Consider the following 54,644-nt stretch of genomic DNA (forward strand, 5'->3'; position numbering starts at 1 on the left):
ACGACGCATTCCCCCGTCGCGTCGAGGCCAGGAGGCCGTCATGGGTGTTCCCTCCGTTTCCGAGCATGTCGCCGCGGATCTGCGGGAGGCGAGCAACAGGCTCGGGCACCGCCGGGTCTCCTCCGCGAGGACGGCCGGGGTCCTCGCCGCGGTCCTGACGATGGCCGGTGGCCTTGTTCTGCCGGTGTCGGCGAGTGCCTCGGACGGGCTCCGTGCCGCGCCTGCCAACCTGATGCGGAACGCCGGGGCGGAGAAGACGAAGCCCAAGCCCAACCCCGCGGGCGGGAAGGTCTCCGTCAGCGGATGGAAGCCCGCCAAAGGGACGTACTTCACGGCGGTCGCCTACGGGGCTCCGGCCGGGTTCCCCGCGAAGGACTCACCGGGGCCGTCGAAGCGCGGAGGCAACTTCTTCGCCGGAGGGATCACCGGGGGCACCTCCAGCGCGAGCCAGACCGTCTCCCTCAGCAGATACACGAAGCTGATCAGGAGCGGCAAGGCCAAGTTCAGGCTCTCGGCCTGGCTCGGCGGCTTCGGCACCCAGGCCGACTACGCGACTCTGACGGTGACATGGCGGACCGCCAAGGGCGCCGTCCTGACGCGCAAGACCATCGGGCCCGTCACCGCCGGGCAGCGCGAGAACATCACCTGCCTGCTGCAGCGCACAGCGACCGGCAAGGTTCCCACCCGGGCCCGCAAGGCCGTCATCACTTTGCGGATGACCCGCCGGGAAGGCACCTACAACGACGGCTACGCCGACAACCTGAGCCTCACGATCACCAAATAGGCGTCACTCGCTCCGGCCCCGCCGTTGGTGGCCGCGCTCCGCCGACGCCAACGGTGAACCGCACTTCGTGCCGCAGAGCACTTCGACGTCCGCCCGGATCAGCACGGCGACCGACGACCGGCCCGCGACAGATGAAGACTTCGATCTCAGGGAGGGCGGCGGACGGCTCGGTCCAGTATCTCCTCAGCTCGTTCGTCCGGAACAGGCTGGTCTGGCCCGTCGGCACACCCGACGGGCCGGTGCACCCGACGCCAGAGGTCGACGAGCATCTCGCCTGGATGCGCGTGTGCGCCCCTGATGTCCAGGCGGCCATGGGCGTCCTGAGCCGACGGCCGAGATCGTCCGACACCCAGACCGTCTCCATGCCACGAACCGACCCGCGGAGCATCTCCCTCCGGGGCCCGGCTGCACGGTTCCGCCACGCCAACCTCGCCTGCTGGCCGGAGCGTTGCTGGACCGCAGCGACCTCACCGGCGCGCATCTGCAAGGGGCCGACCTCCGCCGAGCGAACCTCACCGACGCCGACCTCCGCGGCGCCAACCTCTCTCCGGGTCTTCGGTCTTTGGCGATGGGACGGTGCGGAAAAGGAATGCGGGAGGTGGTGTCGGATTCGCGCTCGGCCGTTCGTAGCGAGGATGGGAGGGCCGCCGCCGGGGCTGCCGTGTTCAGAGGGGATGCGCGATGTCGCCGCACTCGTTGGCCAAGATCCACACGATGTTCGAGATCGTCGAGGCGATCGGGACCGTCACCTTCTCCGAGGTGCCGAACGAGGCGTTCCTCGCCGTCGGCATGCGCGACTACTGGGACGGATACTTCGCCGGGCGGGCCGCGCCGCTCGGGACGGCGCCGGCCGAGGTGGTCCACGCGGTCTTCTACAACTTCGCCGACGGTGAGGTGGCGCGCCACATCCCCTGGGTCTGGGGGAAGATCACACCGCAGGAGGCGGTCGCCGTCCGTGAGCAGGGCAGCGCCGCCGCCCTGCGGCAGCTGATCGGAGAGCTCGCCGACTCCCCCGGCCTGGAGCGGCTCGCCGACCTGGCCACCCGGGCGGCCGTCAGCGCACCGGCCGAAGGACGGCCACTGTACGCCGGGCTCCGCGCCCTCGACGTGCCGCGAGAACCCGTCGCCAAGCTCTGGCACGCGGCGACGCTGCTGCGGGAGCACCGCGGGGACGGGCACAACGCCGTCCTCCTCGCCCACGGCATCGGCGGGACCGAAGCGCACGTCCTGCTCGCCCTCACCCTCGGGATGAAGGCGGAGGAGTTCGGCCGGACCCACCACCTGCCCGGGGCACGGCTGGCCCGCGTCATCGACGGCCTGCGCCGCCGCGGCCTCGTCGACGGCGACGGTGAGTTCACCGACGTCGGCCGGCGCACCAGAGAGCGGATCGAAACCCTCACCGACGAACGGGCGGCGCCTCCCTACGACGCGCTCACCGCGGATGAGCTCGACGAACTGATCACCGGGCTCGAGCCGATCCTCGCCGCGCTGACAGGGCACCCATGACGAGGCCGCGTCTCGGGTGGAAGTGAGTGCCCAGAGCGTGATCAGAACACGTGAGCGGAGCCGATGAGGGCCTGAGCATCCGGATGTCATGGGTGTCGGCCCGGCCGGTGTGACCATCGCGATCGAGGCCGCTCGATCGTCCCACGGAACGCTCTGCCGTGACTGCCGCGGTAGACGGCGCGAGTCCATAGCGACGCCGATACGGACGGTTATGGCTTCGTCCGTTTCCTCCTCCGCCGGATGCGTCCCTTGAACTTCACGGCATCAGCAGCCGTCGGAATCAATGGGATGGAACGGATGAAACGCCTTATCAGTGAAGGCGGTCGATCCGGCCAGCGGAGATCACGGGGAGAGCACATGAAGCGGGTACGGGGGGCGATGGCCGGTGGGGCCGTCGTGCTGGCGGCGACGTTGGCCGGGGGCGGTCCGGCGGTCGCCGCCGGTGGATGGACCCACGCGGCGGCGTGGGGATGGAACGCGCAGGGGCAGCTCGGGGATGGCACGCAGACGGCGCGGAGCGTCCCCGTGGCCGTCGTGTCCTCGGGGCTGGGGCTGGTGAAGGTGGCGTCCGGGAGCACGCACAGCCTCGGGCTCGGCGCGGACGGAACGCTCTGGGCCTGGGGGGCCAACGACAAGGGCCAGCTCGGCGACGGCACGACCACCGACCGGGCCGTGCCCGTCGAGGTACCGCTGACGGGCGTCAAGTCGATCGCCGCGGGCGGGCGGTTCTCGCTCGCCATCCGCGTGGACGGCACGGTGTGGGCCTGGGGTCAGGGCACCGAGGGCGAACTCGGCAACGGCACGGCCTCCGGCAGCGGAACGCCCGTCCAGGTCGCGGGCCTGACCGGGGTCGTCGAGGTGGCGGGCGGGGTCCAGCACGGCGTCGCCCTGAAGTCCGACGGAACGGTCTGGGCCTGGGGCGCCAACGACAAGGGCCAGCTCGGCGACGGCACGACGACCGACCGGGCCGTGCCCGTCCGGTCGGGGAGCTCGGCCGGGTACGCCCACATCGCGGCGCAGAGCGTCACCACGGTCGCGACGCGTGCCGACGGCACCGCCTGGAGCTGGGGTCAGCAGTGGCCGTTCACCTCGGTCTTCACGAGCCCGGCGCAGGTTCAGGGCATCGGCCAGGTCGCGTCGATCGCGCAGGGTGAGAACCACACGCTGGCCGTCCGGACGGACGGGACGGTCTGGGCATGGGGCGTCAACTACGCGGGCCAGCTCGGCGACGGCACCACGACCGATCGCCTCCAGCCCGTCCAGGTGGCGGGACTCACCGGGATCAAGCAGGTCGCGGGCGGGTTCTGGATGAGCGAGGCGCTGCGCTCCGACGGGACGGTCGCCTCGTGGGGCCTCAACTACGCCGGTCAGCTCGGCGACGGCACGACGACGACGCGCCTGACGCCGGTATCCGTTCCGGGCCTCACCGGTGTCACGCAGATCGCGCTCGGTGACCGGCCGGGGTTCAGCACCGCGTCGCACACGCTGGTGGCGCGCTCGGTGCCGAAGCCGGGGTTCACCGTCAGCCTCGATCCCGATGACGTCCGGCTGCCCGCGGGCGGCTCGATCGAGATCCTCGTGCGGGTCAACGGGCCCGGTCAGAAGGTCACCCTGTCCACGGGCGCCGGCAAGGGCGGGCTGGGGCTGCCGCCGGGCGTCACCGCCCGGTTCTCGCCGCAGACCGTCCGGGCGGGCGGCACCGCGACGCTCCTCCTGACCGCGGCCCCGGACGCGCCCCCCTCGCACGGCGAGTCCACCGCGGTCGGCATCACCGGCACCTCGGCACTGCCCTCCGGCACGTCCTCAACATCTCTCCTGATCTACGTGACGGACCCCGTCGCCTGACCGCCACCCGGGCGCGCCCGCCACGGGCGTGCCCACCGCCGGTGGCCGGATTCGAACCGATCGGGAGCAGGACGCTCATCGTGCCGCTCAGCGGCGCAGCCGGCATCGACGCACAGCAGTCGCTGCCGCGCCCCGCATCATCGGGCAGCCTCACCACACCGGGCGTCGATCGCGCTCTACCGCCGACGGCCGTGCGCGCGATTGCCAGCTGCCCGCCGACTGCCCAGCTGGCCTTTGCGCGAAGCCCGCACGACGCCCTGGCGGTATGCCATCGACGCCGAAGCCGAGCGCTTCCCCGGCTCCGCGGGTTGTCGGCGGATTCCCCTCAGCCGAGGCGCACGGACAGGGGCTCGAGTTTCGTCGGTGTTCGAACTCTGCGATGGATCTCGGCGTCTGATCTTGATCGAGGCAACGAGAGGGGTCGCAGTGAACGGTGAGGCTCAGGAGCGGTTCGAGATGGGTGAGCGGCTGGAGAAGTCGGGGCAGGATCGGGAGGCGGTGGAGTGTTTTCGGCTGGCCGCCGAGGCCGGGCATGTCAGCGCCATGGTGAGGCTGGGGTTCTTGGCTGTGGAGACCGATGAGGCGGAGGCCGAGCGGTGGTGGCGGAGGGCCGCCGAAGCGGGCAGCAGGTCGGCGAAGGGGAATCTGGGGATTCTGCTGTCCGACCAGGGTGATCTCGAGGGGGCTGAGGCCTGGTACCGGGCGGCGGTGGCGGAGGGAGATCTCGATGCGATGCACAATCTCGGTCTGCTGCTCGTCCAGCGGGGTGATGTGAAGCTCGGGGCCGGGGAGTTCCGGAGAGCGGCCGAGGCCGGGCATGTGTCCTCGATGGCCAATCTCGGGATCGCGCTGCGGGAGCTCGGCCAGCTGAGCGAGTCCGAGCTGTGGTTCCAGCGGGGAGCCGAGGCCGGGGACGGCCGGGCGATGGGGGGCCTGGGAAGTCTTCTCTACGCCCTCGGGCGCAGGGAGGAGGCCGACCGGTGGTGGGAGCAGGGTGAGCTCGCCGGTGACGCGGCCTCGTTGTTCAACCTGGGCGTTCGATGTGAGCACCGCAACGAGATGGTGCGAGCGGAGGAGTACTTCGAAAAGGCGGCCCACGCAGGCCATCCGCGCGGCGCGGCCAGGGTGAGAGCGATGGCCGCAGGCCTCCGCGAGAACGGCGTCCCCTACATGCCCGGACTGTTCTGACGCCTGTCCGAGCTCGGCCGCCCACCGGCGGCGTCCGTCCAGCCCGACAGGCCGACCGACGGCGATCGTGCCGTCCGGACGCGTGAACCGAAGATCGGATCACGGGTCAGGAAGGGGCGGGGGCGGAGGTCGCGTCGAGGAGGTCGGCGAGGAGAGGGAAGTCGACTGCCGCCGGGGTGCGGAAGCGGAGACACGACTTGCCCATGTCCTGGTCGGCCAGGCGCTCGGTGAACGCCTGTCGGACGTCGGGGCGCATCAGGTAGAAGGAGATGTACTGCTTCTGGCTGGCCAGGGCTATCTCGGGGGTCCCGTCCCGGAAATAGGCGGGCATTCCCCAGGCCATCGCCTCAGTGAATCCCGGGAGCCGGGCCCGGCACAGTTCACGAAGCCGCGCGAGGACGTCCCGGCGGTCCGCGGGCAGCTCCGCGAGGTAGGCGTCGACGTCCGGCGCGGCGCTTTGGACCATGGGGCGAGATTACCGCGAGCCGACGATGACTTCCCGTCCTGCGAGGTCCGCGGCAGGAACCTTGAATCGATGGTGATCGGTCTGCGAACATGCAGGCGGGAGGTCGAGAGTGCCGCTCGTCGCATCGATCGTGATACCGCTTCTCACCGTGGTCGCCACCCTCGGCGGCGGCTGGCTGGTCACCACCCGGATCACCGACCATTGGGACCGGGTCAAGAAGGCCCGTGAGATGGACCTCGCCGCAGCGCATGACTTCCAGAAGCAATATGGAGAGTTCGTCGCGGTCTGGAAGCTGTGGAGCGCGATGAAGGACGCCGGCACCCGGCTACCTGCGATTTCCATGGCCGAGGACACCGCTTGGAGGTGCTTGGAACGCACCGTCGCCACCGAAGGAGCCATCGAGGCGCTGCTCGCCAAACTGGTCGCCGAACGTCGGCTGGACCCGACCCAGATAGAGATCCTCGGTGCCGTCCGTCAGGCGTTCAAAACCCTGCGACGCGCCATCTACGCTGACGCGCACCTCGGCTGGAACAGCGACTCCCACCCCCACTACCTCAGCTTCAAGATCCTCACTGCCGAGACCTCGACGCTGCTCAACACTCCCCGCGGGATCAAGAAGGACCAACGGCCCAGCGCCGCCGAGGCCGCGCACGCCTTCCAGCTCATCACCGAAAACCGCCACGAACCCGGCAACCGCAACGCCTGGTACGACGCCCCGGAACGGCTCGGACTCCGGTCCTGGTCGCACGTGCCGCCCATGGCCTCAGCTCATCGGGACTTGTGAGGGATCGCCATACCGAACTCCTCACCCTGGCCGCGGGCCCCCAAGGCATTCAGGTCGTCGTCTTCGCTGCCCGCTCCTATGATCTCAGGGTCCCTTTCGACCCCTCTGGCCACTCGAGGACCCGATGCGTGATCAGACGGCCTGTGGTGTCCGGCCCGGCGCGGCCGAGCTCGCCGAACTCCGTGAGCGCTTCGGCGTCACTCCTGCGGAGGTGGAGTGCGCCCTGGCGGGCGGGGCCGTCCTGAACACCGGCAGCCCGCATCCGGCCGGGATGCTGAACGCCGTCGCGAAGATCGCCGATGCCGTCGGGAAGGACGGAGCGCCCGGCCGGGCCAGGGATCTTCTCCGCGCCCTGCTCCCCGAACAGGTCGGCCTGCTGGGGCCGGACAGCCCGTGGACGCTGACCACCCGCGGCAACATCGCCTACTGGACGGGCGAGCTGGGCGAGGGGGAAGGAGCCCGCGACGCGTTCGCCGCGCTGCTGCCCGACCAGATCCGCGTTCTGGGGCCCGGACATCCCGACACCTTCACCAGCCGGAGCGGCATCGCCCTGTGGACCGCCGAGACCGGCGACCTCGCCCTGGCCCTCGCCCTGTTCGGCAGCCTGCTGCTCGACCAGACCCGGCAGCTGGGCCCCGACCACCCCGACGTCCTGGACACCAGATCGTCCCTGGCGGGCTGGACCGGCGAACTCCACGGCCCCGCCCCCGCCCTGGAACTGCTGCACGCCCTGTACGCCGACCAGATCAGGACGCTGGGCCACGACCACCCCGACACCCTGCTCACCCGCACCCACCTCATCTACTGGACGGCCGAGACCGGAGATCCCCGTGCCGTCCTGGCGTTGCTCGATCCCCTCCTCGCCGACCAGATCTCCTTCCTGGGCCCCTCCCATCCCGAAGTCCTGGAGACCCTCGCCGAGCAGGCCCACTGGACGGCCGTCTCCGGCGACCTCCCCCGGGCCCTCGACCTCTGGCGAGCACTCCTGCCCCGGTGGGAGAGCGTGCACGGCCCCGGCCATCCCGCCCTCGCCCACATCCGCGAGTCCATCACCGCCCTGACCCGCGGCCCACGACCCTGATCCCGGCCAACGTCGTTCCCGGAAGCGACCCCTCCACGGCTCTTCCCGTCACGACCGCATCCGCTAGGGGCGGGGACCCTGTCCAGCCGTCGCCCGTCGCGCCGCCGTCTCCGAGATGCGGATCCGCAAGGGGATCCGGCGGCCATGGTCTGCGGGCCATCCGCCGGCTTCGGCCGGTGGACCGTCGACGCTCGATGTCCGGCGCTGCCCATGGCGGCTGCGAAGAGAGCGGCGCCGGACGGCGGCAACGCCGACCGGATGGCCTTACCCGGACGGTCGCACGACATTCCCCCGGAGTTCCCCCATGAGCGGCATCGGCCGATCGGCGTACCTGCGCGGAGGACCTCCTCGCCACTCCCCCGGGCCGCTGCGTCCCCGGCCGTTCCACCGGCGAGGGATTTTGACAGTGGCGTCCGGCATGCTGGGGGCATGACCGATGAACCGGAAGCTCGTCCCGCTTTTACCGGCGACACCGTGTCGGCCTCGTCGCCGGTCATCTCGGTGATGCTGATCGTGCCGTCCGCGGATGCCGCGGTCGCCTGGTACACGTCCGCGCTCGGCGCGACGGAGCTGTGGAACCTCAAGGGCGTGGCCGGCCTTGAGGTCGGCGGCGCCCCCTTCTTCGTCCATGAGATCAATCCCGACAACCCCGCGGAGACCAGTCCCGGCCAGGCCGGGGTCACCAGCAGCCGCATCGAGGTCTTCTGTGAGGACCCGGACGGCTTCATCGAACGGGCCGTCGCCGCGGGCGCCGCCGGAAGGGCGATCGAGGATCACGGCGTGCCCTGGGGCGTCCACCGTCAGGGCGGCTTCACCGACCCGTTCGGTCACCGGTGGTCCGTCGGCGACAGGTCACCGTTGAGCCCGTTCCCCCGCTGATCGATCTGTCGTCAGGTCCCGGAGATCCGCCGCCAGGGGTAGGGGACGCGCCCGGGGAAGATTCCTGTTCCGGTGAGGGCCTTGAGAACGGAGCGGGCGCACTGGCGGCGAAGCTCGACGCGCCGGGGAAGGCGCCGGACCCGGTTCCAGGTGCGCCAGGGCGGGAGTCCGATGGTCTCGTACACGTAGGGCTGGACCATCAGCAGGTCGAACATGACGACCAGGTACAGCGGGACGATCCAGCGCACGGCGAGCCGGTCGGTCCAGGTGGTGGCGGCGTAGTGCTCGCTGATCGTGGTGCGTGCGAAGGCCAGATGGCGGGCCTCCTCGGCGCGGTGGTAGCGGTTGACCTCGGCGATGTAGGGGTCGGTGCCGGGATGTTCGGCCAGCAGCTTCTGCAGGAGGTCGGGGATCTCCTCGCCCGCGAGGACGAAGGCGTCCAGCGCCGCCGGACGCCGCAGGAGCGCGGGCAGGACCCGTTTGCCCAGGTGGCGGTGGAGCCATCCGGTGAGGATGGGATTGCGCTGCTGGGGTTCGAGCTGGTGGAGCAGCCGGATGAACAGGCGCGAGTGCCGGGTCTCCTCGCCGATCTCGTGCAGGGCGTAGGTGAACCGGGGGTCCCGGACGTCGGCGCCGGTGGCCATCTGGAAGGCGAACCCCGCCATCAGGGTGGCCTCGAAGACGATGCCGGCGTGGAAGATCGAGGCGAGTTCCTCGCGGGCGAGACGGTGCCGCTGCTCGGGGGTGAGGTCGAGACCGAGGCCGTCGACCGACAGCAGCTCGTCCGGGACCAGCTGGCCGGGCCCCAGCGCTCCGGCGACGTCCACCTCGGGTTCGATGACCTTGCGCAGTGAGGCCTTGTTGAGCCTCTCGACGCGCAGGGTGTTCGGGAGGGCGTTCATGCGGCGCCCACCCCCGATGTCCCCCCGGCGATCGTCCAGGTCTTTCCCGCCATCGTGCCAGCCGTCATCACGGCCCCCTTCTGGACGGCGCACAGCGCCACTCGGGTCGTCCTTCGTGCCCAAACTAGACGAATTGAGGAATATCCTCAATGCCTCAAGTCCAGATATCGTGTGGGGATGACCACACCGACGACGAAAGGCGAGCGGACCCGACAGGCCCTCCTGGACGCCGCCGTCATCCGCTTCGGCCGGGACGGCTACCGACGCACCGCCATCACCGACATCGCCCGGGACGCCGGGCTCAGCGGCACCGCCGCCTACGCCTACTTCGCCAACAAGGAGGAGCTCTTCCTGGCCGCGGTCGACGCCGACGCCATCCCCGTCATCCAGGAGGGCCTGGCCGCCCTCACCGGCGATGCGCTCCTCGACCACCGGCGCGGCTCACTGATCCTCGGCTTCCTGGACGCCCTCGGCCGCCACCCGCTGGCCCACCGGATCATCTCGGGCCTCGAACCGGACTTCACCGTCCGCATCCTGAGCATTCCCGCTCTCGACGACCTCCGCGCCGAGCACGCCCGACGCCTGCGCGCCCTCCAGGCCGCCGGCGAGATCCGCACCGACATCGATCCCGATCAGATCGCCCGCGGCATGGTCCCCATCATCCTGTCCCTCCTGATGGCCCTCCTCCAGACCCGCACCGGCCCCGCCGCCCTCCTGGGTCCCGACGTCGCCGCCGTCTTCGACGCCGTCCTCCTCCCACCGGCCCCTGAACGCCGGTGAACCGGGCCGCCGCACCAGCCGGACGGCCCGGTTCCCGATGTCAGATGGGTCAGGGCAGTTCGAAGGCGTAGCGGGCGGTGGAGTCGGCGATGGCGTCGGCGTTCACGTCGAGGGCCGTCGCGTTGATGTTGGTGATGGTGTCGCAGGCCTGGTGGTAGCAGGCGTCGTAGGCGACGCCGGCCTGGCCACCGAAGAGCGCGGCCTCCTCGGGCGTCTTGATCCCCTCGGCGCCGGTGAAGATGCCGCCGGAGGGGATGCCGACCGCGATGAAGGGCCCGTAGTCGGAACGTCCGTCGAAGTCGGTGCCGACCGTGGCGAGGTTCCGCGAGGTGAAGAACCTCTCGAAGGTCTTCTCGATCCTGTCGGAGCCGGGCGGACCGGCGGGCGAGCCCGCGCCGTCGGAGTCGTCACCGTCGTAGAGCTTGTAGGCGTGATTCGGCGAGGCGATCATGTCGAAGTTCAGGTAGAGCTTGATCTTCGCGCGCTCGGCGGGCGACAGCTTCTCGACATACTGGTCGGAACCGAGCAGGCCGATCTCCTCGGCGGCCCAGAACGCGAAGCGCACCTTGTGCTTGACCGGGAAGTGCGCCATCTGGAGCGCCACCTCGAGGTTGGCCGCGCTGCCCGAGCCGTTGTCGTTGATGCCGGGACCGGCGGGCACGCTGTCGAGGTGCGAGCCGACCATGACGACCTTGCCCGGCAGGCCGAGCCGGGTCTCGGCGATCACGTTGTCGCTGGTGCCCAGCCGGAGGTCGGAGTCGACCTTCAGGTGGACGCTCGCGCCGGGATTCGCGGCGAGCGCCTGGCCGACCGCGAAGTCGGCGAACACCATCGGCACGCCGGCGCGCCACTCGCCGATGTCGAGGACGAAGGCGTCGGTCCGTCCCGGCTGGCCCTCGTTGAACACGATGATCCCGGACGCTCCCGCTTTTCCGGCGTTGCGGATCTTCGTGGCGAACGCGCAGGTGCCGCGCTGGATCAGCGCGATCCGGCCGGCGACGAATCCGGTGAAGTCGGCCTCCTCGCAGCCGCTGGTGGAGGTCGGGGTCGGAGTGGGCGGCAGGGTCAGGTCGACGGCCTGGACCTGCGCGGTGACGTCACCCGCGGGCGACGGCTCGAAGGTGAAGAAGTCCTCGTTCGGCACCCAGGTGGTGCCGCCGGTCTGCGCCAGGACGGGCGGCGACGTCTCCGACCAGTCCTGGACATAGTTGATCGGCTGCCGCGTGACCTTGTATCCGGCCTTCTTCAGCCTGCCCGCGACGTAGTCGACGCTCGCCGCGTAGCCGGGCGTCCCGACGGCCCGTGTTCCGCCGTTGGCGTCGGCGATGCCCTGGAGCGCGTCCAGATGCTTCGTGACGTTCGCCCCCTTGACCTGCTTGACGAGCAGTTTGGCGAACACGTCCGCGACCGGACCCGCGTTCGCGGGACTCGCGAGTCCCAGCGGCAGCAGCACCGCTGCCGCGACGGCCCCCCACCGCATCGTCCTTCTCCCCTGCGCCCTCATGGCTCCTCCTTGACACCCATCGACGGCCCCCCGACAACATGAGCTGGCCTCGAAGCTAACCCGCCTTCCGCCCCGCATCAATGACCACACCGGGCCGCCGCCGGACACCGGCGATCACCGCTGCACGCCCGTGACCCACCGGATCGGGCCGTCCCGCCCGCCCGGCCGGCTCTGTGCTGGAGGCGTGGGGCGGGTCTTCCCGGCGACCTCACCGGGGCGCAGGCTCGTCAGCGCTCGAAGAGATCAGGCCGTCGGCGGCCGGCCGTCCCGGATCCGGGAACGCTTCGCCCGGGAGATCGCCATGGCGCGCCGGGTCGGCGGAACCGGCGTGACGCGCCTGGTCGACGCCGACGGCAGGAGTCCCCGGGCTGGCGACCACCTACATCGCGGGACCGAGCCCGTCCGAGCTGGTCCGTGCCCACGGGCCGCTGCCCATCGGGCCGTCACCGCGAACGCGATCAGCGGGGCGTCTCCAACGCGGTACGCAGTTCTTCGAGGCTCGCCAGCCCGGATTCGGGCACCGACAGCGACATGAACGACGACATCGCCAGCAGAACGTCGTAGCGCCCCTCTTTGCCCCGCTTCCCGGGCTTGTGCTTCACCTGCAGTTCCCGGAAGGTCGAGATCGGGTTGCGGGCGGCCTGATCGCTGCCGTTGTGACGGAACTTCGTGACGGTCGCGCCATCGAAGACCAGTGATTCCCCGTTGAGCCCGCGAACCTCGATCATGACGGCAGTCTAGTGCGCCGACCAGGACCATTCCGTATGAATGCGGCGATAAATTGCTCCGTCGCCATCGATCCGTTCGTCTCGGTCAGCGGGCGGCGCGCTCGGCCCGCCACGCCCCTGGCAGGGTCACCCGTACACGCCAGCCTGAGACGGCGTCGCCCGAGACGCTCAGATCCCCCAGTGCCGAACAGATGATCAGCCCGAGCTGGCCCTCGTCACCCAGGCGCGGCCCCACGACATCCTCGCTGCCCTGATCCAGGACGGTCACCTCCATCGTCTCGGGCGTCACCGTCGCCGACACCGTCACCAGGCCGCCCGCCAGTCCCGACCTGCTGTGCCGGCAGGCGTTGCTCACCAATGCCCCCACCACCATCCGGACGTCCTCCACCAGGTCCGGCCCCAACCCCGTCGCCGTGAGCCCGGCCAGTTCGGCCGCCCAGACGGGCGACCCCGCCGCGTCCCCGGGGAGCACCCACCGGAAGCCGACGGCCAACCCGGCTTCTCCGGCTCTCACCCGCAGCTCGCCCATCTCGTCTCCTTCCCCGCTCCGCCCCAAAGCCTGCCCCCTTCCCTGCCCTCCCCACATGAGACGTCCGACCCGGAGGACCCGAGCTCTTCCGGAGCCCCACCCGCGACATTCGTCTCGCAACACCCGATGTGGGGTGAGATCGCGTTCCTGCGCGCGGGTCCGTCACCGCACTGCCCATCGGCGGCAGGACCGCGGGAATCAGCCTGTACTGCACCCGCAGATTCCGCAGGCCTGGCGGCGCGGCGAGGGATTCCCTGGCACGCGTTCCGCTGGGTGGCCGGTCTACGACAAATGTTCCGGGTCGGGGAGACGAATGGCGGGGGCGGAGCAGCCGGAAGTCACCGGTTCGTTCGGGTCTGTTGCTCGATGCACCGACCGGCGGCGGGAGGGAGCCTGGAGGAAGGTCACGGAGGTGGAAGATGGCGAGCCTGATCCAGATAGCGGGAGCCGTGCTCATCCTGATCGCCTACATGGCGGCCCAGGCCAAGAGGCTCGACCAGAACTCGCTGACCTATCTCGTCCTGAATGTCACCGGATCCGGGATGCTCGCCTACCTCGCATTCGGGGAGCGCCAGCTGGGGTTCCTGCTGCTCCAAGGAATCTGGGTCGCGATGACGACGATCAGCATCGCCGTCTACTACCGCAGGAGATGGCTCTACCGGATGCCCGCGACCGCCTGTCACGTCCGCTGGGACACCTTCGCCGACGCCGAGGCCCTCCCCGCAGAGCACCGCGAGCACGGCGAGCACCGCGATCCCGAGCCCCGGCTCCGGTCCCGGCCCGTACGCGACGACCAGCCCGAACCCGGCGTCAGCGGCCGTCCCGGCAGCGCCCCTCCCCACCTGGAACCTGCCGCCAGCGAACACCTCCTGTCCTGCGCCACCACTCCCGCGACCGCCGCCCGGCTCGCCTCCCGCAGCGGCCTGTCCCCCGACCTGACCCGCCGCCACCTCACCGTCCTGTGGTACGCGGGCCTGATCGCCGCCGCCCGCCTTCCCAACGGCCCGCACTACGTCGCGACCAGCGCCGGCATCGAGTTCCTCTCCACGAAGATCACCCGCATCGACCGGCTCCCCCAGCCGGACGGCCCGATGGTCCTCCCGCCGACCGCGACACCGCGGACCCGCGCACACCTTGAAACCCCGGTCCGAGCCGCTCCAGGGCCCGTGACCAGCGCTGTCCCCGCACGGCCCCCTCGCCGGTCCGCCTGATATGGGGCGAGCAGGGACAGGCCTGCTCCAGCGGGATCTCGCCCGTGTTCTGCGCGGCGCGCGCTCCTACGCGGATCTGGACCTGTCGGCGTGCGGACGGCAGGCCAGCGGGGACGGCTATCTGCTCGTCCTGACCACCAGGATCGACGATGCCGACCGTCGTGGCAAACTTCCTGGACGGTCTGGAACTGGGCCTCGAGGAGGTCGACACGGCACCCGGAACGCCCCGCGGATCTGGGTCCGACCAGGCTGCGGGCGAGGCCGTCATCGCGGTCTGCCGGGTCCTGGACTCCCCGGTCCTCCGCGAGACCCTCGCCACCGCGGCCTCCTGCGATCTGGCCGTGGCGCTCACCGATCCGTTCCACCGCGGCTTCGTGCGCCAAGGGCATCCCGGTCTCTCCGGCGAGCACCTGTCCCGGCACCTCATCGAGATTCCGGGCAAGGACTTCGAGATGACGGCCTGGATCGAGCCCCGGCCCCGGAAGGTGCCCCACCTCTAGCCGCCGAAGATCCGACATCGCAGGCCGGCACGAGCGACGGCCTAGTTTCGCAGCAGGCGACGGCGGGAGGCCAGCGGGCCGATGCCGGAACGCCACCACGGCAGCCATGCCGATGGCCGGCAGGCGAGTGTGAGCATCAAGGGCACCGAGTCGAAGAACGCGTCACGGCGCACGATCCGGGCGGTTCGATCGATGCGGAGCTTGTCGAGGGTGCGAAAGGACAACGGTTTCCCGCCGACCGTCCCGGTGATCCGCAGATCGATGAACATCACGTCCTCGGCGCCGGCCCAGTCCAGCACCTCTCCGGTCGCGTCGGGGAGGAACGCCAGCAGCCGTCGCACCTCCGCCACCGCTTGAGGGCGCCCTCTCGCCCCGCCCAGCAGCGGTTGGACGAGTTCGACCCGCTCGGTGAACAGATCCTGCCACACCTCAGGACCGGGCTCGCGCCATGCCTCGGCGAACGCCGCCACCACCCGCTCGTGAATCGGTGCCCACTCGCTCATCGCGCCTTCCTCTGTCCTTTGCACGGTCGACCGGCTGGTGCTGCGCTCCTCGGGTGTTCAGCGGACGGGTCTGCGCAACTGGTCGGCGAGGGTGAGGAAGACGAAGAAGTTGGGGATGCCGGCTACCGCGACGTGGACCACGGACCGCCATTTGCCCGCGACCTTGAGTTTGAGGAAGCCCTGGACGACCCGGAGTTCCTCGATCTCGTTCCACTGCGCCGTGCTGCGGGCCGATCCCACTTCCTCACGTGTCACCCACAGCTTTCCGAAGTCGACGCGCCCCCCGGAATTCAGCGACGCGACGGCTTTCGGGAGCTGGGCGCGGGTCACGTTCTCCTGGATGGCCCTCCCCCACTCCTGGTGCCCGGCGAGCCTGCCCGTCGCCGCCTCGCCCTCGCGGCCCTGGAGCATCACCTGCGCGCCGTCGACGTCGGTGAGTTTGTAGGTGTGGTCGGTATAGCCCCCCGCACCCGTGTGCCGAAGGCTGCTCTGCAGAATGCCGGTGCTGTCGTAGCGGACCGCGTGCACCCGGTTCTTCGCGACGGCGACGAGCCCGTCAGCGTGGAGGTGGAGCCGGATGTGGGTGTTCTTCGCCGCGGTGGACAGCTCCGCCGCCCAGAGGCAGACGGCGATCACGGCGATGAGGACGAAGAAGAGCCCGAAAGCCGACCCTGCGGCGAACAGTACGACCGCCACCAACGCACAGACCAGCGCCGCGACGAGCGAGGAGCGAGGGGAACCGTTTTCCGGCTGAGCCCCCTCGTACATCCGGTGTCGCGCTCCCAGGCCGGCGCGCTCGGCAGCCGCGTCCATCTGGTTCACCAGCTCGTCCCCCACGCGCCCGGTCATCTCGTTCCCCTTCGATCCATCCGGCCGGCAGGCACAGGGCCTGCCGTCCCGGCCGTCCTCAGCGCGGACACTACCAAACATATATGTCTATTTGAGGAGTGCCGGGCGGCATCGGCCGAGTCCGCCATGGTGGGGATTCTGAAGGATTCCGTTCCGGCTCATCGTGAGCGGGGCGCGGGTGGGCGCCGCCGCTTCCGCGGAGCGGGTCGTTCCCAGCGGCGGCCGGGTCCGTTCCGTGGCGGAACAGGCCGTTGCGGAGCAGGCCGGCGACGGAGTCGTCCCAAGCCGGGTGCGCAGGATGACGGTGCCGAGGATGAGCGGGTGCAGGCATCGCCCAGGTGCGGTCGAGGTCGGGCGGCAGCAGGCCGATGGCCAGAGTTGTGAGGCCAGTGCACCCGATCACGGATGAGGTGGAGGTCACCACCGGAGTAGTGGCTCACCCTGCGCACACTGCCAGAACACAGCCGGCAGCGGACCGGCGTCAGACGGATCAGTGGCGCTCTTGGCGGAGGGTGAAGCCCGCGTCGACATTGGCCAGGGCCACGACGGTGCAGGTGCCGAAGGGGCCGTTGTGGTCGTGGAAGACGGCGGTGCCGGTGGAGATGCCGTCGGCGCCGGTGCGCAGGGTGGTCTGCAGGCCGATGTCGGGGCCTTCGGGCAGGCGGCCCAGGGCGAGGGTGTAGTCGGTGTTGATGAACTCCAGGGCGGCCGAGCCCCAGTGGGACATCGGGCTCGCCACGTCGCCGGCGAGGGCCGCGCGGACGAACGGGGTGAGTTCCTCGTCCTCGACCAGCGGGCGGTTCTCCCTGATCCATGCGCTGTGGCGGCCGGTGCCCTGCCAGATGACGGGGCCATCGCCTCCTGGCTTGCCGGGGCTGTGGGGCCACATGTAGACCGAGCCGTCCGGGTCCTTGCCGTGCTCGGCGGGCGGCGGCGGCACGGGCATGGGGTCGTCGGGCGCCCAGATCCGGCCGGCCGGCTCGGTGGAGTGGCGCAGGAAGACCGTTCCCGCTCGGGCCACCAGGGTCTCGCCCTGGCGCAGGAGAGCATCCACGATCTTGATGCGCCGTCCGGTGCGGACGAGCGTCGTGGTCACGGTGACGGGTGCCATCGAGGCGGGCCGCAGCAGGTCCACGGTGAACCGCGCGGGCCTGAAGGCGGCGTCGCCGTGGTCGTGCTCCACCGACCGGGCGAGGAGCCCGCCGACGACCCGTCCGTTCATCATCGCCGGTCCCCAGGGGCCGACGGCCAGCGGCCCGGGAGTGAACTCGCCGTCCTTGACCGTGAAGAACGCCTCGACCATGGATCGCCCTCGCCCTCTGCACCTGGACCAGCGATCACCTTACCGAACCCCCTTCGGTTCACCGCAGAGCCCCTGTTCTCGTTGACGGGCGCTCCCCGGTCTGCCGGGCCAAGGAGATCTTCACGACGTTGAGCGACGGGATCCGGAAGATCTGGATCGCGCCGCGGTCGACGTCGGGAGGGGCTTCTCAGCTGGGGGAAGCCGAAGGGAAGGTGGGAGGAAGGTCGGGTTCGTAGGTTCAGGGAAACCGGATCGGCGTGATCATCTGAGTGCGGCACGGGCCGCGGGGGACGCCGGGCGGGGAAGGGACCCCTGTCATGACCACTCGAACGCGTCACGAGCCGTTGAACGGTGTGGACACTCAGGCGCTGCTCTCGACCGTGGACGCGGTCAAGGCGACGCCCTCGCTCGCCGCGTTCCAGTTCCGGGCCGTCAACCGGTGGGTCACCGGCACGCACAGCCGCAGCGAGATCCGGGGCTTCTATGGCGCGGGCCGGGAGGACGTCACCCGGTTCGAGGACTTCGTCTGCGAGGCCGATCACCCGGCCGTCCTGGTCGGCACGGGCAAGGCGCCCACCCCGGTGGAGTTCCTCCTGCACGCGCTGGCGGCCTGCCTCACCGCGGGGCTGGTCAACGTCGCCGCGGTCCGTGGCGTGAAGCTGACCGAGGTCGAGGCGTCCGTCGAGGGCGACATCGACCTGCGCGGCATCCTCGGCCTGTCGGAGGAGGTCCGCAACGGCTACCAGGGCCTGCGGGTCGGCTTCCGGATCCGCGGAGACGCGCCGGAGGAAGTGCTGCGCGGGCTGGTCGAGCGGTCCCGGTCCCGGTCGGCGGTCTACGACGTCCTCACCACCGGTGTCCCGGTCGAGATCGACGTCACCACCGGCTGAACCGTCCCACTCCCGAGGAAGGAAAGCCGGACATGTCCTCCCCAGAACGCTACGACGTGGTCATCGTCGGCGCGCGCTGCGCCGGGGCGGCGACCGCCCTGCTCCTGGCCCGCCGGGGCCTGCGCGTGCTGGTGCTCGAACGCGGTCGGCGCGGCTCGGACACCCTGTCCACGCACGCGCTGATGCGGGGAGGCGTCTCGCTGCTCCACCGCTGGGGCCTCCTGGAGAGGATCGCGGCCGCGGGCACTCCCCCGGTCCGCAGGGTCCGGTTCCACTACGGCGCCGAGACCGTCACGGTGTCGTTGCGGTCCGCCGCGGGGGTCGACGCGCTCTACGCCCCCCGGCGGACCCTGCTCGATGCCGTGCTGGTGGACGCCGCGATCGCGGCGGGCGCGGAGGTGCGGTTCGGGGTCACCGTGACCGAGGTGCTCCAGAACGCCTCCGGCCGGGTCACCGGCGTGGCCGCCCGGGACCGCTCCGGCGCCGGGCTCCGCGCCGAATCCTGGCTGACGGTCGGCGCGGACGGCGCCCGGTCCCTGATCGCACGGCAGGTGGGCGCCCGCACCCTGCGGGCCGGCACCGGGGCGAGCGCCATCGTCTACGGTTACTGGTCCGGCCTGGACGTGACCGGCTACGAGTGGTTCTACCGGCGGGGCTGCGCCGGGGGGATGATCCCGACCAACGGCGACGAGGTGTGCGTCTTCACCGGCACGCCCGCCGGACGGTTCGAGCGGGAATTCGGGCGCGATCTGCGGGCCGGGTACCTGCGGCTGCTCGCGGAGGCGACCGGACGGGACGGGCGGCTCGCCGGGCTGGAGCCGCCCCGGCGCCTGCGGAGCTTTCCCGGCCGTCCCGGATTCATGCGGGAGGCCTGGGGCGCGGGCTGGGCGCTGACCGGCGACTCCGGATACTTCCTCGATCCGCTCAGCTCGCACGGGATGACCGATTCGCTGCGGGACGCCCAGCTGCTGGCCCGGGCGGTCGGGACGATGCTGCACGGAACGCCCGAGGACGAGGCGCTCGCCGGCTACCAGGCGGTCCGCGATGCGGTCGCCGAGCCGGTTTTCGCCGCGGCCGACCGGATCGCGGGCTACTCCTGGGACGAGTCCACGATCGGCGGGCTGCTGCGGGAGATGAGTTCGGCGATGAGCGGCGAAATCGAGGCGGTTTCCCGCCTCGGTGCCCGATGACGAGCGCATACTGAGCCCCGTGAGCGTCGAAATAGCCCTTTTGGGAGGGTTCGAGGTCCGCGTCTCCGGAATCGCGGTGCCGTCCTCCGCCTGGAACCGGCGGAACGCGGCGAGCATCGTGAAGATCCTCGCTCTGGAACCCCGGCGGCGCATGCACCGCGAACGTCTGGTGAGCGCGTTGTGGCCGGAGCTGTCCGTGACCGAGGCCGGGCCGCGGCTGCACAAGGCCGCCCATTTCGCCCGGCGGCATCTCGGCCCGGACAGCGTGGTGCTGGGCGGCGAGTTCGTCATGCTCTTTCCCGACCGTTCGGTCGACATCGACGTCCTGCGTTTTCAGGCGCTGCTCGCGGAGGCGCTGGAGGCCGGGGACCCGGCGACGGCGGCCAAGGCGGCCGACGCCTACTGCGGCCCCTTGCTGCCGGGCGACGACTACGAGCCGTGGGCTGAGGAGGCACGCGACCGGCTCCGGCTGAGCCACCTCCAGCTGCTCCGGCAGGCCCGGCGCTGGGCCGATCTCGTCGAGGCCGACCCGACCGACGCGCACGCCCATCTGGAGCTGATGCGCGAGCGGGCCGCGAACGGCGACCCGAGGGCGGCGCTGCGCCAGTTCGAGCGCATGGCCCGGGTGCTGCACAAGGAGCTGGGAGTGGGCCCCAGCGAGGAGGCCATCCGGCTGCGGGACTCGCTGCTCGACAGCCCGGCCACCGGCGCGGACCCCACGCCGCTCGTGGGGCGCGTCGCCCAGGCCGCACTGCTCCGGCGAGCTCTCACCGAGGCCGCCGGAGGCCGCGGGCGGACGGTCCTCGTCTCGGGCGCGGCGGGCATGGGAAAGTCCCACTTCCTGGACTGGGCGCGCGGTGGAGCGGCGTCCCGAGGGTGGCGGACGGGAAGCGGAGTGGCGTCCCAGATCGAGGGCGCCTGGCCCTACGCGCCGGTGCTGGAGGCCCTGGCCGACCTGTGCTGCCGCCACCCCACGCTGCTCGACGGCCTCGACGACCGCTGCCGGGAGGACATCGACCGGGCCCTGTCCGGGCTGCCGCTCGGCTGGAGTGGTGACGGTACCCATCAGCGCCTGTTCGTCGCGGTCGCGGAGCTGATCCGGCTGGCCGCCGCGGGCGCCGGCGTCCTGCTGACGGTCGACGGGCTGCACGAGGCCGATGAGGCGAGCCTGCGGCTGCTGCACTATCTGGCGCGCAGCTGCCTGACCGAGCGGTTCGTCCTCGTGCTCGCCTACCGGCGCCAGCCCGTCACCGACGTCTTCGAGGAGTTCAGGACCAGTCTGATCGGCCGGATCGGCGCGATCGAGGTGGGTCTCACCCCCCTCAGCCGGGACGAGACCGCCGAGCTGGCGGCGACCTGTCACCCCGGGGCGCTTCCCGAAGCGCTGGAGCGGATCTGGGAGCTGTCCGGCGGCATGCCGTTCGCCGTGGTGGAGCTGGCCCGGACGGCCGGCCGTCCCGAGCTGGAGGGCAGGCGTCCCGGCGACGCCGCGCTCGCCGTCCTCACCCCCCGCGAGCGCGCGGTCCTGGAGCATGTGGCGACCACCGGCACGGTCTTCGACACCGACGAGTTCCTGATGCTGTCGGGGCTGCCGGAGGACGAGGCCTTCGACTGCCTCGACTCCGCGCTGGCCTCACTGATCATCGAACGGACCCTCGGCGGGTACCGGTTTCGGCATCCGCTGATCCGCGACGCCCTGCTCACCGACATACCTCCGCACCGCGCTCGCGCGCTGCACCGGACCTGCGCGCAACGCCTCGTCGCGCTGGGCGCCTCGCCCGCCCGGATCGGCCACCACCTGCTGGCGGCAGGCGAGCCGGACACCGCGGTGCCCTATGTGCTCAAGGCGGCCGAGACCGAGGCCGCAGTCGGCGCCTACCGCGACGCCCTCACCTTGGTGGAGTCCATCGGGCCGGTCGCCGAAGGCCCCGACCGGCCGCACGCGCTCGGACTGCGCGCCGATCTGCTCGCGGCCGTCGGCGACCCGTCGGCCTTCACCGCCTACCGGAGGGCCATCGAGGAGTCCGAGCCTCCGCAGGCCCGGCAGCTGCGCGCCAAGCTCGCCCGCCTGGCAATCTACTCCGGCGACGTCGAGCTCGGCCTGTCGGCCCTGAAGGGACTGGAACTCGACGGCGGAGCCGCCGATCCGATCATCCTCATCACCCGCGGCACGATCGCCTACTTCCAGGGAGACCTGGAGTCCGCCTGGGAGGCGGCATCCGCCGCCGAGCGGCTCGCCCCAGGCGACTTCACCCGCGCGCACCTCGACCTGATCGCCCTGAAGGGCCTGCTGACCCACACCAAGGGCGAGTGGAGCCAGCTCCTCCGCCGCGAGCTGCTGCGCACCCGCGAGGACCTCGGTCTCGCGACCATGGTGTTCGACTCGCATCTGTGCGTGGCCGAGTATCTCCTGTACGGCCAGACCCCCTACCAGGAAGTGATCGACATGGCGGGCGCGCTGCGCACCGCCGCGGAGCGTGCCGGAGCGCTCCGGGCCGTGGCCTTCGCCGGGGCGCTGATCGGCTCGGCCGCGCTGCTCAAGGGCGATCTCGACCTGGCCGAGCGCGAGCTGTCGGAGGCGATCAGCGTGCACCGTGAGATCTCCGCGACCGCGGGCGAGGCCCACTGCCTCCAGCGGCTCGCCGAGGTCCACCTGGCCCGCGGCGACCGCCCGGTCGCCGAGCGGCTCCTGCGCCGCGCCCTTCCGCTCGCGCGCTGGTCCGTCCTGGGAATGCATCTCCTCCAGCGGCTGTACGGAACGATGATCATGGCCGCGGCGGACCCCGAGGCGGCTCTCGCCGTCGTCGACTCCGCCGAGGCCACCCTGGCCCAGATCGACTTCTGCCACTTCTGCACGATCATGTTCCAGGTGCCCGCCGCCATCGCCTGCGTGAACGCGGGCGACCTGCCCGAGGCACGCCGCCATCTCGCGCTCGCGGAGTTCTCCGCCCAGATGTGGGACGGCACCGCCTGGCAGGCCGCCACGTTGGAGGCCAGGGCCTATCTCACCCTGGCCGAAGGCGAGCCGGCCGAGGCGGCGCGTCTTCTCACCCGTGCCGCCGACCTCTTCGAGGACTCCGCGCAGCCGCTGGACGCCGCCCGCTGCCGGGCCACCGTGCTGTGACGGCCGGCCGGTTCACCCGGAGCCGACGAGCCAGTCCTCGTCGGCGCCCAGCCAGGTGCCGGGCACCTCGCGGGCATTCCACCGGCGGCCGTCGTACCGGGCCTCGAACCCCGAACCGGCCACGCGTGGCGCCCCGTCGACGAGGGTGAGGGCGTTGGCCGGGAAGGGCGCCTGCAATGCGATCCAGCGGCGGCCCGTCCAGCGCAGGACCGAGCGTCCGGCGGCGGCCCACAGCTCATCACTGGACGCCGCCAGGCAGGTGACGGCCCCGGTGCGGGGACGGAACTCCTTCCACCCACCGCCTTCGCAGCGCAGGAGCAGGCCGTCCCGGTTCCGCGCTCCCGCCACCCAGAGCTCATCGCCGTGCACGGCGACCGCGAGGAGCCTGGCCGGACGTCCGGGAACCACCACCGGCGTCCAGGAGCCCCCGAGGCGGTGCAGCAGAACCGTCCCGGGAAATCCGTGACCCACGGCCCAGCCGTCCACGACGTCCGTCAACACATAGGGAAAGCCCAGGTCGGGCGGCCGGTCATCGGCCCACCCGGCGTGGGTGCGGCGCAGCAGAAGCGGTAGCTCCTCACCCGCCAGGACATCGAAGGCGCCGCCGACGGCCACCGCGGACGCACCGGTGGAGTGGACACCCGTGAGGGCAGCGCCCCTGACTCCCGGGCCGAGCACGGGAAGCCTCTCGCCGGACCATTCCTCCCCATCCCACCGCTGGATGAGCGGGCCCGCCGCGGTCATGCCGACCGCATACGGCGCGCAGACCGCGGACAGCAGGAAGGCAGCCCCCGGATCGGTCAGGAGGGCCGGCACGAAGCCCTGGTCACCGCACCGTGCCGCCGCGCCCCGCACCGCATGTGCGGACTCGGCCTGAAGCGGCCACCCGACGTTCATGCCCCGCCACCGAACGCCACCCAGCCATCCGACTGGTCTTCGTCACGCAGGCAGGCCGACATCAGGACTCCTCCCCCGCCCGGCACCGTTCGCGGCCGCTGCCACGATCCTCAACGCACCGATCCGGTCCCCAGAACCTAGAAATCCCGCCTTCCCTCCGCCTTCCCCATGACTTCCTCCGGATCACCGCGTCCGAAGCCCGCTCACCCGACAAGAGCTCCAGTGGGGCATCTCCCCTAGCAAGGCAACGACAGGTTGTTCCAAGACCACGCAACCCGTGGACACTGATCACCCGTGGCGACATCGCCTGCTGGAAGGGCGAGCCGGGCGAGGGTGAGCGGACCCACTACGCGTTCACCACCCTGCTGCCCGACCAGGTCCGCGTCCTGGGTACGGCCACCCCGGCACCTTCACCAGCCGAAGCGCCAGCGCCCTGTGGACCACCGAAACCGGCGGCCCCGCGCCGTACGGGCGCTGCTCGAGCCTCTCACCGCCGGCCAGGTCTCCTTCTCCGGACCGACCGTTGCCGGTGATCTCCCCCGGGCTTCGACCTCTGGCGGGCACTCCTGTCCCAGTGGGAAAGCGTCCACGGCGCCGACCGTCCCGCCCTTGCCCGCATCAGCGAGACCATCGCCACCCTGACCGGTGGCCCACGGCCCTGATCCCCGGCCAAGGACGATCTCGAAGCTGGTGGAGGAGCTCGACGAACCGTCTATCCGCCGTCCTCCAGGCACTCGGCCTTCGCGGCCTCCTCCACCTCGGCGGCCCACACCGCGCGCGCCGCCTTCTCCAGTGCGGCCTTCCGCGTACCGCGCTCCTCCCCGGCTGCGAGGAACGGGGGCCCGTTCAGCTCCCAGCACGGTCTTCATACGCCTGACGCGCTCCGCCTCGAGATCATTAGCCTGTTGGGAGCCGAGGCCCGGGCGTTGGGGCACGGTGGCATCCGTGCGGTAGCCCGGGCCGCACGGGTTCGGGCGGCCACGGTATCGGTTGGTGTGGACGAGCTGGAGGCGGGCGTTGAGCCGTTGGGGCGCGTCCGTCGTCCTGGCGGCGGGCGCAAGAAGTCCGTGGTGGTTGACCCAGAATGCGCCCTGCGCTGCTTGCGCTGGTCGAGCCGCAGGAACGCGGGGATCCGATGTCGCCGCTGCGGTGGACGACCATGTCGACCCGCAAACTCGCCGCGGCGCTCACCGCCCAGGGCGCCAAGACCCTCGAGGGGCGTCGCAGCCGGATCGGGACGCTCAGTTCCGGTATGTCAACGAGCAGGTCGAGCATTATCTCGCGGCCGGTGACCCGGTTGTGAGCGTGGATGCGAAGAAGAAGGAACTGGTCGGGCAGTTCAAGAATCCCGGACGGCAGTGGCGGCCTGCGGGCGAGCCCGCCACCGTCAGAGCCCATGGCTTCCCAGACCCTGGCCTCGGCAAAGCGATCCCTACGGAATCTACGATCGCCGAAGACAACGGATGGGTCGGTGTCGGCACCGACCACGACACTGCCGAATACGCCGTCGGACACTCCGTCGCTGGTGGCAAGCCCAGGGCCGCGTGTCCTACTCAGGTGCCCGGCGTCTGCTGATCACCGCAGATGCCGGCGGGTCCAACAGCTACCGCACTCGCGCATGGAAAGCCGAACTCGCGGCGCCTGCCGCCGAGATCGGCCTGGACATCACGGTCTGCCCGAAGAGTCCGCACGCCCGGCACCCCATCAAGGTGGACGGCATCCACCGGCACCGGCCTCGACCCGGTCGTCCAGGGTCCGCCCGCCCTCGCCAGGCCGGCCTTCAAGGAGATCAGCGGAAGGTGGGCCGTGTTGGCGCTCGGCGGGTGGCGGTGAGGGTGACGAGTGCGAGGGAGCTGTGGATGACGATGGCGATCAGCGCGACCTCGTGGGCCACCGCGGTCAGCGATACCCATGAGGTCGTGGCGGTGTACAAGGTGATGAGGCACAGGATGACGGCGGCACCACAGGCCCAGGCGGCCAGACGCTGGCGGGCGGCCCACAGCCGGGGACCGTTGGCCACGGCACGGGCACGCAAGCCGATCCACACCAGGGCCAGCGCCGCCGCAGCTCTCCCGATGACGACCAAGGAGAAGACCAGGTAACCGGTGGCACTGCTGTGCGGCACGAGCCGCGGTTCGAAGTTCCATTCCTCCGGGGGCAGGAACATCCCGATGACGCATGCGGACGCCACCAGCACCCCCCACCCGATGGTCACCGTGCTGAGCGCTTGCCGCCACCGTCTCCCTTTCCCGATACCCATCACCCGATCGTGACCGAGACCCTGCGGCGGTCCGCGGCGGCACTCCGAGGCCGGCACGCATGATCGAAGGGCATTCCCCGCAACCTCGGAGTTCTGGGCGAAGACCACAGCGCCGTCCCGCGCCCTCGCGGCGCGAACTGCCATCGGCAGCTTCAGGGTCGGCCAGTCGGTCGAGGCCGGTGCCGGTAGCCATGGCCGTGCATCCAACGGTCTTGCCGTTGACCCACGCGGCCCTACGCCGACTCCGGTCGAACAGCCATCCGATCGCACAGTGCCTTGCGCCAGGTCAGGGATATATCCGTTGAATTTTCGCCGTTTGCTACAAGCGCCGCCAATTGCATCGGATGCGATCCGGCGACAGTTGGGTGTTCTCCGGTACCGGGGCTGGTCTTGGACGGTGCGTGAGCTGGCCGTTGACGCGGACGCGGGCGTGGTCCGGTCAGGGTAGCGGGGCGAGTGGTGCGCACGGTCTGCTATGCCGATTCTGTTGTTCTACCTGCGGTCCTGCTGGGCAGTCGCAGAAGATGCGAGGAACTCGCATCTGATGCGATCGACGGAGGGTGAGCCGGTGGGGTTGGAGTCGCGTGACGCGGGGGCGGCCAGGTTGTTGCTGGTGGCGGGGGTGCCGCTGCTGCGGCCGGAGGAGCAGGTGTTCGCCGCGATGCTGGAGGGCTTCGCCAACCAGCAGCTGGCCCGGAACCTGGCGCGCACGACGGTCGAGGGCCGGGAGAACACGGTGAAGGCGTTCGCGTCGTATTACGAACGCGTTCCCGTGGCAGTGGTCGGCGGCGATGGTGGATGAGTGGCTGGGCGATCTTCGGTCGCTGCGGTACTTGAAGAAGTCGACGATCCGCGGCTACTCCCAGGCGGTCCGGGCGTTCTGCACCTATGCGACCGATCCGGCCTATGAGTGGGCGCAGGAGTGCCTGACCCGGTTCGGCACGCACCCGATCCAGGTCGTCTATGAGTGGAACAGCGCCGTCCACGCCCAGGACAACGAGTCCGACCCCGCGAAGAGGGCGTTCACCCGCGCCGAGCTGGAGGTGTTGTTCGACTACGCCGACGAGCAGGTCGCCCGGATCCGGGCGTTCGGCCGCAAGGGCTGGCTGCCGGCGTTCCGTGACGCGGTCCTGCTGAAGACTGCCTACGCCTACGGGCTGCGCCGCAACGAGACTCGGATGCTCGACGAGCCGGACTTCACCCGTAACCCCCACGGCCCCGAATTCGGCGACTACGGCGTCTGCTTGGTCCGGCACGGGAAGGCTAAGAAGGGGTCGCCGCCCAAGCGGCGCAGCGTGCTGACGGTCTGGCCGTGGTCGGCGGAGGTGCTGGAGGAGTGGTTCACCGAGGTCCGCCCGCACTTCGGCCTCGACGGGAACCCGGCGGCCTGGCCGTCTGAACGCGGGCTGCGGGTCGGCTGCCAGCGCCTGAACTCCCGGCTCGCGACCTACCGGGACGCGCTCGGCCTCGACCCGGCCCTGGATTTCCATAGCCTCCGTCGCGCCTATGTGACCCACTTGATCGAGGACGGGTGGGATCCGCGGTTCGTCCAGGAGCAGGTCGGCCACGAGCACGCCTCCACGACGTCGATCTACACGTGCGTGTCGTCGGACTTCCGGACCCGGACGCTCCGCCGCACCCTGGACGCCACCGTCACGGCCGCCCTCGCCGCCGCGAAGAAGGTCGGGGCGTCGTGAAACGCAAGGTCGGCTACTCCTGGCGGCTGCGGGAGATCATGGCCCTGAACGGCGTGTTCGCCACCACCGACCTCGTCCCGCTCCTGGCCGACCGCGGCATCAAGCTCTCGGCCTCCCAGGTCCACCGGCTCGTCACCGGCACCCCGGAGCGGCTCTCGCTCCAGGTCCTCGCGGCGCTCTGCGACATCTTCGAAGTCACGCCCGCCGACCTCGTGCCGGTCGAGGCCCAGAACGCCGGAGTCCGCAGGACCGCCGGCGACGATGTTCCCGGCCCGCCGCCCCCGGTGAACCTGCGGCCCAAGCGGGCCAGGCTCACTCCCGAGGGATGAGCGTCAAACGAACCTGCGCCCGATGCCGGCGGTTCGCCTACTCGGCCGGGTGGTGGCCCGACGGGCCGGTCTGCCGGACCTGCGTCGATCGAGGCCTCCGGCTGCGCGGCGCCTGCCCCGGCTGTGGCCAGGACCGTCTTCTCCCCGGCCTGCGGCCCGAGGACGGCGAGTCGATCTGCTCGACCTGCGCCGGATTCAAGGCGTCCTACCGCTGCTCACGCTGCGACCAGGAGGGCAAGCTCCACGCCCGGCGGCTCTGCACTCGCTGCGTTCTCGCCGACCGGCTGGCCGAACTCCTCGACGACGGAACCGGCCGAGTCCGCCCCGAGCTGCTCCCGCTGTTGTCGTCCTTGACCAGCATGGAGAACCCACTCACCGGCCTGACCTGGCTCTATGAGAAATACAACCCCGACATGCTCCGCGGTCTGGCCGACGGGAGCATCGACCTCACCCACGAGGCGTTCCACCAGCTGCCTCACGGCCGGGCCGCGTCTCACCTACGCGAACTCCTGATGGCCTGCGAACTGCTCCCGAAGATCGACAAGCAGATATGTCTGCTGGAACGCTGGCTCGTCCACCACCTCGCCGGGATGCGACGCCCTACCCACCGGAAGATCATCCACCGGTTCGCGACCTGGGAGATCCTTCCCCGCCTCCGCCGCCTCGCCGAGAGCAAGCCGATCCCGCCCTCAAGCCGCAGCTACGCCGGTCAGCAGATCATCTACGCCACCCACTTCCTGACCTGGCTCGCCGAAAGGCGCCTCACCCTCGACCGCTGCCGCCAGATCCATCTCGACGCCTGGATCGTCGAGCACAGGATCGACGAACGCAACGGCGTCCGCGCCTTCCTGAACTGGGCCGCCCACAACAAGCTCGCCCGGCCACTCGATCTCCCACGAACACAGGCCCGGCGAGGGACCCCGCTCGCCTCACAAGAACGTCTCGCGCTGCTCGGACGCATGCTCACCGACGAGTCCTGCCCGCTCCGCACCCGGGTCGCCGCGACCCTCGTGCTCCTCTACGCCCAGCCCGTCAGCAGACTCGTCCAACTCGACCTCGACGACATTCTCACCGACGATGCCCAGGTCGCTATCCGCTTCGGAGCCCCGCCGACGCCAGTCCCCGAGCCCTTCGCCAGCCTGCTCCTGAACTACATCGCCAACCGCACGAACATGCGCACCGCGACGAACCCCGGCTCCCGATGGCTGTTCCCCGGCCGCCGCGCCGGGCAGCCTCTCCACCCCGAATGGCTCGCCAAGCAGATCACCCGCATGGGCGTTCCGACCACCGCCGCCCGCGGCGCCGCACTCCGCCAGCACCTCCAGGACAGCCCCGCACCCATCGTCGCCGACGCCCTCGGCTTCCACCCCGTCACCGCGACCAAGCTCGCCGCCGAGACCGGAACCACCTACAGCCGCTACGCCCCAGGCGACCACACACCGTCACCACGACCACTGCCCAAACGACGAACAGACAACAGCTGATACGCGAGCCCGCAGTTGGGCGCCCTACGAGCGAGCGGCAGCGCGAATGGCGCGCAGCTCTTCAGCGACCTCAGCGAGGTCAGCTGGCCGTTCACCGGGCCAATCCGAGGCACCGAATCGGGCCAGCCAGACCTGGGCGATGACCCCTGCACTAATCTCTCGCTCGCTCCAGACCAACCCAACAAGATCCCGAACCTCAGGGTCGTACTCATCCTCTGGAGCAATATCCAGCAACTCCTCCGGGTCATACCGATTGATCAAGGAACGAACCGCGCCGAAGATCTCCGCACTGGACACGTCTCCATCATGGCGGACACCGCCTCTCGCCGAAAAGCGGGCACGGACGGTCACAGGGAACGCCCAGCCCCGCGAGAACTGGTGACAGTTGAATGCGCGAGCCCGCCAGTCGGGGACCCAGGATGGCGACGCCGAGATCCCCGAGTGGGTCCGCCGCCTGGACGCCGCGCGGCTTCACCCGATGATGCGCGGGGATGGTTCGGCCCGCCACATCGGCCGGCAGCTGCGGGTGATGCTGCACGCCTCTCGCTTGATCGTCTATTACGGCAAGAAGGTCGTCGCCGAGCACGAGCGGCTGTTCGCCAAGGATGGCCGCCGCTGGAGCTGGACCACTACCTGGAGGTCCTGGTCCGCAAGCCCGGCACGCTGCCGGGCGCGACCGCCCTGGAGCAGGCCCGCGCCGCGGGCAAGTCCACGCCGGTCCACGACGCCTGGTGGTCGGAGGCCTGCAAGGCCCACGGCGACCGCGACGGCACTCGCGCGCTCATCGAGGTGCTGCTGCCGGCCCGCCATCTGCCCACCGAACACCTGGTCACCGGCCTGGCCGCCGCCCTGAAAAAGCCGGAGCCCTCCCGCGGACGCGGTCGCCTTGGAGGCCCGCAAGGCCGCCGAGGACGACGAAGAGCGGACCGCTCCCGAGCCTGCTCAGCCGGAAGGCGAGGCAGCGACGGTGACGTTCCTGACCGAGCGGCGCCTGGCCCGGCTTCCCCGCGACACCCGGCCGCTTCCCTCGGTGACGGCCTATGACCAGCCCCTCAAACGCGCCCGGCCGCCAGCGAGCGCCCAACCCAGGGAAGAACATCGTGAGCACGCGGCCCCGAGGCATGGCCGAGCAGGACGCCCGCGACCAGATGTCCTACCTGGGGTTCCTCCCGAACTCCTGCTGACCGAATGCGACGACCGCGCCCGCCGCCGCCCCGAGCGCCGTATCACAGCCGCCCAGTTCCCCCGCGACAAGTCCCTGCGCGCTTTCGACTTCGACGCCAACCCGGGCATCGACCCCGCCACCATCCACACCCTCGCCACCTGCGAATGGGTCAAGAAGGGCCAGCCCCTCTGCCTCATCGGCGACTCGGGCACCGGCAAATCCCACCTGCCCTCCGCCCTGGGAACCGAAGCGGCGATGAAGGGGCTTCAGAGTCCGCTACACCCTGGCCGCCAAGCTGGTGAACGAACTCGTCGAGGCCGCCGACGAGAAAGTGCCGGCCCAGACCCAGACGACCGGCACCCGGGCCACGAGCAGCGGCAGCACAGGGGCTGCCGACGCGGCGTTCCGTCAGAGGCAGCCTTCAGCCTGGTGGTTTCAACGGAGGAGTCACGGGGCTGACATGCGGACGATCTCGTAGGTGAAGGGGTACTCGTCGAGGTCCGCACCCAGTGCTGAGGTGTCGACGGGTTCGGTCAGCTTGATGGTGGCGTGGGACCTGCCGTTGCGGAGTTCGGTGTCGATGATGCCGCTCACCCGATCCTGCTCGAGTAGCCCGCGGACGGCTCCGGCAACGGAGTCCAGGACGAGGCCGGGTTTGTAGGTCTTTCCGACGGCGGTTGCGGGAAGGGCATCGATCATGTGGACAGCGCGGGGTGCGGCTGCGGGCTCGGGGACACGGGTCGCGATCCAAGCACGCAGCTCGTCCGGGCCTGCCGCTGTGCCGGGGCGTAGGACGAGATAGGCGACAGGCACTTCGCCGGCGTGCGGGTCCGGAGCACCGCGCGCGGCGCTCCGGCCAGTGGCCTTCGATGACGGCCTCGAGGACGAGGTCAGAGGGGGATGTTGCCGTGTTTGCGGGGAAGAGTGGGGAGGCGTTTGTTCTGGAGGGCGAGGAAGGCTTCGGCGACCGAGGTGCGGGTCTCGTGAGGGAGGATCACCTCGTCGATGTAGCCGCGTTCGGCGGAGACGTAGGGGTTGCAGAAGTCGCGGGTGTATTCGGCCAGGAGGCGGCCGCGTTCGGCTGCGGGGTCCGCGGCGGCTTTGACGGCGCGGTGGTGCAGGACGGTGACGGCGCTCTCGGCGCCCATGACGGCGATCTCGGCCGTCGGCCAGGCGAAGTTGATGTCGGTGCCCAGGTGTTTGGAACCCATGACGCCGTAGCCGCCACCGTAGGCCTTGCGGGTGACGACAGTGACCATGGGGACGGTGGCTTCGGCGTAGGCGTAGATGAGTTTGGCGCCGCGGCGGATGATGCCGCCGCGTTCCTGCTCCAGGCTCGGCAGGAAGCCGGGCACGTCCACGATGCTGAGGATGGGGACGTTGAAGGCGTCGCAGGTGCGGATGAAGCGGGCGGCCTTCTCGCTGGCGTCGATGTCGAGCGCGCCGGCCAGGTGCATGGGCTGGTTGGCGACCACGCCGACGCTGCGGCCGTCGATCCGCCCGAGCCCGCAGATCATGTTGGGAGCGAACAGCGGCTGGACCTCCAGCAGTTCGCCCTCGTCCAGGACGCTGTGGACGACCTTGAGCATGTCGTAGGGCTGGTTGCGGCTGTCGGGGATCAGCGTGTCGAGCGCCAGGTCCTCTTCGGTGAACTCGCGGGGCTCGGTGGCGGCGTACACGGGCGGCTCGTCCATGTTGTTGGACGGCAGATGACTCAGGAGCAGCCGCACGTACTCGAAGGCGCTCTTCTCGTCGGAGGCCAGGTGGTGTGCGACTCCGGAGACCGTGGAGTGACCGTACCCGCCGCCCAGTTCCTCGCGGTCCACCTCGTGCCCGGTCACGGTCTTGAGGACCTCGGGGCCGGTGACGAACATGTGCGAGGTGCCGTCGACCATGATGATGAAGTCGGTGATCGCCGGAGCGTACACGGCGCCACCTGCGCAGGGCCCGGCCATGAGGGAGATCTGCGGGATCACCCCGGACGCCCGGACGTGCCGCTTGACCAGTTCGGCGTAGTAGGCCAGGGAGACCACGCCCTCCTGGATGCGGGCGCCGCCGGAGTCGTTGATGCTGATGATCGGACATCCCGTGCTCAGAGCCAGGTCCATCACCTTGACGACCTTCTCGCCGTAGACCTCGCCCAGCGAGCCGCCGAAGACCGTGAAGTCCTGGGAGAACACGCAGACCCGCCGACCGTCGATGGTGCCGTAACCGGTGATCACCCCGTCCCCGAAGGGACGATCCTCGGTCAGGCCCAGAGCCGGGCTGCGGTGCCGGGCCAGCGCATCCAGCTCCCGGAAAGACCCCGGATCAAGCAGCGCGTCGATCCGCTCACGGGCCGTCAGCTTGCCCTTCTCCCGCTGACGCTCGACGGCACGCCGATCCTGTGGCTCGGCGAGACGGGCCCTGCGGCGCCGCAACTCCTCAAGCTTCTCCGCCGTCGCTCCTGCAAGATCTCCAGACATTTCTCTCCCACCATCAGCCGACCCGTTGGAGCGTAACGCCGATCACTACCTGAACGTCTGTAATCTTGCGATAGATACCTCGCCACGAATTTTTCCCTGCCTGCCGACGCCAGCGAAACCTCGAAGGGGCCGCGCCGCAGGCGGGCGAGAGGGCCGGGCGGAACTACGGGCGCCGAGACCCTGCGCTGCTGTCGGGCCGACCCAGGTCACGTGGGTGCGGTTTGGGGAGCCCGACGCCTCCGACCAGCCGCCATATCCCCAGCACACCACCACCGAGGGGTCTCCGCCATGCTCCCGTCAGGGATATCGCGACGGCCCATAGGATCAACGGCCATGCATACCGGTCGCTGGAACCAGACCCTGACCTTCCTCCGGGAAGCGACCGTCAAGGATGTGCTCCTGCCGGGTTTTGTCCATCGCGATGGTCCGGTCCCCATCATCCGCTGGTGGTTCTGGACCGTCTATCTCGCCTCCGACCTCGGGTATCTGAAGGTGAAGATGAGTGACGATCACGGCAGCCTGCTGCTCAGCGTGATGCCCGAGCTTGAACTGGACCCCGAGCTCTTCGAGGAGGAAGATGACGAGGTGATGCTCATCAGCGGCGATGCGCCGCTGCTCGGCAGCACCCTCCAGCCGTCCCGGTGCACCTCCTTCCGGTACTGGACGAATAGCGAATCCGACCTCGAGGCCGGCCGCATCCGCTGCCTTGAGCTTGTCTTCAGCGGGGAGAACCGCCTCGTCCTGGACGCCATGCGCATCGACGGCATCCGACTCGGCACCGCAGACGTGGCCGACCGCTGGCTCTCCTGCGGGTTCGGATCCACGCCCGGCGATCCCCCAGCCGAGCACCGCTGGGACCGATGAACGATGTAGCTCGTCACTGGTCAGCCCGTCGGCGGCCAGTGGCCCGTGACCGGAACAGCCTCATCCTCTCCCGACGGCCACGGAGGCATCGTGACACCGACGATCTCCAGCGCTTCCTTCCCGATAGCACGGAACTGAAAAGAGACGCCCGTCGGGATGGTGAGCGACAAGCCCGGCTCGAGCTCCGTCACGGATCCTGCGCCCTGAGAATCCCGCCAAATCTCGCCTCTGCCCGCCACCACGAACCAGACCTCTTCGACAGAACGATGCTGCACCGCCCGGGCCACTGTGCCGGCCGGCAATCGGAAATGCGCCATGCTCCCGCGACTGGCGCGACACAGGAGCCGGACTTCGGATCCGTCCGGAGCGATGTCGTCGATATCCTCAGCAACGCGTTTCTCGCAGGGATCCGAAAACTCATCCATGGTGCCATGGTCGGTAGTGATACCGGTCTTGTCTGCGAGCGATGATGGCCTGCTGCGGCCAGCAAGAGCCATCGCATCCGGGCGGCCGGGAACTGGGTGCCTGCCTGCCCACCCCAATATCGCCATGGATGCGCCTGTCAGGGCAGCAACGAAGGTTCTCCAAACCGCCGACGGGCCTGGATGTGGTAGTCGACAACGCCGGGCTGCTCACCTCAGCGCGAAGGCCAATGAAGGGAGAGGGCCTGGACCGAAGTTGCGCTCGTGCTCCTGCCGATCGCGGACTCGACGCCCGCCTCAGTGATCTCGGCTTTCGCCGACATGACCGCGAGGTGGGTCTCAGGGGACGGGGCGGGGCCGTCGCCGACCGCGGTCAGGGCGCCGTCGAGCGCCACGAGGCGATGCGCGGCTTGTGCCGCATGAAACCGGGCCGACGCTACACGAGGATGCCGTCGGCCTTCGGGGAGGCGACGCCGCAGGGGCGGTCGGCGAACACGCGCTCGTCGGGGACGAACACCGCTTCGAACCAACCGGCCCCGAACACCGGACCACCGCGGAAGCACGGTCCTCCGCCGGCATCGTCCCCGCCTGACAGCGCCTGCGGAGAGATCAACAGGCAACCGAGGATGCAGGACCGAAGCAGCCGTGCTCGGCAGCGAGCGCCCGGACCTCTTCAGCCGGACGTGCGCTAGGGGCTGTTTCAAAGTCAACTGCCCTACTGCGCGGCGCCCAGGCACGCACCTCGCGAGGTTGTCGTCGGTCGCCGACCCAACCAGGTCGACTCCCTCCTCCGCCCCCACGAGGCACGCACCTGGACGCCGCTCGCCACGGGCGCCAACTTTGAAACAGCCCCTAGTGCGCTGCGTCGTATCGCTCAACGACGCTCGCGGGGATACGGCCCCTTTCGTTCACCTTGATGCCCTGGCCGCGGGCCCACGATCGGATGTCCGTGCTTCTCTCTCGGTTGCTGTGCGAACGAGCGGGCTTGGACGCCTTTGATCCCGACCGCGGAGCCCGGCGTGCGTGTTCGACGAAGTCAGCCAGCCGCTCACGCAGAATCCCGGCGTTCTCGTTGCTCAGATCGATTTCGTAGTTCGTTCCGTCGAGCGAGAAGGCCACGGTCTCGTCCGCCACTTCTCCATCGAGGTCATCCACCAACGTGACGATCGTCTCGCGTGCCATAGCTCTCCCCAGTAGACGCACATCATGGATTTTTATTGCTGATAATACCGCTCATTCGAAGCCAAGAATATGACGAAGCAAGGCAGGAGCAATCCCCACTTCGTGGGACCGCCGGCACTCTGTGGAGCGCCGACTCAGGCGGGGTGGATGGAGACTGAAGTGCGCCATTCAGGGGGTGAGATCCCACCGCTTGATGGCCGCCTTAATCTCACGGGCGATGGTTCGGTGCCCTGGGTTCGGCCACGTGCGGCCCGCCATCGGAGTCCGCGCCTTTGTCGCACGGCCGTGTCGGATCCGGGGGCGCAGGTTGGGGCCGGGCCGGTCCGGGCGGGACTGTCCCGGCCGGGCCGGACGCTTCCGCCGCAGGTGGGCGGGCCGGTGTGCTGGTGCCGTGAGCGGCCGCCGACCATACGGCGGCCCCCTGCGGAAGGACCCTCCATGAAGACGAACGTGAAGGTGCTCGTGCCCGTCCTGGCGGCCGGGCTCGCGGCGGGAGCGGTGGCCGTCCCGGCGGCCGCGTCGCCGGCCGGCCGGACCGTGACGTACACGAGCGAGATGCGGCTGTACTCGCCGAACGGGCGGCCCCTGAACACCGTCTACGGCAACTGCGGCAAGTCGTGGCTGACGATCCGCGACGTCGGCGTCCGCAAGTACCAGGTGAAGACCGGCTTCCAGCTCTCCGGCGGCCGCAAGGCCATCTCCTACGCGTGGACCGCGCGGATCACCGGGCCCGGCCACAAGCGCAACCAGTTCTGGGGCGGTGGCCTGCGGGCGCGCGCGAAGTGGGAGGGCCAGCACACCCACACTGTGCGGGCGGGCAGGTTCCGGGCGTCCGTCGTGGCGGGCTCGCACGCCGTCCTGACGAACCGGCAGATCTGCGCGTCCGGCCTGCCGTTCAGCATCGCGTCGATCAGGTGACGAGCGCGCGGACGGTCGTGACGGCGATCGCCCGCGCGTAGCGGACGGCCCCCGGCGAGACGACGACGCACCGGTGATCCGGGGTGACCTGGAGGCAGAAGTGGACGTCGTCATAGACCTGGTGCAGGGTGATGAGCCCGCCGAACGTCACCTGGTCGGGGCAGTATCCGGGGGCCGCCCGCTCGAGGCCGTCGCAGGCGACGTACCGGATCCACTCATACCGGCTGTCGGCGACCTGCTCGTAGGGGTCGGCGTGCTTGCTGACGGGGGCGCCGGCGTCCGCGGTGACGTCACCGTGGTCGTCGGCCACCACCTGGTACACCGACTCGTTCAGCCTCCGGACGCGTTCCCGGTCGGCTTTATCGGGTGCCTGCAGCACCCACACCACCTTCGGGCGGGGAATGCGCGCCTTCGCCGCAGCCCTGGTGATCTGCCGTTCGGCGGCGCGGGCGCCCTTCAGGTCCGCGCCGCACGCCGGACGGTCGCCGTCCCGCCCCCAGAACTGCAGGACCACGACCTTCGGACGGCTGATCAGCACGATGTCGTGCACCGTCCCGGGGACTTTCGGACCGCCTTTCAGGAAGTCGCACAGGTCGGCGCCGGGCCGTACGGCCGGGAGCACCTTCGCCGTCCGCGACTCGTGCACGAAGTAGGCGAGCGCGTTGCTCGTCTCGACGCCCACGGAATCGCCGATGTAGACGACGTGCGGCGCGTCGTCCGGTCCTTCCGGAACCCGCCGGAGCTGCCGAGCCGTCGGCGGTACGGCCTTCTCCACTGCCGTCACCTGCGGCGGCGCAGCAGGGGCGCTCGCGGGCGCGGACCGGGTGGGCGGCACCCGGTCGTTCTCCGCCCGCGCCGGTTCCCCTGCCGTCGACTTCAGGAACGCCACCCCGAGGATCCCCGCGGCCGTGCCCACGGCCGTCGCCGCCGCCAGCGCCACGAGAACACCCCGCCGCGGTCGTCCCAGAATGACCGGAACGTACACCGGCGGCGGGCTCTCCGCGGCGGGCCCTTCCCTCCGTGCCGGGACCTCCGCCGACGGCGCGACGGCCAGCGCCCGCCGCACGTCCAGCCATGCCTCCACCTCGGCGTCCGTCCCCCCGCAGGCCCGGACGAACACCGCGACGAGGTCCGCCGAAGGCAGCCTGTCCCGTCCGAGCGCGTTCGTGATCGTCGTCCGCGGCAGCACTTCCCCGCTCTGCGCCGCCCGCCGCTCCAGCGTCCGGAAACTGACCCCCGTCCAGTTCTTCAGCCGGTTCAGCGCCGCGACGTACCCGGCCGCTCCCGCGCTCCCGTCCGGCCCGGGCCTTTCCCCGGCCACCTCGGCCATCCGCCGACCCTGCCTTCTCACTCGGAGATGTGCACGCCCTCGACAGCCGAACATTCTGGCACTTCTCACCACGCCGCACAGCGCTCCACCACAAACCGGACGAGCTGAGGTCGGGAGACCAACCGGGCGAGCGCACGTCGTCCGCCCGCTCCATGTGGGCGGGTTGACCGCATTCCCCCAACCGCTTGGGAACCGTACCCCGCAACCAAAACCACCAGGTGGCAAGGCCTGCTCCGCAGCGGCCCCTTTCACAGCGTTGATGCGGCGGAAGGAGGTGCCGAGGCGGCCGCTCGGAAAGCCGGGGAGGGTCAGCGGCGGATGAGGCCCTGGGTGATGGCGGTGGCGACGGCTGAGGTGCGGGAGTCGGTGTCGAGCTTGGCGTAGATGTGGGCGAGGTGGGACTTGACGGTGGCCTGGCTGAGGTAGAGGCGTCCGCTGATGGCGGCGTTGGACAGGCCGTCGGCGACCAGTTGCAGGATCTCGGTCTCGCGGGGCGTCAGGGTGGTGGCGGGCGCGCGCATGCGGTCCATCAGGCGCAGCGCGACGGCGGGGGCGAGGGCCGATCTGCCGGACGCCGCGGTGCGGACGGCGGCGGCCAGTTCCTCGGGCGGGGCGTCCTTGAGGAGGTAGCCGGACGCGCCGGCCTCGATGGCGGCGAGGATGTCGACGTCGGTGTCGTAGGTCGTCAGGATCAGGACGCGCGGTGCTCCGTCGCGACCGGTGATCGCGGCCGTGGCCCGGGCGCCGACCATCTGCCCGGCGAACCGGAGGTCCATCAGGACCACGTCGACGGCGCATAGGGGGTCGGCGGCCAGGGTGACGGCCTCGTCGGCGGTGGCGACGTCGGCGACGATGGTGAAGCCGGGTTCGGTCTCGAGCACGGCGCGCAGTCCCGCCCGGACGACCGGATGGTCATCGGCGATCAGCAGCCGGACCGAAGAGGTGCTCATGCGCCGGTTCCTTCCCGTGCGGGCAGCGGCAGGGTGACGGCCAGAGCGGTGCCCTGCCCGGGTGCGGTCTCCAGGGTGAGGGTGCCGTGCAGGGCACTGGCCCGGGCGCGGATGGCGTCCAGTCCGAATCCGGACTCGCCCCCGGGTTCGGTGGGGGCGGCGGGATCGAAGCCGTGCCCGTCATCGACGACGTCGAGGGCGATCTCGCTGTCCATGTAGCTCAGGGTCATCTCGACGTGGGTCGCGTCCGCGTGCTGGACGGTGTTGGCCAGCGCGGACTGGGCTATGCGCAGCAGCGCGACCTCGTGCGGGGTGGGCAGGTCGGTGGGGGTGCCGGAGATCCGGCAGCGGACCGTCAGCGGAGCGACCTGAGCGGTCGTCGCGCACAGCCGCTCCAGCGCGGCGGGCAGGCTCCCTGCCTCGAGTCCGGGCGGGCTGAGGGCGCGGACGAACCTCCTGGCCTCGGCGAGGTTGTCGACGGCGGTCTGCCGGGCGTGGCGGACGTGCTTCAGCGCTCCGTCGTCCCGGCCGGACGACTGGGCGCGTTCGGCGGCCTGGAGGAGCAGCTGGATGGAGGACAGGCCCTGGGCGAGGGTGTCGTGGATCTCTCGGGCGAGCCGTTCGCGCTCGGCCAGGACGCCGGCGGCGCGCTCGGCCGCCGCCAGCTCTCCGCGGGTCTCGGTCAGCTCCTCGATGAGCCTTCGCCGCTGCTCGCTCTCCCGGTAGAGGGCCTGGTAACCCAGGGTCACCGCGACGGCGACGGCGGCGCCCAGGATCGGGCCGAGGACGATACCGGGATTGATGCTGTGGGTGTGCCGGCCGAACGCGGCGATCGCCAGCACGGTGGTGGCCGCGACCGAGGCCAGGGCCCAGCGACGCGGCAGCAGATGCAGCTGGACGAAGAACAGGGGAAAGGCCAGCCAGATGCCGTCCGGGGTGAGGGCGAGCAGCACCAGCCAGGAGGCCATGACGGCCGCCAGCCACCAGAGGGCGGCTTTCGCCCGGGTCCCGACGGGCCGCAGCAGGGGTCCGGTGCCGTAGACCACCGCGAGCCAGCAGGCAGCCGTCACCACGGCGCGGGCGTTCGCGGCTCCGTCCGCCACGGCCCGCACCGCTGCCAGGGCCAGGAGGCCGCCGAACAACAGGTGCAGGCAGACACGCAGGACCCGCAACGCGGGCGTCAGGGAAGGATCGTTCACTGCTCTCTCATCGGCCGCCGTACATCGTCTGCTTCGTGCTCCTGCCCAGCTCAGGATATGCGGACGGGCGGGCGGCGACATCGATCAAAAGGTGGAGACGAAGGTGAAACTTCGGGCTGCGATCCTTCGGTCCCGAGCCTGATGCCACGGCCGCGACGGAAGACGAGGGTGGAGACCTGGTTCCGGGAGACCTGGAACCGATCCGCACTGAGAGAGGCAGGGCCGTGTTCGTCGCCTGGAGAGATCTCCGATTCGCCAAGGGCCGCTTCGCCCTCATGGGCACCGTGATCATGATGATCACGGTGCTGGTGGGGCTGCTGTCCGGGCTCACGGCCGGGCTGGGCAGGGAGAACACCTCCGCCATCACCGGACTTCCCGCCGACCATCTGGCCTTCTCCGCGGACGGCCGAGGCATCTCCTTCACCGACTCCCGCATCGACCGGGGCACCTGGACGAAGTGGGCCCGGGTGCCCGGCGTGACGTCCGCCCGGCCCCTGGGCATCGCGATGACCAAGGCTCAGGCCGGATCCGCCACCGCCGCACTGTCCGCGTTCGGCGTCCAGAGGGGATCCGGCCTCGGCCCCGCCTCCGGCGATCTCGGCAAGGGCACCGTGATCATGTCAACGAAGGCGGCCGACGCTCTGAAAGTGAAGGCCGGTGACGCGCTCACGCTGAACGGGCACAAGGTCACCGTCGCGGCCGTCAGGGGTGCCGCGATGTACAGCCACACCCCCGTGGTGTGGACCTCCCTCGACGACTGGCAGCGGCTCGGTGCCTCGCCGGAAGACGGCGAGCAGGCCACCGTCGTGGCCCTGTCGACGACCTCCGCGGCCGATCTTCCGGCGGCTGACCGCACACTGAACACCAGGACCGTCAGCAGTGGCGACGCGGTGAGGGCGATCGGTTCCTTCACCGCGGAGAACGGATCCCTGCAGCTGATGCGCGGCTTCCTGTTCGCGATCTCAGCCCTGGTCATCGGCGCGTTCTTCACGGTGTGGACCATCCAGCGCAGTGGCGACGTCGCCGTCCTCAAGGCGCTCGGCGCCTCCACCGGCTATCTGCTCAGGGACGCTCTCGGCCAGGCCCTGATCCTTCTCGTGCTCGGCACCGGTACCGGCGCCCTGATCGCCGCCTGCCTCGGCGCCGCCGTCAGCGGCGGCGCGATCCCGTTCGTCCTGGACGCGGGAACCGTTCTCGTCCCGATGGCCGTCATGATCGCCCTCGGCGCGCTCGGGGCCGCCCTGTCCGTCCGCCGCATCACCTCCGTCGACCCGCTCACCGCCCTGGGAAGTGCCCGATGACCTCCACCGGACTGGACCTGACCGGCATCACCCTCACCTACCCCGACGGCGCCGGCCGTCTGACCGCCCTCGACGGGGTGGGCCTGGCCGTCCCCGCCGGCACGATCACCGCGGTCGTCGGCCCTTCCGGATCCGGCAAGTCCAGCCTCCTCGCGGTCGCCGCCACCCTCATCACCCCCGACAGCGGACGTGTGGTCATCGCCGGCACCGACACCCACGGTCTCAGCCGCGGCGACCTGACCGCCCTCCGCCGCACCACCATCGGCATCGTCTTCCAGCAGCCCAACCTGCTGCCCTCCCTCACCGCGGCAGAACAGCTCCAGGTCATGGCCCACCTCGACGGCCGCAGCCCGGCCAGGGCCCGCGCCCGTGCCCTGGAGACCCTCGACGCGGTCGGCCTCGCCGACCAGGCCCACCGCCGCCCCCACCAGCTCTCCGGCGGCCAGCGCCAGCGCGTCACCATCGCCCGCGCCCTCATGAACGACCCCGCCGTCCTTCTGGTGGACGAGCCCACCAGCGCCCTCGACCACGACCGCGGCGCCGCCGTCCTCGACCTCATCGCCACCCTCACCCGCCAGAAGGCCACCGCGACCGTCCTGGTCACCCACGACCGCGCCCTCCTCACCACGGTCGACACGATCACCGAGGTCCGCGACGGCCGTCTCACCACCCCTGCCCGGCGATCCGAAGGCTGAGCGGCCGCCAGCCGAGATCCTCGGGCAGGGTGACCGAGCAGGAGCTCCTCGTCGAAGGCGGGACACCGGCCGTCCAGGTCCAGCCGGTGATGGCGGGGGCGTCCTCGCCGTGTTCGCGGGTGTGGCGCAGTCGCAGGCGTTCGTCGGCGATGCGCTGGAGCAGGTGGCCGGCGCGGACGGCGAGGCCGGGGACGGGGGCTGTGGCAGCGGTTCTTAGGCGGCCAGGATTCCGCACTGGACTCGGAGATCATCATTCGGGTGTCGACGGGCAGAAGCGGTCGCATCTGCCCGGCCCGATCCTCCGCCCCGAACCTTGTGTCCGGTGCGTGCGCCGGCCTTTCCGCGACTCGGGACTGAGTAAGGGGGTACTCGTGTGGGCGGCTGCGGTTCAGGGGAGGCTGTGGCTGTCAGAGCGGGTTCGGGGAACCAGGCGATTCGGGGCAGATGATGGACGAGGTAGCGGCATCCGGACGGGCGAACACGGAGCCGCGGCCGGGCGCTGACGCTCATGCCGCCAAAGCCAGGACGGCCTACGAGGCGTCGCGCTTCGAGGAGTCGCTGGCCGAGGTCGGCAGGGTGATCGCCACGATCACCTCGGACGGGCCGGACGCCGCCGCCTCCTATCTCCATCCCTACGCCGACACGTGGCTGGCAGCCGCCACGGCCGCCCACCCGCACGACATCCCGCACCAGCTGGCGGCCGGCCGGAACGCCTGGGAGGTCTACCGGTTCCTGTCGCAGTCGCCGGGCCTGACCGGCGCGCAGCGGGCCCGCCTGGCGATCGGGGTCCAGTACACCGCCGGGTATCTGGCATTCGGATCCCCGACCTCCGACCTGGCCGTCGCCGCGTTCACGCTGGCGCGGGCCCTGTATGAGGGGCTGACCGACGGCGACCACCGACTGGACGTCGCCGCCTCGTGGAGCAGCCAGGCCATGCACCACCACCTGATCTCCTTTCATCCCGCGCAGCCCGATCCGGCGGCCGAGCAGGCCAGGCAGCGCGCGGCGGCGGCCCAGGCGGCGGTGATCCTTGATCCGATCGCCGAGAGCCTGCCCGATCCCGCGATCGGCCCGCCCGAACTGCAGCGGATGGCCGACCTCTTCTCCTGGCTGATCGGCCTGCTCACCTTCGGCGGCGCCGACTCGGCCCCCAGCGTCCAGGCCGTCGTCCACGCCAAGCTCGTCTACGCGGCGATGACCGACCGCGATCACCGAATCGACGTGGCGTCCTGCCTGACGAGCCTGTCGCTGCGGCATCACGAGACGTCGTTCCACCCCGTCTGCCCCGACCCCGCAGCCGAACAGGCGCGGCAGCGCGCGGCCGCCGCAGAGGCCGCCGACCTGGTCTTCCCCATCGCCGAGGCCGCTCCCATGCCCGGCCTCGCGGCAGCCGACGTGCTGCGGGTCGCCGGGCTCCTGGACCGGCTGATCGGGCTGCTGACGTTCGGCGGCCCCGAGTCCGCGCCCAGCGTCCGGGCGACCGAACTCGCCGGGCAGGCCTATGCCGCGCTGGTCGACCGCGACCACCGGATCGACATCGCCTCGTCCCTGACGGGCCTGTCGCTGCGGCATCACGAGACCTCCTTCCAGCCTGCCTGCCCCGACCCCGCAGCCGAACAGGCACACCAGCGCGCGGCCGCCGCAGAGGCCGCCTCCCTGGTCTTCGCCATCGCCGATCCACCGGCGGAGAGCCTGCTCAGCGGCGCGGACCTCGGCCGAGCGGCCGGAATCCTCGACCGTCTGGCCGGTCTGGTCGCCTTCGGCGCGTCCGGCGCTGACCTTCCCGGGGTCGAGGCGCTCGCCCAGCGGGCCGCCGACCTGCGCGACCGGATCCGCGAGCTCCTCGCCGGAATCGCCGGGGCCGTCGCGGCGGCGGAGGCGGCGGTCGTCCGGGACGAGGAGCAGGCCGGGATCCGTCCGGCCGGATCCGCGGATCCCGTCGACTACGAGCGGCTCGCCGAGTTCACGCCCAACCCGTTCTGGGGCCCTCCGCACCTGGTCACCGCACTGTCCGAGCTGGCCTTCGCCTACCAGCACGCCGGGCGGACCGCGGAGGCCGTCGCGGCGATGGGACGCCGGGCGCTGGCCTACCGGCGGCTGGCCGGAGCCGACCCCGCCGCCCACCGGCCCGGCCTCGCCCAGGCCCTGGTCGGCCAGAGCCGGTTCCTGCAGGTCGCGGGGGCCCTCGCCGAAGCGGTCCCGCCCGGCGAGGAAGCCGTGATCGTGCAGGAGGAACTGGCCGGGATCCGCCCCGCCGGCGGCCACGACCCGGTGAACTACTCCCATCTGGCGGGGGCCGTCCCGAACGGCTACTGGGCAGCCCCGCACCTCCTCGACGGCCTGGCCAACCTCGCCCACGCCTACCGGCGGGCGGGCCTGCCACTCGACGGATTGGCGATCATGGGCAACCGGGCCGGAGCCTACGAGCGGCTCGCCATCGACGATCTCGCCCTGCACGAGGCGGGCCTGACGGCCGCCCGCGAGGACGAGAACGTGTTCTGGCGCACCGCGGGCATGCCACCGGAGCCCTCCGCCGGCGTGCCCGACCCCGAGCCGCCGGCCCATCTGTCGACCGGCCCGGTGGCCGCGCTGTCGCGCAACTCCAACCAGCTCGACATCTTCGCCGTCGCCGAGGACGGCGGCGTGTGGAGTGCCTGGTGGAACGGCGAGCCCTGGCGCGACTGGTTCCGGATCGGCGCCCGCGCGTTCGGCCCGCGGACGCCGATCGCCACGCTGTCCCGCAACTCCGACCAGATGGACGTGTTCGCCGTCGGCCTGGACGGCGGCGTCTACAGCGCCTGGTGGAACGGCAACCCCTGGCGCGACTGGTTCCGCGTCGGCACCCGGACGTTCACCCAGAACACCCCTATCTCCGCCCTTTCCCGCAACGACGACCAGATGGACCTGTTCGCCGTCGGCGAGGACGGCGGCGTCTACAGCGCCTGGTGGAACGGCGACTGGCACGACTGGTTCCGGATCGGCACCGCGGTCTTCGCTCAGGGCACCCCCATCGCCGTCCTGTCCCGCAACCCCGACCAGATGGACCTGTTCGCCGTCGGCCTGGACGGCAGGGTGTGGAGTGCCTGGTGGAACGGCGTATGGCACGACTGGTTCCCCATCGGCGACCGGACGTTCGCCCAGGGCACCCCGATCGCCGCCCTGTCCCGCAACCCCGACCAGATGGACCTGTTCGCCGTCGGCCTCGACGGCGGCATGTGGAGCGCCTGGTGGAACGGCAACCCCTGGCGCGACTGGTTCCGGATCGGCACCGCGGTCTTCGCCCAGGGCACCCCCATCGCCGCCCTGTCGCGCAACCCCGACCAGATGGACGTCTTCGCCGTCGGCCTCGACGGCGGCGTATGGAGCGCCTGGTGGAACGGCAACCCCTGGCGGGAATGGTTCCGGCTGGGCGGCGGCGAGTTCGGGCAGGGCACGCCGATCGCGGCCCTGGCCCGCGACGCCGACCACATGGACCTGTTCGCGGTGGGCCGCGACGGCCGGGTCTTCACGGCGACCTGGAACGGCAACCCGTGGCGCGGCTGGTTCCCGATCTCCATCGTCCGGCCGCGGCCCTTCTACATCGTCGGCCACAACCCCAACAGCCTGGCCGAGGCCCGTGCCGATCTGGAGGCCGGCGCCAACGCGCTGGAACCCGACGTGCAGACCTACCGGTCCAGCCCGCTGCTGTGCGTCAGCCACGGTCCCGGCGGCGGCGACGCCCCCACGCTGGAGGAGTACCTCACCGGCCTGCACTCCCTGGCCGTGGAGTTCCCCCAGCTCGCCCTCATCGTGTTCGACTGCAAGGAGCCGGTGACCTCGCCCGAGCACGGCCTGGAGCTGCTGACGGCGATCCGCGAGCACCTCACCTACGACAACGACCTCAACGTGATCATCTCCATCGCCTCCCGCGACGACCACCAGGACGCCTTCTTCGACCACATCGTCGACCGGCTCGGCCCCCGCGAGGGACTGATGATCGACTACGAGAACGATCCGGGCTCGGTGTCGAACTACTTCACCGGCCGCGGCGTCGTCAACCAGGGCTACGGCAACGGCATCTCCTTCTTCAACCGGCTGATCGGCCCCTACTACCGCTACACGCTGGAGGCCGCCTGCGCCCTCCGCGCCCAGGCCGGCCGCCCCAGATTCATCTATGTGTGGACGACCAACACCGACAACGCGATGCGCGAGTACATCCGGATCGGCGTCGACGGCATCATCACCGACGACCTCGCCGACCTCCGCGGCATCATCGGCGAGCCCGAGGCGGCGTCCCTGGTCCGCCTCGCCACCCGAGCCGACAACCCCTTCCAGCCGGCCAACCGCGCCTACGGCCTGACCGTCCACACCACGAACAAGTGGATGGCCGGCACCGACGCCAACGTCACCTTCACCCTGACCGGCGCCCTCGGCACCGTGAGCAAGACCATCAACACCGACCTCATCAAGCGGATGGAGAGCGACCGCTGGAACCACGTCACCATCCCCAGCAACGACCTCGGCCCGCTCACCTCCGTCAGCGTCCGCCGCGACGACTCCGGCAACGCCCCCGACTGGCACCTCGGCCGCATCACCGTGGCCAGCGCCCGCTATGGCACCCACGCCGAAGCCGTCTTCGACCGCTGGATCGACACGACCGACCTCTACACCGTCAACCTGTGAGAACGCCCCCGCCAGAGCGCGGCGGGCAGCGCCCGGTAAGCCTCGGCGAACTCGCCGACGGCCGGGGCGCGGTGATGGCCTCGTCCTGGTCCCCGGCGCGGGCCGATCATCGCGGCCAGGACCGTGCGGGCCGCGCCGACGCCCTCGGGGTCGCCGACCCACGCCAGAGCCGTCGCGGTGTCAGCTCTCCAGCGCAGGGCTGGGAGCTACAATCCGAGGTCGCGGCCGATGAGTTCCTTCATGATTTCGGAGGAGCCGGCCCAGATTCGGGTGACGCGGGCGTCGGTCCAGGCCTGGGCGGCTCGGTATTCGGTCATGTAGCCGTAGCCGCCGTGGAGCTGGACGCAGTGGTCGAGGACGTGGTTCTGGACTTCGGCCGACCAGTACTTGGCCTTGGCGGCGTCGATGGGGGTCATCTCGCCCTCGGTGTGGGCCTCGACGCAGCGGTCGACGTAGGCCTGGGCGACCTCGATGCGGGTGAAGAGGTCGGCGAGCAGGAACTTGTTGTGCTGGAACGAGCCGATCGAGCTGCCGAAGGCCTTGCGGTCCTTGACGTACTGCAGGGTCTCGTGGAGGACCTGGGTGGCGTGGGCGAGGTTGGTGATCGCGGCGCCGATGCGCTCCTGCGGGAGCAGCTTCATCATCGAGATGAAGCCCATGCCCTCCTCGCCGATGAGGTTCTCGGCCGGGACGCGGACGTCGCTGAAGAACAGTTCGGCGGTGTCGGACTCGTGCTGGCCGATCTTGTCGAGCTTGCGGCCGCGCTCGAAGCCCGGCATTCCGGCCTCGACGGCGAACAGGGAGATGCCCTTGGCGCCCTTCTCGGGGTCGGTGCGGGCGGCGACGATCACCAGGTCGGCGGAGTAGCCGTTGGTGATGAAGGTCTTGCTGCCGTTGATGATCCAGTCGGTGCCGTCCTTGACGGCCGTGGTGCGCAGCGCGGCGAGGTCGGATCCGCCGGACGGCTCGGTCATGCCGATGGCCGTCCAGAGCTCGCCGGTGCAGAACTTCGGCAGCCAGCGCTGCCGCTGCTCCTCGGTCGTGAGGTGCACGAGGTAGGGGGCGACGATGTCGGCGTGGATGCCCAGGCAGGAGGCGAAGCCCATGCTGACCTTGGCGAACTCCTCGTTGACGACCGCGTTGAAGCGGAAGTCCTCGGCGCCGGAGCCGCCGTACTGCTCGGGGACCTCCAGGCCGAGGAACCCGAGCTTGCCGGCCTCGAGCCAGACCTCGCGGTCGACGCCCCGCTGCTCGACGAACTTCGGGTAGCCGGGGATCAGCGTCCGCTCGGCGAAGGCCCGCACGGTGTCGCGGAATGTCTCGTGGTCCTCGTTGTACAGCGTCCGTCGCACGTCGCGCCTCCTCAGGGTTCACAGCGCCCGGCTCATTAAGCGCACGCTTAATCTACCGGATCGATTCCGGACTTTTCACCACAGGGGCCCCTTGCGAGAGCGAAGCGGGCAGATTACCGTTCGTTCGAACGAACGAAGGAGTGGGACATGGAGATCCGTGGTGCGACGGTTCTGCTGACCGGTGCCAACGGCGGGCTGGGGCTGGCGATCGGGCGGGCGTTGAAGGCCGAGGGCGCGGAGCTCGTGGTCACGGGGCGGCGTGAGGACGCCCTGAAGCCCGTCGCGGACGAGCTCGGCGCCCGCATGGTCCTGGCCGATCTCGCCGACCGCGAGCAGGTCGCCGCCCTGGCCGAGCGGGCCGGGGCGATCGACGTCCTCGTCGCGAACGCCGCGCTGCCCTCCAGCGGAGAGCTGCTGGAGTACAGCCCTGAGCAGGTCGACCGGGCGCTGGACGTCAACCTTCGTGCTCCGATCATGCTGGCCAGGCAGCTCGCCCCGGCGATGGTCGCGGCGGGCCGGGGCCATCTGGTCATGGTCGGCTCGATCTCGGGGAAGACCGCGACCGCGGCGTCGTCGCTGTACAACGCCACCAAGTACGGGCTGCGCGGCTTCACCCTCGGCTTCCGGCAGGACCTGCACGGCACCGGGGTGGGCGTCTCCCTCATCCAGCCGGGGTTCGTCCGCGACGCCGGCATGTTCCACGACACCGGCGCCAAGACTCCCGGCGGGGCCAGGACGTCGACGCCCCGCCAGGTCGCGAGGGGTGTGCTGTCCGCGATCCGCAGGAACCGGGCGGAGGTCAACATCGCCCCCTTCGAGATCAGGGCGCTGAGCGCGATCGGCGGCCAGTTCCCCGGCTTCTCCGAGCGCGTCCAGCGCCTGGTCGTCCGGCCCGGCGACCCCGACATGAAGCGGTTCCTCGACGCTCAGAAAACCAAGCGTTAGGCCTTGGGACGGCGGCGGCGCCAGTTGACGTAGCCGGAGACCCCGCCGAACAGGAGCAGGAAGGCGCCCATCGCGATGGTCGCGAAGCCCGCGATGCCCAGGCCCGCGGGCTGGTCGGCGATGTCGGGCTGGACGGCGGCCACGGGGGTGCCGGCGTCGCCGTTCACGTCGATCTCCGGCTGGTCGACCTCGTCGAGGGTCGGCAGGGCGGTCGTGCCGGGGGTGACGCCGGGCGCGGGCGGGGTGGTGGCCGTCGCCGGCTTCTTGCCCGGCTTCTGCTGGCCGTCGCCGTTCTTGGTCTTGTCCGTGGTGCCGCCGCCGTTGGCGTTGTCGCCGCCGTTGCCGTTCTGCTGCGGCTGGGGCGGCGGGTTCTGCTGCGGCGCGGGCTGCGGGGGCGGCGGCGGGGCCTGGCCGGGGCAGGTGCCCTCGAGGTCGATGTACTTCACCAGCAGGAGGGTGAGGACGCCGCCGTCCACCTCGGCCTTGGCGGCCGTGAGCTTCGCGCCGCGCTCGGACGCCACATAGGCGTTGGTCGCGTCGGCGAAACCGGTGACGGTCTGCTCGCCGCCCGGGTCGAAGGTGACCTTCAGCGAGGTCAGCTTGACGCGCGGGTGGTTGTGCACCCCGAAGTGCCAGCCGTCCTTGTCGCCGGGGACCCCCGGGCAGGTGGCGGTGCCGCCCGCCGCGGTGACGGGGACGCCGGTGCGCAGCCGCAGGTCCTTGTCCGCGGCGTGCGCCGTCCCCGGTGTCATCACTGCCGCCGCGACAGCGACGGCGGTGACTCCCAGGCCGTACGGCCGTCGTCTCATGGGCGCGCCTCCCGAAATCCACAGATGTGCGGAAAGAGTCTGCCGTACCCGGCGCTAGTGGACATGTCGTCTCGGATAACAATCCGACGGGCCTCCTGTCACTTTGCACACAAAACCCGCTGATGGGACCACTTTTGTTGCGTGTCTCCCTTGTGCGGCATCCCGTTCACCGCGATCCTGAGCGCGCTCGACGGAACGGGAGATCGACAGAGTGGATGCGGCAACGGTGGGATCGGCGTTCGCCGCGCTCCTCGGCACGAGCGTGTACTACCTGGCGTTCCTGATGTTCCGGCACGCGGCGCTGCGGATGCCGCCGCTGCGCGGGAGCAGGCCGTTCCGGGCCGCCGGGTACATGCTGACGGACTGGATCTGGATGCTCGGCGGGGTGATGCTGTTCGTCGGCCTCGCCTACGAGGTGATCGCGTTCGCGGAGCTGCCGCTGAGCGTCGCCCAGCCGATCTTCGCGCTCAGCCTGGTGTTCCTGCTGGCCTACGCGACGTCCTTCCTCGGTGAGCGGCTCAGCCGCCGCGAATGGGCGAGCGTCGCGCTGTTCGGGGCGGCGACCGTCCTGGTGGGGCTGTCCAGCGGCCGGGACCCGGCCCGGCTGCCGAGCGCGAGCACTCCCCCGGTGTTCGAGCTCGCCCTGGTCACGATTCCGCCGATCATGGTGGCGGGGCTGGTCTGGCTGGTCGGCGACCGGACCTCGGGCGGCCGGCACGCGCGGCCGCTGGCGGGCGTGGCCTACGGGATCGGTGCCGGTGTGTGCGCGGGCGTCGCCGAGGCGGGCGTGCGGGGCATCGCGGCCGTCTGGATCGCCGACGGGACGGTCGAGGCGGTGATCCGCTCGCCCTACCCGTACCTGACGCTCCTCATGGCCGGGATCTCGCTGCTCCAGGTCCAGATCGCGCTCCAGCGCTGCCGGATCTCGATCGTCGCCACGATCATCACGGTGATCGGCCGGACGATGCTCGTCGTCACCAGCACGGTGCTGTTCGACGACACCTGGCCCGACCGGCCCGTCCCGCTGGCGCTCCGTCTGACCGGATTCTCCCTGGCGATCCTGGCCATCGTGCTGTTCCCCCGGCACGAGCATCCGCACAGCGCGATCCCCTACGCCCCCCGCCGCCGCAAGGGCCCGGCAGCGACGGCCCGCCGCGCCGCCTAGGAGAAGCCGCCTAGGAGAACAGGAAGGCCAGGTCGCCGCGGATGAGGGAGAGCATGAGGGGGATGCGGTCGGCGCGGTCGTTGCCGCGGACCGAGGTGCCGCGGAAGATGTCGATGGCGATGCGGACCAGGTCGTGGAAGAGGGCGGGCGGGATGGCGTCGAGGCCGGGGAGCTGCGCGGCGATCGCCTCGATGTCCCGGCCGTAGGCCTCGAGCTGCGGCATGAGGGCGCCGGCGAGGACGTGGTCGGTGCGGGAGGCGACGAGCAGCTCGTTGAACACGACGTTGATCGGCTCTTCGGTCAGGTCGCGGAGCAGGCGCAGCGTGGTCTCGAACGGGTCGGCGTCGCGCGGGGCGGCGTCCAGGCGGGATTGGAAGGCGACGAGCTGGCGGCAGGCCACCTCCTCGGCGACCGCGACCAGGAAGCCCTGGAGGGTCCCGAAATAGCGGAACAGGGCCGCGGGGGCGGTGCCCGCGCGCCGCGCGACCTCGGCCGGTGTGCAGCGGGGAAGTCCCAGCTCGATGAGGGTGTCGATCCCCGCGGTGAGGAGCCGCGCGGGGATCTCGTCGGCGCGCTCGCCAGGGAAACCGGCAAAGGTCACGAATAGGTCCTTTCTGGATGTCCGCAAACGGCACCCTAGGACTCCGCCCGGCCCGGCGGCAACGCCGACCCCCTCCGTCCGTCAGGTGGCGGCCTCCCGGGGCTCGAACGCCTTCCGGAAGGTGAAGGCCTCCGGCGACGGGCCGTGCGCGCGCAGGTGCTCCAGCCGCTCCTTGGCCTCCGCGACGGTCGGCACATGGCCCTCGGGGACCCACCAGAGCACCGAGATGACCTCGCCGAGGTGCTGGAACCACTCGCGGCGGCGCCGCACGTACTCCATGTGCGCGCTGCGGTAGACGTAGTCGAAGAGCGTCTCCCGCGACTCCCAGACGCTCATGTTCACGAGGACGTCCGGGTCGTCGTAGGGACGGACGGAGGTGGCGTCGCCCCCACCCTCCCCCACCAGCCGCCAGACGAAGCCGGGAGCGCCGTCGGCCAGGGCGTTGATCTCTTCGAGGGCGTCGGCGAATCCCGCCGACAGCGGGGAGTCCAGGGGGGCGGAGAGGCGTCCGATGTTCAGCTGGGCGAGATGCATGACAGGACTATATGTCAATTTTCATTGGTTTTAGAAGGGCCACGCAGCAGCGGCCGGGCGCCGGATCCATCCGGGCCTCCCGTCCGGCCTCGGCGGCGACGCCCTCGAGCAGGGCGAGGTTCATGCCGCAGACCAGGGGCGGGAAGTCCTCGGCCAGCCGATGGAAGGGGCAGTTCCGCAGGCGGAGGGCGTCGCCGTCCTCGTACGGCTCGTAACCCCGCCCGGCCAGCGCCTCGAAGAGGTCGCGGCCGCCGAGGACCGGCCCGGCCGCCCTGGCCGCGTCCGACGGATCCAGCCCCGCCTTCTCCACCACCTCCGCCAGCACCTCGGCGGCGGTGACGTAGTCGCGGGGCGGCAGGCTCACCGCGAACTCGCCGGCGGCACGCCGGTAGTACTTGGCCGGACGCCCCGCTCCCGGCCCGCTCCGCCCCTCGGGACGCCGGAACACCGCGTCGAGCAGGCCTCCTTCGACCATCTTGTCGAGATGGAAGGCCGCCAGCGTCCGCTGGATCCCCGCGGCCTCGGCCGCCTCGTTCCTGCTCACGTCGTGACGCTGGGCGGCCACGTGGTCGTAGAGGCGCCTGCGGACGGGATCCTGCAGCAGGGCCACGGCTTCGATGCTCACCGCCCCAGTCTAAAAGCAGCGGAAGTTGACATGACCGGCACCCAATGAAGATCAACTTGTGGGGGATCTACAAAGTGCACGTACCAAGCTTCGTCCGGCCGATCACTCCTCGCGCCCCGGGCTGCCTGGCAGACTGAGGATCTGCTGGAGAATTTCCGGCCAGGTCGCTCGGCCCGGCTTTTGTTGGAAGTCATACGGGGAGTAGAAATCATGCGCGAAGTCGTGGTCACCGGTCTGGGCGCGACCACGCCGCTCGGCGGCGACCTTCCGACGACCTGGGACGGCCTCAAGGCCGGGCGCTCCGGCGTCTCCCTGGTCGAAGAGGAATGGGCCGCCGATCTCCCCTCCAGGATCGCCGGGCGTCTCGCGGTCGAACCGACCGAGACCCTCAGCCGGGTCGAGGCCCGCCGCCTCGACCGCGTCGAGCAGATGGCGATCATCGCCGGACGCGAGGCCTGGGCGTCGGCCGGCAGCCCCGACGTCGACCCCGTCCGCCTCGCGGTGGTCATCGGCACCGGCATCGGCGGGGCCACCACGATGCTCGACCAGTTCGACGTCATCGTGAAGAGCGGGGTGCGCCGGGTCTCCCCCAACACCGTCCCGATGCTCATGCCCAACGGCCCGTCGGCCTACGTCAGCATGGAGCTCGGCGCCAAGGGCGGCGCCCGCACCCCGGTGTCGGCGTGCGCCGCGGGAGCGGAGGCCATCGCCTTCGCCGCCGACCTGATCCGCCTGGGCCGCGCCGACGTGGTCGTCGCCGGCGGCGCCGAGGCCTGCATCCACCAGCTCACGATGGCCGCGTTCGCCCAGATGCGCGCGCTGTCGACCCGTAACGACTCCCCCGCGACCGCCTCCCGGCCGTTCGACACCAGCCGCGACGGCTTCGTCATGGGCGAGGGGGCGGCCGTGATGGTCCTGGAGAGCGCCGAGTTCGCCGCCGCCAGGGGCGCGACGATCCACGGCCGGGTCGCCGGCTCCGGCATCACCTCCAGCGCCAACCACATCACGGCCTCCGACCCCGACGGCCAGGCCCGCGCGATCCGTCTCGCCCTCGAGGACGGCGGCCTGTCCGCCCTGGACGTCGACCACGTCCACGCCCACGCCACGTCCACGCCGCAGGGCGACGTCGCCGAGGCCGAGGCCATCGCCACGGCCCTGGGCGACCACCCGGTCGTCACCGCCACCAAGTCGATGACCGGCCACCTGATCGGTGCCTCCGGTGCCCTGGGCGCGATCAGCGCCCTGCTGTCGGTCCGCGACGGCATCATCCCCGCGACGATCAACCTGACCGACCTCGACCCCGAGATCAAGGTCGACGTCGCCCAGAACACCGCCCGCGAGATGACCGTCCGGGCCGCGGTCGCCAACAGCTTCGGCTTCGGCGGCCACAACGTCAGCCTGCTCTTCACCCCCTGAGAGAGGGAACGCCGGCGGTCCCGTCCCGGGCCGCCGGCGTCTCAGCGGGCCCGCGGACGATCCCAGCCGGGAGGCAGGTGGGCGGGGACGGGCCAGGACGGATCGGGACGGAAGTCGCACCAGGTGCCGTCGAAGGGGAAGGCCCCGGACTCGATCAGGGCGGCGACGCGCAGCCCCTCCGCACGGACCTCGTCCTCGTCCTTGACCCAGTAGTGCTCGGGGTAGGCCAGACGCTCCGCGAGCTCGTGCTCGTCCTTCCAGTGCCAGGTCCGGTCGCGGTCGACCCACATGTCGAGATCCTGGTCGGTGATGTCGATGCCCGCGGCGGTCTCGTCGCGCCACAGCACGCCGGGCTCCTCGAGGTTCACGTACCAGCCGAAGAAATGCTCGGCGGGATGCCAGAAGAACAGGACGCTGTGGCCGGCATCGGGCGGGGTGAACATGAAGACGTTCGGGCCCCGCCAGCTCATCTCGGTGAGCACGCGGTCGGTCTCCACCCATTCGGAGAACGGCATGTCCCGCAGGCCGCGGCCGTCGGCGGTCATCGTCGCGGACATGACGGTGCCGTGCGGGATCCACAGGCGCAGCCCGCGCTCGTCGTGGTCGATCACCCGGACCAGCCGGACGAAGACGAGGCGGTCGCCGGTGAACTGGCGGTGCAGGATCAGATCACCTGGCTTGAAACGGACGGTGTCCACCTCGGGCTGCGTCGTCATGCACGGATTCAACCAGAACATCTCCTTGACCGGACTGTCCGGCCCGTCCACTACGGTGGGGCCTTTGCCGCGACTGCGAAAGGCCCCCGCCGTGCTCGTGCTCTTCGAAGGCTTC

General features: G+C 70.7%; 54 protein-coding genes and 3 pseudogenes (1 of these 57 running past the window's edge). 32 read left to right on the plus strand and 25 right to left on the minus strand.

Going from position 1 to position 54,644, the window contains the following annotated elements; all coding sequences use genetic code 11:
• The first annotated feature begins 40 nt into the window (after positions 1-40).
• The 5 genes and pseudogenes from ABD785_RS02375 to ABD785_RS02390 all read left to right on the plus strand — a co-directional run bounded on the left by ABD785_RS02375 (position 41) and on the right by ABD785_RS02390 (position 5,323).
• The gene (locus ABD785_RS02375; protein WP_344821541.1) at positions 41-784 is read left to right on the plus strand and encodes a hypothetical protein; all 744 of its coding nucleotides are present in this window, start codon (positions 41-43) and stop codon (positions 782-784) included.
• Positions 785-1,232: 448 nt separating this feature from the next.
• Positions 1,233-1,319, plus strand: a pseudogene (locus tag ABD785_RS41245) (pentapeptide repeat-containing protein); the annotation flags it as partial.
• Between the two features lie 146 nt (positions 1,320-1,465).
• Entirely contained in the window at positions 1,466-2,290 is an 825-nt protein-coding gene (locus tag ABD785_RS02380) for an SCO6745 family protein (RefSeq protein ID WP_344821543.1), read from the plus strand.
• 357 nt (positions 2,291-2,647) lie between these two features.
• A complete protein-coding gene (locus ABD785_RS02385; protein WP_344821545.1) occupies positions 2,648-4,135 on the plus strand; it encodes an RCC1 domain-containing protein in 1,488 nt (495 codons plus the stop codon).
• A 426-nt stretch (positions 4,136-4,561) separates the two neighbouring features.
• Positions 4,562-5,323: a tetratricopeptide repeat protein gene (locus ABD785_RS02390; protein WP_344821547.1), complete on the plus strand. Its 762-nt coding sequence runs from the start codon at positions 4,562-4,564 to the stop codon at positions 5,321-5,323.
• A gap of 106 nt (positions 5,324-5,429) precedes the next feature.
• Here the strand turns inward: ABD785_RS02390 and ABD785_RS02395 are convergent, their stop codons facing one another.
• The gene (locus ABD785_RS02395; RefSeq protein WP_344821549.1) at positions 5,430-5,789 is read right to left on the minus strand and encodes a DUF1801 domain-containing protein; all 360 of its coding nucleotides are present in this window, start codon (positions 5,787-5,789) and stop codon (positions 5,430-5,432) included.
• A 109-nt stretch (positions 5,790-5,898) separates the two neighbouring features.
• Here ABD785_RS02395 and ABD785_RS02400 point away from each other — a divergent pair, with 109 nt between their 5' ends.
• From ABD785_RS02400 to ABD785_RS02410, 3 genes are all read left to right on the plus strand, one after another.
• Entirely contained in the window at positions 5,899-6,573 is a 675-nt protein-coding gene (locus ABD785_RS02400) for a hypothetical protein (protein WP_344821551.1), read from the plus strand.
• 124 nt (positions 6,574-6,697) lie between these two features.
• Positions 6,698-7,654 carry a tetratricopeptide repeat protein gene (locus ABD785_RS02405; RefSeq protein ID WP_344821553.1) on the plus strand — a complete coding sequence of 319 codons (957 nt, stop codon included), beginning with the start codon at positions 6,698-6,700 and terminating at the stop codon, positions 7,652-7,654.
• Positions 7,655-8,083: 429 nt separating this feature from the next.
• The gene (locus ABD785_RS02410) at positions 8,084-8,533 is read left to right on the plus strand and encodes a VOC family protein (protein WP_344821555.1); all 450 of its coding nucleotides are present in this window, start codon (positions 8,084-8,086) and stop codon (positions 8,531-8,533) included.
• An 11-nt stretch (positions 8,534-8,544) separates the two neighbouring features.
• On the opposite strand, the gene ABD785_RS02415 is transcribed toward ABD785_RS02410, so the two are convergent.
• Complete coding sequence (locus tag ABD785_RS02415; protein WP_344821557.1) at positions 8,545-9,435, minus strand: diiron oxygenase; 891 nt, start codon at positions 9,433-9,435, stop codon at positions 8,545-8,547.
• Positions 9,436-9,612: 177 nt separating this feature from the next.
• On the opposite strand from ABD785_RS02415, the gene ABD785_RS02420 reads away from it, so the two are divergent.
• A complete protein-coding gene (locus tag ABD785_RS02420; RefSeq protein ID WP_344821559.1) occupies positions 9,613-10,215 on the plus strand; it encodes a TetR/AcrR family transcriptional regulator in 603 nt (200 codons plus the stop codon).
• 49 nt (positions 10,216-10,264) lie between these two features.
• Here the strand turns inward: ABD785_RS02420 and ABD785_RS02425 are convergent, their stop codons facing one another.
• The 3 genes from ABD785_RS02425 to ABD785_RS02435 form a co-directional block, all read right to left on the minus strand.
• The gene (locus ABD785_RS02425) at positions 10,265-11,719 is read right to left on the minus strand and encodes a M28 family metallopeptidase (RefSeq protein WP_344821562.1); all 1,455 of its coding nucleotides are present in this window, start codon (positions 11,717-11,719) and stop codon (positions 10,265-10,267) included.
• A 458-nt stretch (positions 11,720-12,177) separates the two neighbouring features.
• Entirely contained in the window at positions 12,178-12,447 is a 270-nt protein-coding gene (locus tag ABD785_RS02430) for a hypothetical protein (protein ID WP_344821564.1), read from the minus strand.
• Between the two features lie 85 nt (positions 12,448-12,532).
• Positions 12,533-12,976: an ATP-binding protein gene (locus ABD785_RS02435; protein WP_344821566.1), complete on the minus strand. Its 444-nt coding sequence runs from the start codon at positions 12,974-12,976 to the stop codon at positions 12,533-12,535.
• A 419-nt stretch (positions 12,977-13,395) separates the two neighbouring features.
• Between ABD785_RS02435 and ABD785_RS02440 the strand changes: the two genes are divergently transcribed.
• Together ABD785_RS02440 and ABD785_RS02445 are read left to right on the plus strand one after the other, a co-directional pair.
• The gene (locus tag ABD785_RS02440; protein WP_344821568.1) at positions 13,396-14,187 is read left to right on the plus strand and encodes a CBU_0592 family membrane protein; all 792 of its coding nucleotides are present in this window, start codon (positions 13,396-13,398) and stop codon (positions 14,185-14,187) included.
• Between the two features lie 149 nt (positions 14,188-14,336).
• Entirely contained in the window at positions 14,337-14,687 is a 351-nt protein-coding gene (locus ABD785_RS02445; RefSeq protein ID WP_344821570.1) for a hypothetical protein, read from the plus strand.
• 41 nt (positions 14,688-14,728) lie between these two features.
• Here ABD785_RS02445 and ABD785_RS02450 read toward each other — a convergent pair whose 3' ends face one another.
• The 3 genes from ABD785_RS02450 to ABD785_RS02460 all read right to left on the minus strand — a co-directional run bounded on the left by ABD785_RS02450 (position 14,729) and on the right by ABD785_RS02460 (position 17,342).
• Positions 14,729-15,190 carry a nuclear transport factor 2 family protein gene (locus ABD785_RS02450; protein WP_344821572.1) on the minus strand — a complete coding sequence of 154 codons (462 nt, stop codon included), beginning with the start codon at positions 15,188-15,190 and terminating at the stop codon, positions 14,729-14,731.
• Between the two features lie 57 nt (positions 15,191-15,247).
• The gene (locus ABD785_RS02455; RefSeq protein WP_344821574.1) at positions 15,248-16,039 is read right to left on the minus strand and encodes a DUF6585 family protein; all 792 of its coding nucleotides are present in this window, start codon (positions 16,037-16,039) and stop codon (positions 15,248-15,250) included.
• Positions 16,040-16,529: 490 nt separating this feature from the next.
• A complete protein-coding gene (locus tag ABD785_RS02460; RefSeq protein ID WP_344821576.1) occupies positions 16,530-17,342 on the minus strand; it encodes an acyl-CoA thioesterase domain-containing protein in 813 nt (270 codons plus the stop codon).
• A gap of 317 nt (positions 17,343-17,659) precedes the next feature.
• On the opposite strand from ABD785_RS02460, the gene ABD785_RS02465 reads away from it, so the two are divergent.
• The 3 genes from ABD785_RS02465 to ABD785_RS02475 are packed head-to-tail and all read left to right on the plus strand — an operon-like array spanning position 17,660 to position 22,546.
• A complete protein-coding gene (locus ABD785_RS02465) occupies positions 17,660-18,232 on the plus strand; it encodes an OsmC family protein (RefSeq protein ID WP_344821578.1) in 573 nt (190 codons plus the stop codon).
• 32 nt (positions 18,233-18,264) lie between these two features.
• Positions 18,265-19,422 carry an NAD(P)/FAD-dependent oxidoreductase gene (locus ABD785_RS02470; RefSeq protein WP_344821580.1) on the plus strand — a complete coding sequence of 386 codons (1,158 nt, stop codon included), beginning with the start codon at positions 18,265-18,267 and terminating at the stop codon, positions 19,420-19,422.
• A 19-nt stretch (positions 19,423-19,441) separates the two neighbouring features.
• Positions 19,442-22,546: an ATP-binding protein gene (locus tag ABD785_RS02475; protein WP_344821582.1), complete on the plus strand. Its 3,105-nt coding sequence runs from the start codon at positions 19,442-19,444 to the stop codon at positions 22,544-22,546.
• Between the two features lie 12 nt (positions 22,547-22,558).
• Here ABD785_RS02475 and ABD785_RS02480 read toward each other — a convergent pair whose 3' ends face one another.
• Positions 22,559-23,443: a beta propeller repeat protein gene (locus ABD785_RS02480; protein WP_344821584.1), complete on the minus strand. Its 885-nt coding sequence runs from the start codon at positions 23,441-23,443 to the stop codon at positions 22,559-22,561.
• A 1,135-nt stretch (positions 23,444-24,578) separates the two neighbouring features.
• Here ABD785_RS02480 and ABD785_RS41250 point away from each other — a divergent pair.
• Positions 24,579-24,808 (plus strand): annotated as a pseudogene (locus ABD785_RS41250) (ISAzo13-like element transposase-related protein); the annotation flags it as partial.
• Positions 24,802-25,107, plus strand: a pseudogene (locus ABD785_RS41255) (ISAzo13-like element transposase-related protein); the annotation flags it as partial. The pseudogenes ABD785_RS41250 and ABD785_RS41255, both read left to right, overlap by 7 nt.
• A gap of 125 nt (positions 25,108-25,232) precedes the next feature.
• Here the strand turns inward: ABD785_RS41255 and ABD785_RS02490 are convergent.
• On the minus strand, positions 25,233-25,658 hold the full coding sequence (locus tag ABD785_RS02490) for a hypothetical protein (protein ID WP_344821795.1): 426 nt from the start codon (positions 25,656-25,658) through the stop codon (positions 25,233-25,235).
• Positions 25,659-26,247: 589 nt separating this feature from the next.
• On the opposite strand from ABD785_RS02490, the gene ABD785_RS02495 reads away from it, so the two are divergent.
• Genes ABD785_RS02495 through ABD785_RS02510 form a run of 4 tightly spaced genes read left to right on the plus strand, consistent with a single transcriptional unit; the run spans position 26,248 to position 29,213 of the window.
• Complete coding sequence (locus ABD785_RS02495; RefSeq protein WP_344821586.1) at positions 26,248-26,505, plus strand: hypothetical protein; 258 nt, start codon at positions 26,248-26,250, stop codon at positions 26,503-26,505.
• On the plus strand, positions 26,495-27,400 hold the full coding sequence (locus tag ABD785_RS02500) for a tyrosine-type recombinase/integrase (RefSeq protein ID WP_344821588.1): 906 nt from the start codon (positions 26,495-26,497) through the stop codon (positions 27,398-27,400). Before ABD785_RS02495 ends, ABD785_RS02500 begins: the two co-directional genes overlap by 11 nt.
• The gene (locus tag ABD785_RS02505) at positions 27,397-27,729 is read left to right on the plus strand and encodes a helix-turn-helix domain-containing protein (protein ID WP_344821590.1); all 333 of its coding nucleotides are present in this window, start codon (positions 27,397-27,399) and stop codon (positions 27,727-27,729) included. The genes ABD785_RS02500 and ABD785_RS02505 overlap by 4 nt, the downstream gene beginning before the upstream one ends.
• Positions 27,726-29,213 (plus strand): hypothetical protein, encoded by a 1,488-nt coding sequence (locus ABD785_RS02510; protein ID WP_344821592.1) that lies wholly within the window; start codon positions 27,726-27,728, stop codon positions 29,211-29,213. Before ABD785_RS02505 ends, ABD785_RS02510 begins: the two co-directional genes overlap by 4 nt.
• 24 nt (positions 29,214-29,237) lie before the next feature.
• On the opposite strand, the gene ABD785_RS02515 is transcribed toward ABD785_RS02510, so the two are convergent.
• Positions 29,238-29,510, minus strand: a complete 273-nt coding sequence (locus ABD785_RS02515) for a hypothetical protein (RefSeq protein WP_344821594.1) — start codon at positions 29,508-29,510, stop codon at positions 29,238-29,240.
• A gap of 184 nt (positions 29,511-29,694) precedes the next feature.
• Between ABD785_RS02515 and ABD785_RS41260 the strand changes: the two genes are divergently transcribed.
• From ABD785_RS41260 to ABD785_RS41265, 3 genes are all read left to right on the plus strand, one after another.
• On the plus strand, positions 29,695-30,066 hold the full coding sequence (locus tag ABD785_RS41260) for a Mu transposase domain-containing protein (RefSeq protein WP_425547719.1): 372 nt from the start codon (positions 29,695-29,697) through the stop codon (positions 30,064-30,066).
• A gap of 187 nt (positions 30,067-30,253) precedes the next feature.
• A complete protein-coding gene (locus tag ABD785_RS02520) occupies positions 30,254-30,397 on the plus strand; it encodes a hypothetical protein (RefSeq protein ID WP_344821596.1) in 144 nt (47 codons plus the stop codon).
• A gap of 41 nt (positions 30,398-30,438) precedes the next feature.
• On the plus strand, positions 30,439-30,837 hold the full coding sequence (locus ABD785_RS41265; RefSeq protein WP_425547720.1) for an ATP-binding protein: 399 nt from the start codon (positions 30,439-30,441) through the stop codon (positions 30,835-30,837).
• On the opposite strand, the gene ABD785_RS02525 is transcribed toward ABD785_RS41265, so the two are convergent.
• The gene (locus ABD785_RS02525; protein ID WP_344821791.1) at positions 30,826-31,272 is read right to left on the minus strand and encodes an AMP-binding enzyme; all 447 of its coding nucleotides are present in this window, start codon (positions 31,270-31,272) and stop codon (positions 30,826-30,828) included. The genes ABD785_RS41265 and ABD785_RS02525 overlap by 12 nt on opposite strands.
• Positions 31,269-32,843, minus strand: a complete 1,575-nt coding sequence (locus ABD785_RS02530) for an acyl-CoA carboxylase subunit beta (protein ID WP_344821598.1) — start codon at positions 32,841-32,843, stop codon at positions 31,269-31,271. The genes ABD785_RS02525 and ABD785_RS02530 overlap by 4 nt, the downstream gene beginning before the upstream one ends.
• Positions 32,844-33,176: 333 nt before the next feature.
• Between ABD785_RS02530 and ABD785_RS02535 the strand changes: the two genes are divergently transcribed.
• The gene (locus ABD785_RS02535) at positions 33,177-33,707 is read left to right on the plus strand and encodes a hypothetical protein (RefSeq protein ID WP_344821600.1); all 531 of its coding nucleotides are present in this window, start codon (positions 33,177-33,179) and stop codon (positions 33,705-33,707) included.
• A gap of 20 nt (positions 33,708-33,727) precedes the next feature.
• Here the strand turns inward: ABD785_RS02535 and ABD785_RS02540 are convergent, their stop codons facing one another.
• Positions 33,728-34,132 (minus strand): cupin domain-containing protein, encoded by a 405-nt coding sequence (locus ABD785_RS02540; protein ID WP_344821602.1) that lies wholly within the window; start codon positions 34,130-34,132, stop codon positions 33,728-33,730.
• 849 nt (positions 34,133-34,981) lie between these two features.
• Positions 34,982-35,311: a histone-like nucleoid-structuring protein Lsr2 gene (locus ABD785_RS02545; RefSeq protein WP_344821604.1), complete on the minus strand. Its 330-nt coding sequence runs from the start codon at positions 35,309-35,311 to the stop codon at positions 34,982-34,984.
• Between the two features lie 438 nt (positions 35,312-35,749).
• On the opposite strand from ABD785_RS02545, the gene ABD785_RS02550 reads away from it, so the two are divergent.
• Complete coding sequence (locus tag ABD785_RS02550) at positions 35,750-36,229, plus strand: hypothetical protein (protein ID WP_344821606.1); 480 nt, start codon at positions 35,750-35,752, stop codon at positions 36,227-36,229.
• On the opposite strand, the gene ABD785_RS02555 is transcribed toward ABD785_RS02550, so the two are convergent.
• The 3 genes from ABD785_RS02555 to ABD785_RS02565 form a co-directional block, all read right to left on the minus strand.
• The gene (locus tag ABD785_RS02555) at positions 36,222-37,559 is read right to left on the minus strand and encodes a hypothetical protein (protein ID WP_344821608.1); all 1,338 of its coding nucleotides are present in this window, start codon (positions 37,557-37,559) and stop codon (positions 36,222-36,224) included. The genes ABD785_RS02550 and ABD785_RS02555 overlap by 8 nt on opposite strands.
• Positions 37,560-37,867: 308 nt before the next feature.
• A complete protein-coding gene (locus tag ABD785_RS02560) occupies positions 37,868-38,509 on the minus strand; it encodes a response regulator (RefSeq protein WP_344821610.1) in 642 nt (213 codons plus the stop codon).
• Positions 38,506-39,708 carry a sensor histidine kinase gene (locus ABD785_RS02565; protein ID WP_344821612.1) on the minus strand — a complete coding sequence of 401 codons (1,203 nt, stop codon included), beginning with the start codon at positions 39,706-39,708 and terminating at the stop codon, positions 38,506-38,508. Before ABD785_RS02565 ends, ABD785_RS02560 begins: the two co-directional genes overlap by 4 nt.
• 224 nt (positions 39,709-39,932) lie before the next feature.
• Here ABD785_RS02565 and ABD785_RS02570 point away from each other — a divergent pair, with 224 nt between their 5' ends.
• Together ABD785_RS02570 and ABD785_RS02575 are read left to right on the plus strand one after the other, a co-directional pair.
• Positions 39,933-41,009 carry an ABC transporter permease gene (locus ABD785_RS02570; RefSeq protein ID WP_344821614.1) on the plus strand — a complete coding sequence of 359 codons (1,077 nt, stop codon included), beginning with the start codon at positions 39,933-39,935 and terminating at the stop codon, positions 41,007-41,009.
• Positions 41,006-41,704 carry an ABC transporter ATP-binding protein gene (locus ABD785_RS02575; protein WP_344821616.1) on the plus strand — a complete coding sequence of 233 codons (699 nt, stop codon included), beginning with the start codon at positions 41,006-41,008 and terminating at the stop codon, positions 41,702-41,704. Before ABD785_RS02570 ends, ABD785_RS02575 begins: the two co-directional genes overlap by 4 nt.
• On the opposite strand, the gene ABD785_RS02580 is transcribed toward ABD785_RS02575, so the two are convergent.
• Positions 41,673-41,939, minus strand: a complete 267-nt coding sequence (locus tag ABD785_RS02580) for a hypothetical protein (RefSeq protein ID WP_344821797.1) — start codon at positions 41,937-41,939, stop codon at positions 41,673-41,675. The two genes, ABD785_RS02575 and ABD785_RS02580, sit on opposite strands and share 32 nt — an antisense overlap.
• Before the next feature lie 209 nt (positions 41,940-42,148).
• Between ABD785_RS02580 and ABD785_RS02585 the strand changes: the two genes are divergently transcribed.
• Positions 42,149-46,366, plus strand: a complete 4,218-nt coding sequence (locus ABD785_RS02585; RefSeq protein ID WP_344821618.1) for a PLAT/LH2 domain-containing protein — start codon at positions 42,149-42,151, stop codon at positions 46,364-46,366.
• A gap of 206 nt (positions 46,367-46,572) precedes the next feature.
• Here the strand turns inward: ABD785_RS02585 and ABD785_RS02590 are convergent, their stop codons facing one another.
• Entirely contained in the window at positions 46,573-47,718 is a 1,146-nt protein-coding gene (locus ABD785_RS02590) for an acyl-CoA dehydrogenase family protein (RefSeq protein WP_344821620.1), read from the minus strand.
• Positions 47,719-47,865: 147 nt separating this feature from the next.
• Between ABD785_RS02590 and ABD785_RS02595 the strand changes: the two genes are divergently transcribed.
• A complete protein-coding gene (locus tag ABD785_RS02595) occupies positions 47,866-48,663 on the plus strand; it encodes an SDR family NAD(P)-dependent oxidoreductase (RefSeq protein ID WP_344821622.1) in 798 nt (265 codons plus the stop codon).
• Here ABD785_RS02595 and ABD785_RS02600 read toward each other — a convergent pair.
• On the minus strand, positions 48,660-49,472 hold the full coding sequence (locus tag ABD785_RS02600; RefSeq protein WP_344821625.1) for a hypothetical protein: 813 nt from the start codon (positions 49,470-49,472) through the stop codon (positions 48,660-48,662). The two genes, ABD785_RS02595 and ABD785_RS02600, sit on opposite strands and share 4 nt — an antisense overlap.
• A gap of 211 nt (positions 49,473-49,683) precedes the next feature.
• On the opposite strand from ABD785_RS02600, the gene ABD785_RS02605 reads away from it, so the two are divergent.
• Complete coding sequence (locus ABD785_RS02605) at positions 49,684-50,637, plus strand: DMT family transporter (RefSeq protein ID WP_344821627.1); 954 nt, start codon at positions 49,684-49,686, stop codon at positions 50,635-50,637.
• 10 nt (positions 50,638-50,647) lie between these two features.
• Here ABD785_RS02605 and ABD785_RS02610 read toward each other — a convergent pair whose 3' ends face one another.
• From ABD785_RS02610 to ABD785_RS02620, 3 genes are all read right to left on the minus strand, one after another.
• Complete coding sequence (locus tag ABD785_RS02610; RefSeq protein WP_344821630.1) at positions 50,648-51,238, minus strand: TetR/AcrR family transcriptional regulator; 591 nt, start codon at positions 51,236-51,238, stop codon at positions 50,648-50,650.
• A gap of 81 nt (positions 51,239-51,319) precedes the next feature.
• A complete protein-coding gene (locus ABD785_RS02615) occupies positions 51,320-51,772 on the minus strand; it encodes a DUF3291 domain-containing protein (protein ID WP_344821633.1) in 453 nt (150 codons plus the stop codon).
• Between the two features lie 7 nt (positions 51,773-51,779).
• Positions 51,780-52,397: a helix-turn-helix transcriptional regulator gene (locus tag ABD785_RS02620; RefSeq protein ID WP_344821635.1), complete on the minus strand. Its 618-nt coding sequence runs from the start codon at positions 52,395-52,397 to the stop codon at positions 51,780-51,782.
• Between the two features lie 210 nt (positions 52,398-52,607).
• Here ABD785_RS02620 and ABD785_RS02625 point away from each other — a divergent pair, with 210 nt between their 5' ends.
• A complete protein-coding gene (locus tag ABD785_RS02625) occupies positions 52,608-53,813 on the plus strand; it encodes a beta-ketoacyl-[acyl-carrier-protein] synthase family protein (RefSeq protein ID WP_344821638.1) in 1,206 nt (401 codons plus the stop codon).
• Between the two features lie 41 nt (positions 53,814-53,854).
• Here the strand turns inward: ABD785_RS02625 and ABD785_RS02630 are convergent, their stop codons facing one another.
• The gene (locus tag ABD785_RS02630) at positions 53,855-54,529 is read right to left on the minus strand and encodes a DUF402 domain-containing protein (RefSeq protein WP_344821640.1); all 675 of its coding nucleotides are present in this window, start codon (positions 54,527-54,529) and stop codon (positions 53,855-53,857) included.
• Between the two features lie 64 nt (positions 54,530-54,593).
• On the opposite strand from ABD785_RS02630, the gene ABD785_RS02635 reads away from it, so the two are divergent.
• A protein-coding gene (locus ABD785_RS02635) for a PLD nuclease N-terminal domain-containing protein (RefSeq protein ID WP_344821643.1) crosses the window boundary here: on the plus strand, positions 54,594-54,644 show its beginning. The gene runs 345 nt beyond the window's last position; only the first 51 of its 396 coding nucleotides appear in the window; the start codon lies at positions 54,594-54,596; its stop codon lies beyond the right edge, outside the window.

The sequence above is a fragment of the Actinocorallia longicatena genome (assembly GCF_039534125.1).
Taxonomy (GTDB): Bacteria; Actinomycetota; Actinomycetes; order Streptosporangiales; family Streptosporangiaceae; genus Actinocorallia; species Actinocorallia longicatena.

What these genes read in the sequence shown, in the direction of transcription:
- ABD785_RS02465 (WP_344821578.1), top strand. Translation starts at nt 17,660, where the DNA reads ATGACCACTCGAACGCGTCACGAGCCGTTGAACGGTGTGGACACTCAG.
- ABD785_RS02480 (WP_344821584.1), bottom strand. Translation starts at nt 23,443, where the DNA reads ATGAACGTCGGGTGGCCGCTTCAGGCCGAGTCCGCACATGCGGTGCGG.
- ABD785_RS02500 (WP_344821588.1), top strand. Translation starts at nt 26,495, where the DNA reads ATGGTGGATGAGTGGCTGGGCGATCTTCGGTCGCTGCGGTACTTGAAG.
- ABD785_RS02540 (WP_344821602.1), bottom strand. Translation starts at nt 34,132, where the DNA reads ATGGATGAGTTTTCGGATCCCTGCGAGAAACGCGTTGCTGAGGATATC.
- ABD785_RS02415 (WP_344821557.1), bottom strand. Translation starts at nt 9,435, where the DNA reads ATGAACGCCCTCCCGAACACCCTGCGCGTCGAGAGGCTCAACAAGGCC.
- ABD785_RS02530 (WP_344821598.1), bottom strand. Translation starts at nt 32,843, where the DNA reads ATGTCTGGAGATCTTGCAGGAGCGACGGCGGAGAAGCTTGAGGAGTTG.
- ABD785_RS02455 (WP_344821574.1), bottom strand. Translation starts at nt 16,039, where the DNA reads ATGACCGGGCGCGTGGGGGACGAGCTGGTGAACCAGATGGACGCGGCT.
- ABD785_RS02510 (WP_344821592.1), top strand. Translation starts at nt 27,726, where the DNA reads ATGAGCGTCAAACGAACCTGCGCCCGATGCCGGCGGTTCGCCTACTCG.
- ABD785_RS02595 (WP_344821622.1), top strand. Translation starts at nt 47,866, where the DNA reads ATGGAGATCCGTGGTGCGACGGTTCTGCTGACCGGTGCCAACGGCGGG.
- ABD785_RS02385 (WP_344821545.1), top strand. Translation starts at nt 2,648, where the DNA reads ATGAAGCGGGTACGGGGGGCGATGGCCGGTGGGGCCGTCGTGCTGGCG.
- ABD785_RS41260 (WP_425547719.1), top strand. Translation starts at nt 29,695, where the DNA reads ATGCGCGGGGATGGTTCGGCCCGCCACATCGGCCGGCAGCTGCGGGTG.
- ABD785_RS02445 (WP_344821570.1), top strand. Translation starts at nt 14,337, where the DNA reads ATGCCGACCGTCGTGGCAAACTTCCTGGACGGTCTGGAACTGGGCCTC.
- ABD785_RS02470 (WP_344821580.1), top strand. Translation starts at nt 18,265, where the DNA reads ATGTCCTCCCCAGAACGCTACGACGTGGTCATCGTCGGCGCGCGCTGC.
- ABD785_RS02575 (WP_344821616.1), top strand. Translation starts at nt 41,006, where the DNA reads ATGACCTCCACCGGACTGGACCTGACCGGCATCACCCTCACCTACCCC.
- ABD785_RS02630 (WP_344821640.1), bottom strand. Translation starts at nt 54,529, where the DNA reads ATGACGACGCAGCCCGAGGTGGACACCGTCCGTTTCAAGCCAGGTGAT.
- ABD785_RS02550 (WP_344821606.1), top strand. Translation starts at nt 35,750, where the DNA reads ATGAAGACGAACGTGAAGGTGCTCGTGCCCGTCCTGGCGGCCGGGCTC.
- ABD785_RS02450 (WP_344821572.1), bottom strand. Translation starts at nt 15,190, where the DNA reads ATGAGCGAGTGGGCACCGATTCACGAGCGGGTGGTGGCGGCGTTCGCC.
- ABD785_RS02460 (WP_344821576.1), bottom strand. Translation starts at nt 17,342, where the DNA reads ATGGTCGAGGCGTTCTTCACGGTCAAGGACGGCGAGTTCACTCCCGGG.
- ABD785_RS02425 (WP_344821562.1), bottom strand. Translation starts at nt 11,719, where the DNA reads ATGAGGGCGCAGGGGAGAAGGACGATGCGGTGGGGGGCCGTCGCGGCA.
- ABD785_RS02600 (WP_344821625.1), bottom strand. Translation starts at nt 49,472, where the DNA reads ATGAGACGACGGCCGTACGGCCTGGGAGTCACCGCCGTCGCTGTCGCG.
- ABD785_RS02405 (WP_344821553.1), top strand. Translation starts at nt 6,698, where the DNA reads ATGCGTGATCAGACGGCCTGTGGTGTCCGGCCCGGCGCGGCCGAGCTC.
- ABD785_RS02380 (WP_344821543.1), top strand. Translation starts at nt 1,466, where the DNA reads ATGTCGCCGCACTCGTTGGCCAAGATCCACACGATGTTCGAGATCGTC.
- ABD785_RS02440 (WP_344821568.1), top strand. Translation starts at nt 13,396, where the DNA reads ATGGCGAGCCTGATCCAGATAGCGGGAGCCGTGCTCATCCTGATCGCC.
- ABD785_RS02615 (WP_344821633.1), bottom strand. Translation starts at nt 51,772, where the DNA reads ATGCATCTCGCCCAGCTGAACATCGGACGCCTCTCCGCCCCCCTGGAC.
- ABD785_RS02395 (WP_344821549.1), bottom strand. Translation starts at nt 5,789, where the DNA reads ATGGTCCAAAGCGCCGCGCCGGACGTCGACGCCTACCTCGCGGAGCTG.
- ABD785_RS02625 (WP_344821638.1), top strand. Translation starts at nt 52,608, where the DNA reads ATGCGCGAAGTCGTGGTCACCGGTCTGGGCGCGACCACGCCGCTCGGC.
- ABD785_RS02410 (WP_344821555.1), top strand. Translation starts at nt 8,084, where the DNA reads ATGACCGATGAACCGGAAGCTCGTCCCGCTTTTACCGGCGACACCGTG.
- ABD785_RS02520 (WP_344821596.1), top strand. Translation starts at nt 30,254, where the DNA reads ATGACCAGCCCCTCAAACGCGCCCGGCCGCCAGCGAGCGCCCAACCCA.
- ABD785_RS02430 (WP_344821564.1), bottom strand. Translation starts at nt 12,447, where the DNA reads ATGATCGAGGTTCGCGGGCTCAACGGGGAATCACTGGTCTTCGATGGC.
- ABD785_RS02560 (WP_344821610.1), bottom strand. Translation starts at nt 38,509, where the DNA reads ATGAGCACCTCTTCGGTCCGGCTGCTGATCGCCGATGACCATCCGGTC.
- ABD785_RS02495 (WP_344821586.1), top strand. Translation starts at nt 26,248, where the DNA reads ATGCGATCGACGGAGGGTGAGCCGGTGGGGTTGGAGTCGCGTGACGCG.
- ABD785_RS02420 (WP_344821559.1), top strand. Translation starts at nt 9,613, where the DNA reads ATGACCACACCGACGACGAAAGGCGAGCGGACCCGACAGGCCCTCCTG.
- ABD785_RS02535 (WP_344821600.1), top strand. Translation starts at nt 33,177, where the DNA reads ATGCATACCGGTCGCTGGAACCAGACCCTGACCTTCCTCCGGGAAGCG.
- ABD785_RS02435 (WP_344821566.1), bottom strand. Translation starts at nt 12,976, where the DNA reads ATGGGCGAGCTGCGGGTGAGAGCCGGAGAAGCCGGGTTGGCCGTCGGC.
- ABD785_RS02375 (WP_344821541.1), top strand. Translation starts at nt 41, where the DNA reads ATGGGTGTTCCCTCCGTTTCCGAGCATGTCGCCGCGGATCTGCGGGAG.
- ABD785_RS02555 (WP_344821608.1), bottom strand. Translation starts at nt 37,559, where the DNA reads ATGGCCGAGGTGGCCGGGGAAAGGCCCGGGCCGGACGGGAGCGCGGGA.
- ABD785_RS02585 (WP_344821618.1), top strand. Translation starts at nt 42,149, where the DNA reads ATGATGGACGAGGTAGCGGCATCCGGACGGGCGAACACGGAGCCGCGG.
- ABD785_RS02545 (WP_344821604.1), bottom strand. Translation starts at nt 35,311, where the DNA reads ATGGCACGCGAGACGATCGTCACGTTGGTGGATGACCTCGATGGAGAA.